Below are 57,671 nucleotides of genomic sequence, written 5' to 3' on the forward strand. Positions count from 1 at the left end.
ATTGAGGGCCTCCTTCCCGAGCCCGTCGATACCCGGACGATATGTATCGTCCGGCTGAGCACGGAAGGGGGCCCGGCCCTCATAGGGTCAGGTCAGCTGCCATACGACCGTCCAAGCGCCGTCGCTTCCCACGCTGAGAGCGCGAGTTCGATTCTCGTCACCCGCTCCATGATCGAGACCCAGGTCAGAGACCTGGGTCTTGTTGTTGTGCGCGGGGATCAGTCACCGCCGCCATTCCCCGGCCCGAAGGTCATGCGCAGGTAAAATGCTAAGATCCGGCCACTCGCCTGGGGGGTGTCCGAACGTCATTTGTGCCGCGCGTCCATGACCTGCGGCTCGACGGCGCACGCACAAGTCTCTCCAAGCCTTCGCCTACCGTCCCCGGAGAGGTCCTGCATGGGCAGACGTGCGCTCGTACGAGGCGCCACCGCCGCCGCTGTTTCCTTCACGCTCGCCCTCGGGCTCGGCCCGCTCACGGTCGGCAGTGCGCATGGGGAGACGGTCACCGGAGAGGTGGTCGTGCCGGCCACCACGAGCATGGTTCCCCGGACGGGTCTGCTGAGCGCGGGGCCCTCGGGGTTCCTGCGCTACGAGGACGGGCGTGGCCAGTTGTGGACGACCTACGACGGCGTCGACACGGTCGTCGACGCGTCCGGCACGGACGCGTACGGCGTCACGAGTGCCGGCGCGGGCTCGGACGTCGTCGCCCGCTACGACAGCTCCGCAAGGACCGTGACGCTGCGGAACATGACGTCCGGTCAGGTCAGTACGGTCGCGCTCCCCGACGGACACTCGTACTTCAGCACTCTCGGGTCGACGGTCGTCACGACGGCAGGAACTCCGGGCACCGACAGCGTGTGGCAGCTGCTGGACGCGCAGGACGACGGCTCCGTCACCGACCGCACGGTGCAAGGTGTCCCCTCCGGCGTCTATCTGCAGTCCGCCGCCGGGCTGGGCGACGCGCACGGGCAGGTCGTGCAGTACCGCAAGGGCGACGACATGGTCACCGGGTGGCTCGACGTCGAACAGGGGCGCTTCACCGCCCTGCCGTACACCCTGCAGTCCTGGTACTACCTGGTCGCGCTCAGCCCCACCCACCTGGTGTGGTTCTACGACGGCACCCTGCACGTCGCCTCCCGCCAGAACCCGACCGCCGCCGTGCGGACCGTACCGGTCGGCGACGTCGCGCAGGTGCTGGGCCTGGTCGGCGACACCGTCATCGTGTCCCGGTACGACTCCTCCCTGGGCCAGAACGACACCTACCGCGCGGTCTCGCGGGTCGAGGCCGTCCCCCTCGACGGCTCCGCGCCGCGCACGCTGCTGGCCCGGACGTCACGGCAGGCCATGCCGACTCCGGACGGCGGGCTCCTGGTCGCGGGCGGCGCCGACACGGACCACTGGGGTGTCTTCCTCATCGAGGCGGCCGCGGGCGGCGGGGTCACCGTGCGCAGGATCGCGGACGCGTACCCCCGGCAGACCGCCCACACGGTCTCGCAACTGACCCTCTCCCAGGGGCGGTTGACCACGGTCGAGCAGGACCCCGTGGGTGACTGGTCGTATCTCCACACCCGGGAGACCGGCGTGGCCGACTCCCCCACGGCGGGGGCACGCACCACCCGCGGCCGTATCGTGCTGGAGGACTTCTCGGCCGGCCGCCCGCGTCTCCTCGACACCGGCGACGGCCGGACGGTCATCTCCGGCTACGGCACGAGCGCCGCCCAGCAGCCCCAGCTCCTCGGCGCCGGCCGGTCGCTGCCCGGCACCCGGATCGACAGCTCCCGCAGCTATCAGACCGCGACCGCCGCGGGCGGCCGCTTCGCAGCCCTGACCAGGCCGTACGACAGCACCGGCGCGGCGGAGACCCGGATCGTCGACCTCGACACCGGGCGCACGGTGTACACGACGACGGAGACCGTGCGGGCGATGTGGGGCACCACCCTGTGGGTGATGTCCGGCAACGACACCGTGGTCCCCGTCGACCTGCTGACCGGGCAGCAGGGCGAGCCGGTGTGGTTCGGGCGCGGCTGCCTGCTGAACGACTTCCAGGCGGTCGGCCGGTGGCTGCTGTGGAACTGCGTGCTGGGCTCGGAGGGCCAGGGCGTCTACGACACCGTCACCAAGCGGAATCTGACGCTCGTGTCGGGCTCCGGCTGGGCACAGGCGCAGCTCGGCGACGGCTTCGTCGCGACGGTCGAGTCCGGGCAGCTGAAGGTGATCGACGTCCGCAACGGGACGCCCGTGTCGCACACCGCCGGGAAGTTCGAGGGGAACGCCTGGGACGTCGACCCGTACACCGGCGTGATCGCCCAGCTCCGCTCCGACAACTCCATCCGCCTGACCTCCAGCGACGTCCCCGTCTCCGCCCTCGTCCAGCGCGACGCCACCGTCGGCGCCTCGGTGGACGTCAAGGGCGGCGCCGCGCAGTGGAGCCCGAAGTGGTGGCTGAACAAGCCCGCGGCCTCCTGGAACCTCGTGATCGGCGACAAGGCCGGTACGGCCGTGCGCACGCTCTCCGGCGGTCTGACGCGCGGTGTGGTGAGCCCGGCCTGGAACGGCAAGGACGGCTCCGGCCGGCTGGTGCCCAACGGCGCCTACACCTGGAAGCTGACCGTCACCCCCGCGGACGGGCAGGGTGCGGCGTTGACAAAGACGGGCACGGTCAAGGTCACCGGAGCCGCCGCGGTCCGCCGAGACTTCGTCGGGTCGGACGGCTTCGGCGAGCTGATGACGCTGAACGGCACGGGCGGGCTGACGTACCAGTATGGGACGGGGAAGGGAACGTTCACCGGGAAGCGAACGGGCTCCGGGTGGCCGACGACGGTGAAGGTGGCGCCCTTCGGCGACCTGAGCGGTGACCGGTGCAACGACGTACTCGTACGGTTCAGCAGCGGCGCGTTGCGCGCCTACCGGCCCGCGTGCGGGGCGGCGGTGACGCCTTCCACCGCGTACACCTCGCTGGGCACGGGCTGGAACCAGTACGACGTGCTGACCTCGCCCGGGGACATCAGCGGTGACGGCCGGGCCGACCTGATCGCCCGCCAGTCCTCGACCGGCGACGTCTACCTCTACAAGGCGACGAGCACGGGCAAGCTCGCCGCCAGGGTGAAGATCGCGTCCAAGTGGACGGGTTACAAGAAGATCGTGGGCGCGGGTGACCTCAACGGCGACGGTTACGGCGACCTGCTCGTGCAGGACAAGTCGAACGAGCTGTGGCGCTACGACGGCACCTCGACCGGCAAGTTCAAGAGCCGCGTGAAGGTCTTCGACGACTGGGGCTCGTCGTACAACGTGATCGTGGGCGTGGGCGACATCACCGGCGACGGCAGAGCTGACATCGTGTCCCGCGACACCTCCGGCACCCTCTGGCGCAACAACGGCAACGGCAAGGGCTCCTTCGGCGGCCGTACGAAGATCGCCACCGGCTGGCAGGGGTACAAGGGCCTGTTCTGAGCCGGCCTTCGCCACTGCCCCGCGGGCCCGGACGCCAATGGTTCGTCCGGGCCCGTTCAATGCCGCATGCCGTGCCCAACGGCTTTTCCGTGGTGCCGAACCACACAGTCCGGGGCCGTGCCCCAATCCCTGCCCGTAAGAGCGGACAACCACGGTCAACAGCGGTGCGATCAGACCCGCGCAACGGGGCATGCACGGTGAATCTCCGCAGGTCAGCAGCCATACGGTCGCGCAAGCGCCGTCGCTTCCCGAGCTGGGAGCGCGAGTTCGATTCTCGTTGCCCGCTCCAGCGCGAAACCCCAGGTCAGTGGTCTGAGGTTTGTTTGTCGTCCAGTCCGATATGAGGCCGCGGGTGCATCCGGCGCCCTGCTGGCTAATCTGCACGCGTGACGACCGAGTTGACCCTGCTGCCCCGAGTCGCCTGTCGCGGACGGGAGATCACCGCGCCCCGGCTGCGCGGGCTGTTGGCCTTGCTCGCGGAGGATCTGCGCAGCGGCTGCAGCACTGGTCGGCTGATGGAGGGTCTGTGGCCGGACGAGCTGCCGGAGCGGCCGGGCAAGGCCGTGCAGGTCCTGGTGTCGCGGCTCAGGGGACAGCTGGGTGCCGATCTGGTCGTCAGCACGCCGACGGGGTACCGGCTGGCGCTGGGCGAGACGCAGGTCGACAGTTCCGCGCTGCTGCTGTACGAGGCGGCGAGCGCCGAGCGTGCGCGGGCGGGGGATCACGGAGGTGCCTTGGCGCAGGCCGAGGCGGGTCTGGCTCTGTGGGACGGGAGCGTGGGCGCCGGGACGGGAGAGGATCTGCATGATCCGGTGGTGGCGCTGCGTGCCGATCGTATGCGGGCGTTGCGTTCGCTGGTCCGTTCCCGTGCGCTCGCACTCGCCCGGGTGGGGCGGCGGGAGGAGGCCGCCACGCCGTTGGCCGAGCTGGCCCGGGAGCTGCCGCGGGACGAGGAAGTACTCGCGGAGCTGCTGCGCTGCGAGGCCGCCACCACCGGCCGGGCTGCGGCGCTGACCCGGTACGACACCTATCGCCGTCGGCTGCGTGATGAGCTGGGGACCGATCCGGGGCCCCACCTCCGGTCGCTTTACCAGGAGTTGTTGCGTGCGGATGTGCCACACGCTCGCCACGGTGTGCCGCACGAGCCGAACCCGCTGCTGGGGCGGGACGCCGACATCGCCGCCGTGGCCGGGTTGTTGCGCGATGCCCGGGTGGTGACTGTCGTGGGTCCCGGCGGGCTGGGCAAGACCCGCCTCTCTCACGCGGTGAGCCGGGCGGCCGAGCAACCTGTGGTTCACTTCGTCGCCCTGGCCGGTGTCATCGCCGATGACGACGTGGCCGGTGAAGTGGCCTCGGCCGTCGGTGGCGGGGAAGGCCGCCAATTTGCGGGCGGCAAGGACGTGGTGAGCGGCATCGTCGCGGCGCTGGGCCCTGGGCCTGCGCTGCTGGTGCTGGACAACTGCGAGCATGTGATCGTCGGCGCGGCGGGGCTCGTACAGGCGCTGGTGTCGCGGTCGAAGGAGCTGCGGGTTCTGGCCACCAGCCGGGCTCCACTGGGGCTGACCTCGGAGTCCGTGTACGCCCTGCCGGAGCTGTCCCTGGCGACCTCCGTCGAACTCTTCGAGCAGCGGGCGCGGGCGGCCAGGCCCGGCGTGGACCTGCCCGCCGACCAAGTGGCCGAGATCTGCCGTCACCTGGACGGGCTGCCGCTGGCCGTGGAGCTGGCCGCGGCTCGGGTGCGGGTGCTCTCCGTGGCCGACATCTCGCGTCGACTACAGGACCGTTTCGCGCTGCTGCGCGGTGGCGCCCGTGACGCACCCGAGCGGCATCGCACGCTGCAGGCCGTGGTCGAGTGGAGCTGGAATCTGCTGGAGCCCGACGGCCGGGCGGCGCTGCGCGCCTTGTCGGTCTTCCCCGGGGGCTTCGCCGAGGACGCGGCGGAGTACGTGCTCGAGGAAACCGTGGACGCGCTGGCTCTGCTGGAGCAGCTGGCCGGTCAGTCCCTGATCAGGGTGAGTGACGGTCCTTCCGGGGTGCGCTTCCACATGCTGGAGACGCTGCGGGAGTTCGGCGCCGCCAAGCGCGCCGCGGCAGGCGAGGAGGAGGTGGTGACCGACCGGTTCCTGTCCTGGGCGCGGGACTTCGGCCGTGCCCACCACGACGTACTGTTCAACGGCGACCCGCTGCCCTCCTTGAACCGCATCCGGGCCGAGCAGGACAACCTCGTCCTGGCGCTGCGGTACGCGCTGGCCCGCGCCGACGGGCCCGCCACCGCGGCGCTCACCGCCGTGCTGTCCTCCCTGTGGGCCATCGACACCAACTACAGCAGGCTGGCCGCCCTCGCCGCCGAGACCGGCGGACCGCTGTCCCACTTCCGCCCCGGCCCCGAGCACCCCGAGGACGTCGAGACGGCCCGCAGCGCGGCGGCCGTCTGCGCGGCCGGCCTCTTCATGGGCCAGGGTCCGCGTGCCGTACGTCAGCTCGTCACGCTGCGCCGGCTGCCGCCCGCCCCACCGGACACCCTGTTGCGGGCGGTGTCCGTCGTGCTGTGCGCCGTCCCGGACATGGACCCGCCGCGGTATGCGCGGCTGCAGGAGTTGTGCGAGGCCGACGAGCCTCAGCTGGCGGGCGTCGCGGCGTGCGTCGCCAGCTATGTGTGGGATGCCGAGCACGAGACGGAGCGCGCGCTGGAGTACGCCCGCCGGATGCTCGACGCGCTGGAACCGCCCGGCAATCCGACGATGCTGCTGTTCGGCCACGGGCGGATCAGCGAGTTGTGCCTGCAGTCCGAGCGGGGTCAGGAGGCGTACGACCACCTGCGGGCCGCGCTGGACGTGCTCGGCGAGTTCGGCGACTGGTCGGACTCGATCGGTGTCCGCTGGGGCCTGGTGATGGCCTGTCTGCAACGCGGGGAGGTCGACGAGGCGGAGTACTGGCTGGGCCTCGCGGCGCTGGACCAGCAGCCGGAGTCCGCCCAGATCTACAGCCCCGAACTGCCGGCCCGGGCGGAGATCGCGCTGGCCCGGGGGCTCACCGAGGTGGGCCTGGGGCTGTGGCGCCGAGCGATCGAGCGGATACAGGAGGACAGCCTGCTGCATGCCGACGATCCGTTCGTGGATCCCTGGTCGCTTCAGGTGCGGTCGGCCGCGCTCGCGGCGCACGCGCAGCACGGCCGGCTGGAGCCGGTGGCCCACCTGGCCGGTCATCTGCGGGAACGACTGCTCGGCATGCTGTCCGGCTCGTCGGGGTCCGCCAACTCCTCGGCCGACGGGTCTCCGGTGGAACTACCGGTGTACGGCACGGCCCTGCTGGCGCTCGGACTCACCGGGCTGGCGAGCGGCGATACGGCGGCCGTACGTCTGGTGGCGCTGGCGGATCGGATGCCGGTGCCGCGGGAATTCCCCACCCTGTCCTCGTCCCGGTCCCGGCAGGCGGCTGAGAACGCGGACAGGGCCGCGTACGCCGACGCGAGGTCGAGGTACGCGGCCCTGGGGAGGAACCAACTGCGGGTTGCGGCCCTGCACGAGCTCACTGCCGCGGTTCGCGGCTGAACTGCGCCTTGGACCAGAAGTAGCCGAGCACGGTCAGCCCCAGGCACCAGGCCAGGGCCAGCACCGCGTTCTTCGTGCCGATCCCGCTGCCCAGCAGCAGACCGCGCAGGGTCTCGATGAAGGGCGAGAACGGCTGGTACTCGGCGAACCAGCGGAACCAGCCCGGCATGGCGTCCACCGGCACGAACGCGCTGGACAGGAAGGGCAGCATGACCAGCGGGGTGCCGATGTTGCTGGCCCCCTCGGCGTTGGGGCTCACCAGGCCGATGCCGACCGCGATCCAGGTCAGCGCGAGGCTGACCAGCGCCATCAGCCCGACCGCCGCGATCCACTCCATGAATGTCGCGTCGGGCCGGAAGCCGATGGCCACTCCGATGCCCAGGACCAGTGCCAGAGCCATCAACGTCTGGATCACGCTGCCGATCACGTGGCCGATCAGCACGGAGGCGCGGGAGATCGCCATGGTGCGGAACCGGGCCATGATGCCCTCGGTCATGTCGGTGGCCACGGACACCGCGGTGCCCAGCGAGGTCATGGCCACGGTCAGGAAAAGAATGCCGGGGACGAGGTAGGCGACGTAGTCGGCCCGGTCCGCGTGACCGCCGGTGATGCCGGCACTCATCACGTTGCCGAAGACGTAGACGAAGAGCAGCAGCAGGATGACCGGGGTGAGCAGCAGGTTCAGGGTGAGGGAGGGGTAGCGGCGGGCGTGCAGGAGGTTGCGCCGCAGCATGGTGAGGTTGTCACGGACGGCGTATCCGGCGGAAGTCATCGAACGGTCTCCTTGTCGGTGGGCTGAGCAGGTACGGAACCGCCGGTCAGGGCGAAGAACACGTCGTCCAGATCGGGGGTGTGCACGGACAGTTCGTCGGCCTCGACGTCGGCGGCGTCCAACCAGTCGAGGATGGCGCGCAGCTCACGCTGGCTTCCGCCGCTGGGGATCTGCAGGATGAGCGCCTCGTCGTCGCGGGTGGTCTCGCGCAGCGCGGTCGCCGCCCGTTCGTACGCCACCGGGTTGGAGAACCGCAGCCGCACATGGCCGCCCGGGACGAGCCGTTTGAGCTCCTCGGCGCTGCCCTCGGCGACGAGCTTGCCGCCGTTGAGCACCGCGATGCGGTCGGCGAGCTGGTCTGCCTCCTCCAGGTACTGGGTGGTGAGGAAGACGGTGGTACCGCCGGAGACCAACTCGCGGATGATCTGCCACATGGTGTGGCGCGAGCGCGGGTCGAGGCCGGTGGTCGGCTCGTCGAGGAAGATGATCCGCGGGTTGCCGACCAGGGTCATGGCGATGTCGAGGCGGCGCTTCATTCCGCCGGAGTAGGTGGATGCGGGCTTCTTCGCGGCCTCGACCAGGTCGAAGCGCTCCAGCAGCTCGGCGGTCGCGCGTCGGCCCTCGCCACGGGAAAGGTGGTGCAGGTCGGCCATCAGGAGCATGTTCTCCTCGCCGGTGATCAGGCCGTCCACGGCGGAGAACTGGCCGGTGACACCGATGGCGGCCCGTACCGTCTGGGCCTCGGTGGTGAGGTCGTGCCCGGCGATCCGGGCCCGTCCGTCGTCGGCGGAGATCAGGGTGGACAGGATGTTGACCACCGTGGTCTTGCCCGCGCCGTTCGGCCCGAGGAGGGAGAAGATCGTGCCGGCGGGCACGTCGATGTCGATGCCGTCGAGGACGGTCTTGTCACCGTAGGACTTGCGCAGCCCGGTGGCTGCGATCGCGAGTTCCTGGCGCGTCGTTGTCATGCCGCAGAGCGTGCGGCCGAGGCGGTTCAACATGGTTTCAACCCGGTTTCAGCCTCGCAGTGAGGGCTTCAGAGCACTGAAACTCGCAGGTCGGGACGCATGCGAGTGCTGTGGCACGACGGCCGCCGTCGCCGGGAGCGCCCGACGAGCTCACCCGGCGGGCAGCCGCAAGCCACGCCCGCGACCCCACTGTGCCGTGCCCTCAGCGTGCCGAGTCGCCTACTCAAAAGGTGACTTGGCGGCCGGCCGGGCCCCGGTGTCGATCAGTTGATCCGAACGACCTGCCAGAGCTCGTCGTCCGCGCCGTTGTCCGTCGACTCCACGTGCCCGCCGCGCCGTTCAGGCGGCCGCGGCGAACGTGGAGTTCCTCAAGGGCGCCGTCGAGGTCATCCCGCTGCCCGCGCACACGAGCGAGGTCGTGATCTCGAACTGTGTGATCAGCCTGTCAGTCGACCAACCCGCTGTCTTCGCGGAGACGTTCCGGGTCCTGAGGCCCGGTGGGCGGATCGGCGTCTCCGCCGTTGTCGCCGACGGCGCCGTCATGCCCGAACTGCGGACCTCGCGTGGCGACCACGTCGGCCGCATCGCCGGCGCGCTGTCCTTCGCCGTACCCGGCGGGCGTGGAGGCCGCAGGGCACCGGCGTCGAGATCTCCACGACCCACCCGGTGGCCGCCGGCATGCGCTCCGCCATCGTCGCGCGGTCAAGCCCGCCGACGTCGGTGGGAGGTGCGGCTCGACCAGGACGGCAGATGCGTGCTGCGGCGTCACTGCCTGCTGCACGTCGGACGAGCGGGCCGCCACCCCTTCGACCACGGTGACCGAAGCCAAGGGACGGTGGCCGTGGCGGTGGAGCCAGTCGGGTGAGCGCCGGGCCCGCGCGGCTGCTCCCCGGACAGCGCGGACAGCGCGGACAGCCGCTCGGGGCCATCGCCGGGGCGGCCGGCAGCCGGCTCATTCAGGGCACTACAACCTCCGTCACAGCCCCACGCAAGGCCCCCGAAGAATCCGCGCAGGAGCGTCACACAGGCTGCACACAGTCTTTCGAATGCCCCGTTAGCGTTGCTGGCCGCTCGACTCCACGTGCGAACGTGGCCAGACCGCGGCCCTCGCGATGGCGACAGCACGTCAACTCAGGAAGACCGCAGATGGACTACTGTTCCTCGTGCCGTCGGCACCTCAACGGCGCCCTGGTGTGTCCCGGGTGCGGTGCCTACGCCCCGGACATCGCTCCGGTCAACGCCCACGGTCGCACCGTCCCCGCCCGGACCACCCCGGCGACGGCGACCGCAGCGGTGAGCGCGGCGGTGGCCCGGGAGTTCTCGGCCTCGGACAGGGGGCACGCGGGACGTCTTCGTGAGGAGGCGGCGGTCGCGGCCGGTCCGGACGACGCCCCGCAGAACGACCTCTCCGGCGACCTCGCGAGCGCGCCACAGGGGCGGGCGGCGCGGCGTCGCCAGCGAGCCCGTTGGAAGAAGAACCAGCGCCGGGCCGTGGTCGCGACCGCCTTCGCACTCGTCGGAGGCGGACTGACCCTCGCCTCGATGGACCGGCACTCCGGCGACCGGGCCCAGGCGGCCCCGGCGCCGGACGTCACGAGCATGGGTGGCCCGGAGGGACAGGCGCCGGACCTCCAGCCGCCGTCCACGGGGCCCGACGCTCGCCGTCCCTCACACGCCTCCACCACTCGGTCGCCCGCCACCGGCCTCCCACGTGAGCGGTCCGCCGTGCCCCAGCCCAGCACCACCTCGGCGGACGTTCGACCGGATGCCGCCGCCGTCCCTCGTACGGCCACGGCGACGCCGACGACCGCGCCCCAGCCGCAGAGCACCTCGCAGTCATCGTCATCGTCCTCGTCCTCCGGTGGGACGGTCACGGTCCCCGACCACACCACTGCGGCGCCCAGTCAGACGCCCGCGCCTGCCGACGGTGTGGGTTCGGGAACCTCGCAGTCGAGCCCCGCGCCCGCGGCGACCTCGCCGTCGCACCTCTGCCTGCTCGTGCTGTGCCTCGGCTGACCGGAGTGATGGTGTAGCCCGCTCCACCATCACCGCGGTGGCCTGCTCTCCTGCGTCTTCGTGGGCGGCCGCCTAGCGTTGCGGGCAGGGGGAAGACGATGCGGCGGGCAGGGCGGGCCACGGGCCGGCTCGCCCTGAGCGCGGCGATGACCTTCGTGACGTATCTCTTCGTCACCGTGCTGCTGATCACGGCCGTCGGCACGGTCGCGGTGGTCGGCGCGTGGATGCTGCCCGAGACGGTACTCCTGGTACGCCGTATCGCAGGGGCCAAGCGCGGCCAGGTCGCCGCCTGGACGGGCCGCGCGATCCCGGAGGCGTACGAGCCGGTCACCGGCCCGCTGCGCGAGCGCCACGGCGAGCGCGAGGAACGGCGGGGGCGGGCCCAGAGGGCCGGCCTGCTCGCGACCCACGCCGCGACTTCGGCGGAGCTCCAGGCGGGAGCGCCGCGGCGAAGGAGCCGTGGGATATCGGGACAGGAGTGTCGGACACGCGAGGATCATGCGGCCGGATCATCACGCCTCACCCATCACAGGGGGAGAGCGTGATCGAATCGGGTGGCCGTGCCAGTAGGCTTGGCCATCTTCGGCACCCCACCATCACTCGCCCCGGCGGAGTCATGGCCGGCGGCGGTCGAGTCGTCGCACTGCATTCGTCTCACGGCATGAGGATGAAACAACAGGTGCTGATCGCGGGCCGGTACCAGCTGAACACCACCGTCGGACGTGGCGCGATGGGCGAGGTGTGGCGGGCGTACGACCAGATGCTCGGCCGGCCCGTCGCCGTCAAGGTCCTGCTCGCTCAGAACGCCGACCCCACCGCCGACTCCCGTTTCCGTCTTGAGGCCCAGACCGCGGGGCGGCTCCACCACCCCCATGTGGTCGGCGTCCTCGACTTCGGGGAGCACGAGGGCCGGCTGTTCCTGGTGATGGAGCTGGTCGAGGGAGACAGCCTCTCCCGGGTGCTGTCCGACGACGGTCGGCTGCCCGCCGAGCGGGTCGCGGCCATCGCGGCACAGGCCGCAGCCGGGCTCGCCGTGGCACACGAACAGGGCATCGTGCACCGTGACATCAAGCCCGGCAACCTTCTCCTCGACGCGGACGGCACGGTGAAGATCGGCGACTTCGGCATCGCCCGCTTCATGGACGACCCGTCGGCCGCGCTGACGGCGACCGGGCAGATCGTCGGTACGAGCCTGTACATCGCACCCGAGCGCGCCCTGGGCAAGCCCGCCGGACCGGCCAGCGACGTGTACTCGCTCGGCTGCGTGCTCTACCAACTCCTGACCGGGCACCCGCCGTTCCGCGCCGACACCCCGATCGCGATCCTCCACCAGCACCTCGACGCCGCCCCCGTGCCGCCGCGCGAGCTGGGCGTCGCCCTGCCGCCCGCCTTCGAGAACTACCTCCTCGGTCTGCTCGCCAAGCGGCCCGAGGAGAGGCCCACGGCACGACAGGCCGCCGACTGGTTCGCCGCGGGTGCCTGGCGGGGCCGCCCCGAGCCGCTTCCGGCCGCGGCCCCCGAGCCCCGTCACGTCCCCGCGGCGGTCCCGGAGCCGCCGGCGCTGCCCCGCACGGAGACGGGCCCGCCGACGACGTACAAACTCCCGTCCGCACCAGGAGCCCCCGGCCACCGGGCGGCCCACCGCCAGCGCCTCTCGACGGCGGCACACCGCGAACGCGCCTCGACGGGGAGCCACCGTGAACGCCCCGCGGCCGGAGGCCACCGCGAACGCCTGTCGGGCGGAGGCCATCGCGAACGCCTGCCGGGCGGAGGCCACCGCGAACGCCTGCCGGGCGGAGGCCACCGCGAACGCCTGCCGGGCGTGAAACGCCGCGTACGGGTATCGACCGGCGGCCGCCGGGAGCGGCCCTCGCTCCGCGCGTTCGCCGCCAGCCGGCCGCGCGCCGTGGGGCTGATCGCCGCAGCGGCGCTCTTCCTGACCGCCATGTTCGTGGGCATGGCGGTCTTCTCACCGGACAGCAGCTCGGCGGAGACTCCTCGGAACACCCCGTCGAGCCCGGCTGCGCCGACGCCCTGAGCGACGAGCCGCGCGACATCAGCAGATGCCATCCGGCAGTTCCTCACCCGAAATCCCGTGGTCTGTCTCCGGGCTGTGAGTCCGGTCGAGTTGACGGAACGTTGACCAACGGAAGAGAGATCGTGGTGGTGGCCGACTGTATGTTCACCCGCATGCCCCCACAGCCCCCACGCCTGCCCGTACTCCCTTATCGCAAGCCCACGCAAGGCCGCGACTACTGGGTCCTCGACGACGTCCTGCCGAACGTGGACGAGGTCCGGGCCCGTTGTCTCGCCAAGGGCGAGGACGACTGGACCAAGGGGTTCCCGTACACGCAGGAGAGCTGGCCGGGGCTGCGTACCATGCCAGGGCTCGAACCGGGTGAACTCGCCCGGATCGAACGGATGGTGCGCAAGGAGACCGGCGCGCAGAAGCTGTGGCAGCAGACCGCGCCCGGCGGCGGCACCCTCAACCACAACTGCGTCCAGGTCGTCGGCAAGGACGAGGGCGAACCACGTCCGCACACCGACTCACGCGCCCTGTGCCGCTATGCCGCCGTGCTCTACCTCAGCCCGAACGTCCCCAAGGACTGCGGCACGAGTTTCTACCGGCAGAACCTGCCGGGCGGCGTCCTCGGCGGCAACATGGTGCAGGCCCCGCACACCAATCTGGTCGAGGCGCTGGGCACGCGGTACGTCTCCCCGGACGCGTTCGTCGAGGACGTCCGCGTGCCGCAGCGCTACAACCGGCTGCTCCTCTACAAGGCCAACATCATGCACAGCGCCACCGGTTACTGGGGCAGCGACCTGGAGGAGAAGCGCATGACGGCCGTGTTCTTCTGGATGGCCTGAAGTGCCGGAGCGTGGGCCTCAGCTCAGGCCGAGATCGGCGAGCGCGGTCGTCCAGTCCGTGATGATCGCGTCCTGTGCGTCCGCCAGGCTCACGTCGCCGGCGCACACGGCCTTCTTGAGCTTGTTCTCGACGGTGTCCTTGTCCGCGGAGGTCTCGTCGCCGTAGTGCGGCTCCGGCCAGAGGTTCAGCTCGCTCTTGGGCGCGCCGCCGAGTTCGAGCGGCACGAAGTGGTCCTCCTCGTAGTCCGAGGTGCTGGTGTCGGTGTAGCCGTACTCGACGATCTGCTGCTTCTTCAGCGCGGTGGTGTACGAGCTGGAGGGGCACACGGTCGCGGTCCAGCCGGAGACGCAGATCGTGGAGCCGATCGTGTCCTGCGTGACGTACGGGTTGAGGGCGCCGGGCTGGCAGCCGGGGTCGGGGAGGGGGAGGTAGTCCTGGCTGCACGTCTGCGCGTGCGCGGTGCCGGTGGTGACGGTGAGGCCCGCGGCGGCGAGCGCGAGGGTGCAGAGGGTGGTGACCAGGGGACGGGATATTCGGGACATGGGCAGGACTTGGGCGTCGGTTCACCTGGCCGTACGGCCGCGCACCGGCGGCCGTGCGCGACGGGCCGTCAGCGGGAAGGGGTGAGAGGAAGGTCGTCCGTGTACGCGTTCACCGGGCGGGTGATCCGCTCGACGCCATGGGCGTCGAGCGCGACGGGGGCGGACTTCGTCCCCAGGGTCCCGCCGGCATGCCAGGTTCCCGTGACGGCCACCCAGGTGTCGGCGGGCAGGGCCGGGGACCCGTACATCCGCACCTTCACGGTCTGGGCGTCCGCCGCGCAGCACGAGAAGATGATCCGGGTCAGATACCAGCCGCCGCCCCGCTTGTCGGGCGTGACGAAACCGGTCATCCGGACGCTGCGCCCCTTGATGGTCTGCTCGCGGTCCTGCTGCACGCGGCCGGTGAAGTCCGAAAGGGTCATCTCGACGGGCGAGGTCGCGGGCAGTGGATCGAAGTGCTCCTGCTCCGCGACGACCCTGGGGGTCTCGCGGGATGCCGTGTAGGCGCCGAGGGCCGGCGGGGCGTAGAAGAGCAGACTCAGCACGGGGAGGAACAGCAGCCAGGCCGTACGGGGTGCCGCGGAGTGGTGGTGACCGTGACCTCCACCGTCGCCGTCCTCACCACCGTGACCAGGGTCGCCGCCATGACCACCGTGATCGGGCCCGGCGCCGTGACCATCGTGGTCCGGGCGCCCCGCATACGCCTCGCGCCTGCGTGAAACCCCCTGCGACACCGCGTCCGCCATGCCCAGCAGGAGGAGCAGCACCCCCGAGACGACCAGCATCGGACGCAGCCCCTGCTTGACGTATCTGAGATACAGGTCGGTGAAGAGCGAGGCGTGCAGCAAACCGAGGCCGGCGAGGACGAGCAGGATCACCTGGACAGGCCGTTTCACAGCAGCGCCCCTCCGATCAGCGCACTGCACAGCACCGCGACGACCGTGGTGGCGGCGGAGAAGCGGACGGCGAAGGCCCGGCCGAACGTTCCCGCCTGAAGGGCGATCAGCTTCAGGTCGACCATCGGCCCGACCACCATGAACACCAGCCGGGCGAGGGGCGAGAAGCCGGTGAGCGAGGCCGCGACGAACGCGTCCGCCTCGGAGCACACCGCGAGCAGTACGGCCAGCCCGGCCATGAACAGCACCGACAGCCAGGGCGAGCCGGAGAACACGTCGAGTACGGAGCGCGGGACCGTCACGTTGAAGGTGGCCGCCGCCATGGCGCCGAGCACCAGAAAGCCGCCCGCGTGCAGGAAGTCGTGCTGGAAGCCCAGCCGGAACTCCGTCCAGCGGCTGTGCCCCGGCACGTGCCCGGTGTGCCGTACGGTCGGCCGGAGCCATGAGTCACGGCCCAGCCAGAGCCACAGCCAGCCCATCACGGCGGCCGTGGCGAGCGAGGCGAGCAGCCGGGCCAGGACCATGGCGGGGCTGCCGGGGAAGGCGATGGCCGTGGCGGTCAGCACGACCGGGTTGACGGCGGGGGCCGACAACAGGAACGTGAAGGCGGCGGCCGGGGTGACCCCCCGTCGGATCAGGCTGTTCGCGACCGGTACCGAGGCGCATTCGCAGCCGGGCAGTACGACTCCGGCGACCCCGGCGACCGGGACGGCGAGCACGGGCCGCCGGGGCAGCACCCGGCTGAACATCCGCGCCGGCACGAACGCGTTGATCGCGCCGGACAGCGCCGTGCCGAGCAGCAGGAAGGGCAGCGCCTGCACGGTGATGGCGAGACAGACGGTCCGCCAGGCCTGCATGGCCGGCTGACTCAGCAACCGGCTGAGGACGAGCAGCACCGGACCGGCGAGGACGGCCGCCGCGAACAGGAGCGGCCAGGGCAGGGTCCGGCCGGGGGCGGCGGCGTCGGTCATCGCGGGTACCGCGACGGACGCCTCAGCCTCCTCGGCCAGTTCTTCTGTCTTCTGCATGCCGGCTCCGAATGTCGGATGTTCGGATCGAACATACCGGGCGCCGGGCCGAGTTCCCCGATATCGCCACGCGCTCCATTCTTGAGAATGAGATCCATTTTCATGTAGCCCCTGCCTGCCGACGCAGGAGAACCCACGGCCGTGGCCCGACCGGGCGACGGGACAGGACCTCGCCGCCCAGGTCGACCCGGACCTCCGGCACGGCCCGGCGGCGCTGCGAGCGCCGCGTGAACCACCCCTCCACCACCCAACCCCTTACAGACAGGACACCCCTCAATGTCGCTCGACGTCTCCCCGCAGCTGCCGGCCGAAGCCGAGACGGGCCCGCTGCGGGAGGAGGACTTCGTGGAAACGGTCCGCACGTCCCTGCCCTACGCCTACGACCTGATCGCCCGCCTGACCGCCGAACTGCGCGCCGGTTCCCATGAGTTCGGCGACAACACGACCCCACCGCCGTCCGAGAGGGAACGCGGGCAGCTGCTGCGCGCGCTGTCCGGCGATGCCATCCGGGGCAGCCTGGAACGGCACTTCGGGGTGACCCTCGCCTTCCAGAACTGCCACCGGGTGGCCGTCTTCCGTCCCGAGGACCGCGGCGGCGAGACCCACACGCGCTTCACGTCGCCGTGCGCGCAGATCCTCAATCAGTCACCGGAGCTGCGCGACTGCTGACCTCCCGCGGCCAGTACTGCTCAGGGTGTGACGACGCCCACAACGCGGGTCGTCAATTTTGCCTGTGGGAAAGGTTCTTGACCCCCGCCGCACCCGTATCTCCGGGCGTCCGAACAACCAGGAGGTGGCATGCGCATTTCACGGAACGCGGCGGGAACCCTCTTTGTGGCGGGCGCCCTGACGCTGACGCTGACGGCTCTTGTCTATCCCTCGATGCTGGGAGTACAGACCGTGTCGAGCGCGCCGTCGCGCGTGATCGCCAACACCTCGTCGGGACCGCTGACCGAGGCGGACCGCGACTTCGTCGTCAAGGTGCGGGCAGCCGGCCTCTGGGAGTTCCCCTCCGGCGAGCTGGCCCTGAAGAAGGGCACGACCCCGGCCGTGCGCACCGCCGGGCAACACCTGATCAACGGACACGCCAACCTCGACGCCACCTGCCGGAAGGTCGCCGCGGAGCTGGGTATCACACTGCCGAACCAGCCGAGCCCGCAGCAGCAGGCGTTCGTGGCCACGCTGACCTCGGACCAGGGCAAGCAGTTCGACCAGGACCTCGCGAACATCCTGCGCGTGACGCACGGCCAGATCTTCCCCGTCATCGCCAACATCCGCGCCACGACGCAGAACACCCTGGTCCGCCAGTTGGCCGACCAGGCGAACGACACGGTCCTCGACCACATCACGGTGATGGAGCAGACGGGCCTGGTGAACTTCGACTCGGTCCTGTTCCAGGAGACGACCCCGCCGAAGCTCCCCAAGAGCAGCATGACCCCGCCGACCCCCGCGCCGGGCGAGCCGACGGTGGTCCTCTCCCCACCGGCGGGCTTCACCCCGCCGCCGTCGACGAGTCCTTCGCCGATACCGACGACTGGCTGACCATCGGAAGTCCCCGGCCGCCGGCTGACCATCGGACGTCCCCGGCGGAGAACGGGTGGCGGCTGGACGATCGGCGGGGCCGACTTCAGAAGGTGGGCCCGGCGCTCACCGGGGGAAAAGAGCGCCGGGCCCGTGGAGGATGGTCAAAGGGACGCGGGAGGCGTCATGCGCGGGTACGGGACACGCGGCGCCGCGTGACGACCGCGATGCCCGCGCCGACCGCGACGAGTGCCGCCGCGCCCGCGGCGATCGGCAGCGCGTCGCTGCCGCCGCCCGTCTCGGCAAGGCCGCCGGGCGCGGTGGACTGGCCGCCGTTCGGCGTCGGCGCAGCAGGCGTGCTGGACTCCTCGGCGGGCGGGGTCGAGACGGACGGGGAGTCCGGGGTCGCGGGGCTCGACGCGGGCGGGGTGGTGGCCGGCACGGACGCCGGAGGCGTCGAGGCGGGCGGGGTGGTCTCCGGGGTGCTCGGCGGCTGCTCGGTGCAGTCCTTCGTACCACCGTTCCAGGAGGCGATCAGCTTGTCCTTGATGACCGGGCGGTCCGGGCCCTTGGGCAGGTCACCGTGCTCGAAGCCGTCGTTCGCACCGAAGTTCCCGTCGAACTTCACCTTGCCCCGGTACAGGTCGATCTGCGCGAAGCAGCCCGCGTCCGGCACCGAGATGTCCAGCGAATCGGTCTCGCCCTGCTTCACCGTCACGGTGTCGAAGTCGTGGAAGACCTGCAGGCCGGAGGTGTTGAAGGTGGCTCCGTGCGCCCGGTACGAGGCGAGGGAGGCCGTGCAGGTGGTCGCGTCGTCCGCGGCACGCACCTTGATGTGGACCTTGCCGTCCTCGGTGGGCTTGAGGTTCTGGTCGTCGACCCGGACCGAGTCGGTGAAGACGCTTCCGTCGAGCGAGAACTGGCAGTGGTCGGCCTCGGTCACCGTCCCCGGGCCCTTGCCCGACGCATAGCCGCGGCCTCCCTTGTCCCAGCCGTCGCCACCGGGGGTGCCCGAGGCCCAGGCGGCGCCGCCGGTGACGGCGGTGAGGGTGAGCGCAGCGGCGCCTGCCCCCAGCAGGCGGCGTACGGTGACACGTCTCGCGATGGACATGCGTTCCCCCAACTTCATGAGTCGTGACCCGAACCAGGGCAGCGGGCAGCGCAAAGCAGCCGGGGACCGTGGCCGGGAGAAGAGTGGTCGAAGAGAAACACCGGGCTCACTGGTCACATGAGCCCCGGGTCGAGCACATAGTCGATCACCCCGAGTTGACTGTCAACCTCGTTGAGATCATGACGACTTCATGGGCCGTCACGTTTTGGCCACATCAGGAATGTGCGGCTCCGAGCGGTGACCCGGAGGAAACGTAACTGCACACTCGTTCGAGGTGACGGAGATGGGATTGCGCGATCAGTTCTCTCCATTTCTCTCCGGCCGGAGTGTCTCCGTGGTCAGGCTCCGGAACTGGACGTCGACGACGGGCGTGATCCCTCGGTGACCTCGTCGGCGTGCGCCCGCCGGCGATCGTCTACGTCCTGGGACGGCGTCAGTTCTACGTCCCCGCAGACGTGCCCCTGCGCATCTTCTCCTCCTCCGACCCCGTCACCCTCGAACTCTGGCTCGAGCGGGCCATCGCCGCCGCCGACCTCGATGAGCTCTTCGTCGAGGAGCCGGGCCCGGAGTATGCCGAGGCCACCTGACCACCGCACGAAGAGGCCCTGGCAACGGAAGCGGGGCGGCCTTGCTCGGCGGCCTGTTCCACCGGCTGCGCCAGGCCCTGCGTCCACTTCTCCTCGATCCTGGCCACCTTCCACACCACCAGCGCGAGCGCCCACGTGGCGAAGAACAGGCCGACGATCAAGAAGCCGAGGGTGTTGAGGTCGACTCCCGCGATCCAGTCCCAGAAGACCCCGTGCAACCGGAGCTTCTCGGCCACCAGACCGAGCAGCTCGACCGTGCCGATGATCAGTGCGACGGCGACGGACAGACCCGTGATCGTGAGGTTGTAGTAAACCTTGCGCACCGGCTTGGAGAACGCCCACCCGTACGCGAAGTTCATGAACGACCCGTCGATCGTGTCGAGCAGCGACATCCCGGCCGCGAAGAGCACGGGCAGGCACAGGATCGCGTACCAGGGCAGCCCCGAGGCCGCGCCCGAACCGGCCAGGACGAGAAGCGCGATCTCGGTCGCGGTGTCGAAGCCGAGGCCGAAGAGCAGGCCCAGCGGGTACATCTGCCACGACTTGGTGATCGACTTCATCACGCGCCCGAGCAGTCGATTCATGAAACCGCGGTTGGCCAGCTGCTCCTCCAGGGCCGCCTCGTCGAACTGCCCGGACCGCATCTGCCGGAAGACCTTCCAGATGCCGGCCAGGATGACGAGGTTGATCGCGGCGATGACGTAGAGGAACGTGCCGGAAACCGTCGTACCGATGAGCCCTGTGACGTTGTGCAGCTCGGAGTTGTCGTCCCGTACCGGTCCGGCCAGCGTCTTCACGCCCAAGGAGAGCAGCAGCGCCAGGACGAAGACGACGCTGGAGTGGCCGAGCGAGAACCAGAACCCGACCGACAACGGCCGCTGTCCCTCGCCCATCAGCTTCCGGGTGGTGTTGTCGATCGCCGCGATGTGGTCCGCGTCGAAGGCGTGCCGCATTCCCAGCGTGTACGCGGTCACGCCGATGCCGACGCCGAAGGACTTCTCCCCGATGCTGTAGTGCTCGGGCGCGACGATCCCGACGAGCGTGAACCATCCGATGACGTGCAGGGCGAGGATGAACGCGGCCATCCCGCCGAGCCGGCCCCACTCCTGCCTCGTGATGGACATGCGCATCCGGGGGGAGGACGGGGACATGGAGTGGGGCCTTTCTTCGCCGGAATACCGCAATCCCCTGTTCTCTGGGTACTGCGGTTCCCACCCTTATGCAGTGATGTGCTAGTTGCAAGAAACTCGCAGTAAAGCCTCACCGACCGGCAGGGGCGCCATACGGGACCCGAGCAGCCGGAAGTCGTCCTCCCTACGGGCGACTTCCGGCTGTCACCCGGCGGCTTGGGAACGTCTTTACCCAGATCGCGCACATCGGGCTCGAACTGGCCGCGCACGTCAAGGCGGAGTACGGGGACGGAGAGCGCGAGGGGACGGTCACCTTCGCCGACCGAGCGGCGGCCCGGGGCACGGTCGGCGCTCGCCACGCTGCTCCTCCTCGTCGACGCGCTCGTCGTGGCATACGAACACCCCGCCCCGGGCAAGCGGCCGGCAAGGATGGCCCACTGCCCGCGTCCGCGGGGGCCCTGGCGAAGAGCCTCGTGAGCCAGGCCATGACGGGCAAGGAGGGGTGATCTCCGGACACCTCGAACGGTCCCCCACCGCTGGCCCCGCGCAAGCCTCGCGCCGAAGCTGGCCCCATGGACGCAGCGCCCCGTGACGGTCTGCCGCCCTTCGAGGACCGGACCGACTTCGAGAACGCCGACCGAGGGTTCGTCGCCGCTCTCGTGCCCGGGGTGGTGACGGCCGGGGACGGGCGGGTGGTGTGGGACGGGGACGCGTACGGGTTCCTCGACGGGGACTGTCCCGACACCGCGCATCCCAGTCTGTGGCGGCAGTCGCAGCTGTGCGCGCGGCAGGGGCTGTTCGAGGTGACCGAGGGCGTCTACCAGGTGCGCGGGCTCGACCTGGCCAACATGACTCTCGTGGAGGGCCACGACGGCGTCGTGGTCGTCGATCCGCTCATCTCCACCGAGTGCGCGGGGGCCGCCCTCGCCCTGTACCGGCGGCACCGCGGACAACGGCCCGTCACCGGGCTGGTCTACACCCACTCCCACGTCGACCACTTCGGCGGAGCCCGCGGTGTGCTGCCGCGCGAGGCGGAGGCGGGCGTGCCGGTCCTCGCACCCGTCGGGTTCCTGGAGCACGCGGTCAGCGAGAACGTGTTCGCCGGGCCCGCGATCGCCCGCCGCGCCGGGTTCATGTACGGCGCACGGTTGCCGAAGGAGCCCGCCGGGCAGATCGGCACCGGGCTCGGCACGACCATGTCCACCGGTACGGTCACCATGATCCCGCCGACCGTCGACATCACGCACAGCGGGCAGACGGAGACCGTCGACGGCGTCCGGATGCTGTTCCAGCTGACGCCGGGCACCGAGGCGCCGGCCGAGATGAACTTCCTCTTCACCGAGCAGCGTGCGCTGTGCCTCGCCGAGAACGTCACCCACACCCTGCACAACATCCTGACCCTGCGCGGCGCCCTCGTCCGCGACGCCCGCGTCTGGTCCCGCTACCTCGACGAGGCGATCGACTTCTTCGGCGACGCCTACGACGTGGCGTTCGCCTCGCACCACTGGCCGACCTGGGGACACGAGAACGTCGTCCAGCTGCTGGCGGAGCAGCGGGATCTGTACGCGTATCTGCACGATCAGACCCTGCGGCTGCTGAACAGCGGTCTGACGGGAGCGGAGATCGGGGAGGAGCTGCGGCTGCCGCCCGCGCTGGAGGACGCCTGGCACGCGCGGGGGTACTACGGCTCGCTGAACCACAACGCCAAGGCCGTCTACCAGCGGTACATGGGGTGGTACGACGGCAATCCCGCCCACCTGTGGGAGCATCCGCCGGTCCAGCTCGCCGAGCGGTACGTGGAGGTGGCGGGCGGCCCCGACGCGATGCTCGCGGCGGCGCGCCGGTACGCCGACGCCGGGGACCCGCGCTTCGCGGCCACCCTCCTCAACCATCTCGTCTTCGCCGACCCGGACAACGAGCAGGCGAAGCGGACGCTGGCGGTCGTGTACGAACGGCTCGGGCACGGCGCCGAGAACGGGACATGGCGGAACATCTATCTGACCGGGGCGCGGGAACTGCTGGAGGGCACGGGCGGCCCCGCCGTCACCACGGACACGGCCGACATGACGTCGGCGCTCACCGTCGGCATGCTGCTGGACTCCCTCGCCGTACGCATCGACGGGCCGCGGGCGGCGCGGGAGCCACGCCTCATCATCGACCTGGTCGTGATCGACGAGGAGCGCAGGCACCGGGTCAACCTGGAGCACGGCGCGCTCACCCACCGCAGCCTTCCGCTGCACCGCACACCGAAGCCGCACGCTGGCCTGACGCTCACCCTCACCCGCCCCGAACTCCTGGGCCTGCTCGCGGGCAAGGGCCTCGCGGGCATCGAGACGGAGGGGGACCGGGGGCTGCTGAAGCGGCTGTTCTCGTATGTGACACAGCCGGACCGGGGGTTCCCGATCGTCACTCCCTGACGCGTCTCGCAGTGGTCGCAGGGGTCCGAAGGCTCCTCGACCTGCCCGACCGTCCTCGCGCCCCGGCGCCGCAGGTCACGCCGCCGACGATTCCGAGCCGCCCCTGGGGTGCCAGACGCGCCGCACGTCGGCGACGTCGGCTGTGCGTCGGCATGGATCCGCCCAGGAACGGGCCGTCAGAGCGGCGGCTGCGCCGGTGCCGGGCCCAGAGTCGTCGTGCCCGGGGCGGTCCGGTGGCCGAGGCCCGTGCGGTACGCGTCCAGGGCCGCCTCCACCCGGCCGGTGCGCCGCAGCAGATCGCCGAGCAGACGGCACAGGTCCGCGAGGTCGCCGGCCGCTCCCGCCCTCTCCAGCAGGCTGAGCGCACGCACGTAGTGTTCCTCCGCGGCCTCCGTGTCGCGGGCGTCCTCCGCGATGATGCCGAGGAGGCGGTGCGCGGCGGCGGAGTGCACCGCGCCGCGCTCGGGGCCGATGTCGCCGAGGACGCCGTGCAGCAGCTCCGCGGCCTCCTCGGACTTCCCGCGCCGGTGCAGCACGTCCGCCAGCTCCACCGCGACCTGACTGCTGTAGAGGGCGGCCCGTTTCTCAGAGAGCATGGCGAGGGCCTCGCGCAACTTGCCTTCCGCACGCTCGAGTTCGCCGTTCTGGGCGTACAGATAGCCGCGCATCCAGTGGCAGTTGGCCAGCTCGGTGCGGATCTGCAGCTGCCGGTACAGCTCGGCCGCCTTGGCGAGGGAGGTGTCCGCCTCGGCGATGCGGCCCTCCGCCAGGAGCGTGCGGGCGACGGACCGGTGCATGCGGGCCACCAGAGCGGGGTCCTGGACCTGGGGCGCGAGGGCCAGGGCGAACTCGGCCGCCTGCGCGGCCCGTACGTGCGCTCCCATGTCCATGTACGGGCCTATGGCGCTCGCGTAGAGCAACAGCAGGGCGTCGGGGTCGTGCAGTCCCGAGCGGTTGAGCTCGTCGAGGGTGGATTCCAACAGGTAGCAGGCGTACCGGAGTTCACCGGCGAGGTAGTGGGAGACGGCGCGACCGCGCAGCGCCGGGACCCTGCTGGGCAGCGGTGAGTCGGCCAGGCGTTTCTCGGACCGCTCGAAGTACCGCCGCGCCGCCGCGAGGTCGCCGACGTCCAGCGCGCACTCGCCGAGTCCGAGCAGCGCGGCGGCCTCCTCGGCGCCGAGCCCGTGCGCCTCGGCCTCGGCCAGCAGTGCTCCGTACTGTTCGGCCGCGACCTCGGCCTCTCCGGTGGAGAGGGTGCGCTGGGCGTCGGTCAGCCTGAGCCGCAGGGCGGTGGCGAGATGGGCGGGACGGCCCGTGGCCAGCTCCTCGAACGCGACACCGAGCCGCTCGGAGAGGTGTCGGAGAGCCTCGTCGGAGGGCCGGACCCGCCCGGCCTCGAGGGTGGAGATGTAGGCGGGCGTGTACGCGGGCTCGGCCAACTGCTTCTGGGTCATTCCCCGTTCGTGCCGCAGCTGCTGCACCCTGCGCCCGATGGTCTCCGGGTCGTCTCGGTCCGCCATGCGATTAATCATGCCAGTAACCACGCTTACAAAGCGCTGCTTCCTGACTTTTTGTCAATCTCCACTCACATCCCCCTGACTTTCCCTGCTGCTCTTCCCGATCCGCCTCTCCACCCCCTACGTTAGGAGCACCTTAAACGTGCTTAATCCATCGCTGTAATTGCGAGGTCGGTTGCCGTGCTCGGACGCTCTTCCGTGCATCACGGACGCATATCGCCGCGTTACGCCAGAGGCTTCGCCGCAGCCCTCGTCGCCGTGGCCGCGCTCGTGACGGCTGCCAACGCGGGCCCGGCCAGGGCGGTGGAGCCTCGGTCGTCCCAGCACGTCACGCAGGGGCCTCGCTGACCCGGCCCGACGAGGTCGGCACCGAGGGGACCCCCCAGACGGCGGCCGTCGGCGGAGACTCCCCCGCTCTCGCCGGCGGCCGCCTCCCGCCTGGCCGACGGCCGCCCCGGACGACTCCGTACCGACGGACGGCCCCTGCGCATACTCTGGCCCCGTGACCTCCTCCGCCGCCCGCACCGCGCTGGACCTCACCGCCGACCTCCCGGTCGCCGACCTGGAGGACTGCTACCGGGATCTGCACCGCCATCCCGAACTGTCCCTGTGCGAGCACCGAACCGCCGGGAAGCTCGCCGAGCGGCTGCGCACGGCCGGGTACGAGACCGCCGAGGGTGTCGGCGGCACCGGGGTCGTCGGCGTGCTGCGCAACGGCGACGGGCCCACCGTCCTGCTGCGCGCCGACATGGACGCGTTGCCCGTCGCCGAGGAGACGGGTCTGCCGTACGCCTCCGAGATACCGGGCGTGATGCACGCCTGCGGGCACGACCTGCACGTCACCTGGCTGGCGGGCGCGGCCGGGGCGCTGTCCGCCGGTCGCGACGCCTGGTCGGGGACACTGCTCGTGGTGGGTCAGCCCGCCGAGGAGACCGGGCAGGGCGCACGGGCGATGGTCTCGGACGGTCTGTACGCACGCTTCCCGCGGCCCGACGTCCTGCTCGGCCAGCACGCGGCACCTGGCCCGGCGGGGCTCTACGCGCACTCCCCGGGGCTGATCCTGTCCGCCTCGACGGACGTGGACATCGTCGTGCACGGCCGGGGCGGCCACGGCTCGCGCCCGGAGACGACCGTGGATCCCGTGGTCACGGCCGCCTACCTGGTCACCCGACTGCAGACCGTCGTCAGCCGGGAGATCGCCCCCCGCGACTCCGCGGTGCTGACCGTCGGCCGGATCGAGGCGGGCACCCGGCACAACATCATTCCCTCCCGGGCCCACATCGCCCTGAACCTGCGCACGCAGTCGGCCGGGGTCCGCGACCGGATGATCGCCGCGATCCGGCGCATCGCGGCCGGTGAGTGCCTGGCCGCGGGCTGCCCGCACGACCCCGAGGTGACCGTGGGCGCCGACTTCCCGGTCACGCTCAACGACGCCGACACCGACCACCGGGTCGCCGCCGCGCACCGCGAGGTGTTCGGCGCGGGCACGGTCTTCGACCCGGGACCCGCGATGGGCAGCGAGGACTTCCCGCACCTGGCGCCGGAAGGAGTCCCCTACGCGTACTGGTTCGTGACGAGCACCCCGGCCGACGTCTGGGAGGCGGCGCCGGGCGCCGACCTGATGGAGAAGTTCGCGGCGGTCCCGAGCAATCACAGCCCCCGCTTCGCGCCCGACCTGTCCACACTCGCCCCCGGTGTTCGGACGCTGGTGTCGGGGGCGCTGGCCCATTTGTCAGTGGCATGACTCAGCCCGCTCACTCACCACCCCCGGCACACACGAACCACGTCCTGGCGGCCCTCTTCGGTTCGGCGGTGCTCACCGCGGCACCGGCATCCCCGAGCTGACGCTCCGCACGGCCGTGCACCGTCACGGCTGGGTCTGGAGCTGACGCTGCAGACGGCGAAGGTGCTCGTGGATGTGGTTCAGGGCCCCTTCGCGCCGTCCCGGCACCCGCTCCCGCAACCCGACCAGGGCCGGGCCCAGTTCGCGGGCCCGGCCCGCGTCGCGCATGCGGCCCCACTGGTGGTGGGCACGGTCGACGGCCGCCTCCACCGCCGGGGACTCGGGGCTCTGGCCGGCCGAGAGACGGGCGGTGGCGACCGCCATCCAGGTCTCGCAGCTGCGGTCCGCGTCACCCGCGAGCATCGCCAGGTCGGCGCGGACCTCCATCCAGTGCAGCGCCTCCTCGGAGCCGGGGCCGTGTTCCCGCAGCGCCGCCTGCTCCCACTGCGCGGCGAGCGTGGCCGCCTCCGTGTGCCGGCCGTGCTGGACGGCGGCGGTGAGCGCGGCGTGGGGGTCCGGGGCCGCGGCATGGGGCGGTGCGGGCGTGAACGACGGGGGTGTGTACCAGCCCCGGCTCCCCGTCGGCTGGTCGGGCGTCATGATGACCTCCCCCTGTGCGCCGTTCTCTGCGTACGCCCGGGTCAGCGCCTGGTGGTGCAGGGTCGCCGGGTCCGGGCGGTGGCCGCTGCGCAGGATCGTCGCCAGGGCCTTCATGTATGCCGGGGCCGCCAGCGCGCGGCGCGGTGGCGGCGGGGCGACGCGGCCGTAAAGGGGGACGGCGGGGCCGCAGTCGAGGGGGCCGGTGCGCAGGTGCTGCCACGTCTCCGGATCCGCGTGCAGGTCCGCGAACACCGTCGTCGTACCGGGCGGGCGCAGCCGCAGTTCCTCCCGGATCCAGTGCCAGGGGAAGCCGGTGTAGCGGATCGTTGCCGGGGTGGTGCGGGCCAGCGCCAGGTGCGGCAGGTGCTGGCGGCGGTCGAGCTGGAGCTGCCCGGTGAGGAACACCGTCAGCGGGCCGGGAGCGGCCGCGGCGGCCCGGAGCCGGGTGAGGACGGCCTGCGGCTCGAGCGGATCGGCGAGTTCGACCACGTTCGCCGTGTCCGTGCCGGACAGCACCGGCGGGGCGACGGCCGCGAGCACCGGGAGCACGGAGGCCGCGTCCACCAGACACCCCTTGCCCGCCGGCGAGGCCGCGAGCAGCAGCACGGTTCCGGGCATCGTTCCCTCCCCCGATCGATCACACACGTCAGCACCGTAACCGCTGCGCATGCAAAGGTGCGACGGAGGAAGAGCAAACGCCCGCGTAGGGCCTGGTTGTGCGGCGGGTGCGCGGAAGGCTGGTTCGCCACGCGCGCAGCTCGAGGGCCGGAGGCGGTGGCTCAGTCCGCGCCGACCGGGCGCCGTCGTACCGCGAAGATCGTGGTGTCGTCCTGGAGATGGCCCCCGCTGTGGCGCAGTGTGCCGTCCCGCACGAAGCGCACCAGGCGCCCGGGCTCGGCGACGCGCGGGTCCTCGGCGAGCGCGCGGGCCACCTCGTCCCGCAGCGGGAAGAACTCCCCCGTGGCGTTCCGCGCCTCACTCACCCCGTCCGTGACCAGCAGCAGCGTCTCCTCGTCGGCGAGCGGCAGGCGCAGCGTGGGCGGCAGCCCGTCGCCCAGTCCGCCGAGGCCGAGCGGCAGTCCCTCGCCGGGCGGCAGGGGCCGTACGCCGTCGGCCGCGACCACCAGCGGCGGCTCGTGCCCGAAGTTGATGACCTCCACGTACAGGGACTCGGCCGGCGGGAAGCCGACCAGCACGGCCGTGGCGAAGCGCTCGTCCTCGTCGAGGCCGATGTCCGCGCAGTAGCGCACGTGCCGCCGCATCCGGATCTCCAGCCGCTCGGCGGCCGTGGTGAGGAAAGGAGCGTGGTACGCCGCCTCACGGAACGTGCCGAGCAGCGCCGACGCGGCCGCGACCGCACCGAGTCCCTTGCCCTGGACGTCGCCGAGCAGGACGCGGGTCCCCTGCGGGCCGGGCTGGATGTCGTAGAAGTCGCCGCCGACGCGGGCGATGCTGTCCGCGGCGAGGTAGACCGCCGCGTGGTCGAGGCCGCCCCAGCCGGCCGGCAACGGGCGCAGCACCGTGCGCCGGGTGGTGTCGGCGACGTCCTGCATGTGCAGCATGCGCCGCTCGCCGCGCAGGCGGACCGCGCAGGCCAGCACGGCGAGCACACCGCCCACCACGACCAGGATGAAGTCGGGCAGCCCGGTCCGGAACTGGTGCGGCCAGGCACGGTCCTCGAATTCGTATGTGACGACGGCCAGGACGGCGAAGACGAACGTGCCCCACAGCCCGCAGATCGCGGCGGCGATACCGGGGACCAGGACCACCCAGGAGATGGTGCGGAACTCGCCGCCCGTCCCCCAGTCGAGTCCGGCGATGGCGACGAGCAGCGCGAGCGGCGGCACCCAGGCGACACTGCGCCCGCGCACGCGCAGCAGCTGATGCCCCGCGGGCGGGGCCTCGGAGCCCGGGGGACGGGGGAGCCGGTCGCGCGCCGGCCCGATGCGTCCGCCGCGCAACGAAACCGGAGGCCCGCCGCGCAGGGTTCCCACGGGGCCGCCGCCTGCGGGCCCGGGCGGGCACTCCCGTAGGGAGGCGGCCGGTCCCTCCAGCACGGATTCGTCGGGGACGGAGACGGCGGGCAGCGGCCCCTCGGGGGCGGAGGCATCGTGGGCCGCCGTCCCCTCGGCGGCGGAGGGATCCGAGAGCGAGGCTCCGAGGGCGGCGTGCCCATGGCCGACGCGTGGGCCGCCGGGCCGCCGGACGCCGCGCCACCACCGGCGTACGGCCCCGTCCTGCTCCCCCCGGCCCTCCTCCGGCCGGTCGTGGGGTGGTCGCCTGGTGGGCACCGGCGCTGCCGTTCCTCAGTAGGCGACCGACATGCGGGCGCGCAGATGCGTGCCCTGTTCCAGTTCATCGACGAATGCGACCGCGTAGTCCTCGGCGCTGATCCGGCTGTTGCCGTACGCATCGGTGAGCAGTCTGTCGTCGTCCACCCGGAAGCGGCCCGTGCGCTCGCCGGGGGCGATCTCGGCGGCGGGGGAGACATAGGTCCAGTCCAGGTCGTCGATGGTGCGGTAGTACTCCAGGACGGCGCGGTGGGCGAGCGCCTCGGGCAGGACCGCCTCGGGGAATCCCGGCTGGTCGCACAGCTCCCGTCCGGGCGCGACCTCGAGGCTGCCCGCGCCGCCGACCACGCCCAGCCGCCGCACCCCGGCTTCGCGCGTGCCCTGCACGAGGGAACGGTTGAGAGCGAGGAACGGCTCTTTCGGGTCCGAACCGCCCCGCGGCGGTGCGCACGCGTTCGCCACCGCGTCCGCCCCCGTCACCAGCGCGGCGACCTTCGCCGGGTCCGAGGCGTCGGCCGCCGCGGCGGTCACCCCGGGAACGGGCGACTGACCGGAACGACTCACGGCCGTGACCCGGTGTCCGCGCTGCGTCGCCTCCGCGGCGATCCGGCTGCCCACCATTCCCGTCGCCCCGAACAGCACGATCCTCATGAGCCCCAGCGAAACACGGCCCCGTGGGCCGCGCATCCCGACTTGCCGGCCGCCCCTGCCAGGTGTGCGCTGGAGTGCGGGGGCGAGCAGAGAGGAGCGTTCCCATGGCTCATGCGGCGGCACCCGTGCCAGGGGCACCACGCGCACCCGCCACAAGACCCCGTGCGGCCGTCACGGCATACCGCCCGCCCGAGGTCCTCGACCCGCGCGTACACCGGATCGCGCGGGTGGTGGCCCCCGTCGCCATCGGACTCGTCTACGGCTACTGGGCCGCGGCGATCAGGCGTGACGGCGGTCCGATCACCGGCTGGAACGTGCTGTTCGGCTTCGTGTCCGCCCTCGTGTTCGCGGTGCTGTGCATCGGCGTGCTGAGGGTGGCTCCGCGCCTGGGTCGCGGGCCGCGCGCGCTGACGTGGGCGGTGTTCGCGGGCGTCGCGTTCGGCTTCCTCTACAGCCAGACCGGCCACACCGTGCTGCGCAGCATCGGCATCTCGCTCGCGATCGCCGTGGGCGCGTTCCTGTTCGACTACTACCGCTACTACACCCACGAGGAGCCGGGCGAGGAGCAGTGGCAGACCGGCTGACCTCCGGCCGGCTCACGTTCGGCGCACGAGACCCCGGCCGTCGGCCCACGCCGACGCCGGGGCCTCATGCGTCTCCCTCACTCACCCGTCACCCGGGATCGGCTCCCGGGAGCCGGTCGAGGAGCCCCAGTCGTCTCTCCCCACCACCAGATAACACCCGTTCGGGTGAACCCTCCACCGGAGCGTGCGATCACGGGGTTTGCCCTGCCCTGCCCTGCCCACACCGTGCCCACCCATCGAATTGTCATATCCACCCATTTGCAGGCAAACAGCTCGCCGACTGTTCAGGGACGCGGTTCGCTGATGACGTGTCTCGACAAGTCCGGAGTGTGCTCTCCGCCGTGCTGGTCGGCCTCGCGTGCCTGCTCGCGCCGCTGGGCGTACTCGCCGCGTGGGCGAAGTACGGCATCGAGGACGGCGCCCGCTACGCCGCCACCACCGCTCCGCTGGCCTCCGACGCCCAGGTCAGGGACGCCATCGCCGCCGCGGTCACCGACGGCATCATGCGCGAGGTGCACGTCGGCCCGCCCCTGGAGGGCTCGGTGCACGCCTTCGTCCACGACGCGGTCCGCTCCTTCACCGCCACCGAGGCCTTCCGTACCGCCTGGGACACCGCCAACCTCACCGCCCACGAGGCCGTGATGCGCGCCCTGCGCGACGACGGCGACAGCCCCGTCACCATCGACCTCGCCCCCGCCACCGAGCGCCTGAAGCAGCAACTCGCCGACGAGCATGTACCGTTCGCGGGCCGTATCCCTGTCGCGCACACGGAGATCACCCTGCTGCAGGCGGAGGACCTGACGAAACTGCGGAAGGGGTTCCACGTGCTCGAAATCGCCGGTTTCTGGCTGCCCGTGGCCGCGGTCGTCCTCGCCGTGACCGGCATCCTGCTGTCGGTATGCCGCCGCCGGGCCGTGCTCGCGACCGGACTCGGCACGGCGCTGGGCGCGGCGCTGCTCGCCGTCGCCATCGCGGTGGGCCGCCGGATGACGCTGCGGGACCTCCCTGCGGATGTCTCGCACCCCGCGGCCGGCGCGATCTACGACGCGCTCACCAGGACGCTGCGCATGGCCTCCTGGGTGCTCATGGCACTCGGTCTCACGGTCGCCCTGATCGCCTGGCTCACGGGCCTGTACGCGCGACGCCGGCGAGCGTCCACAGCGCCCGCTCAAGCTGCGGCGGAGGAACCGACGCAAGTCCGAGCCTGACAGAGTACGAGGCAACGCCTTCCGCCCCACCACGAGCCGCAAAGGCCGGTCCCGGCGTCACCGCGATCCCCCGCTCCGCCGCGGCCGCCGCGAACACGTCCGCACGCCAGGGCCGCGGCAGCTCCCACCAGGCGAAGTAGGCCCGCGGATCGGCCCGTACGGCGAAGCCGCCGAGGTGCTCCGCGACCAGTCGCTGGCGCGCCTCGGCGTCCGCCCGCTTGGCCGCCACCAGCCGCGCCACGGTCCCGTCCCCGATCCACCGCACCGCCGCCTCCAGTGCGAACCGCCCCGCCGTCCATCCGCCCGACCGCAGCGCCCCGGCGGCCTCCTCGCCGCGCCCTTCGGGCACCACGAGGAACCCGACGGTGAGCCCGGGCGCGACACGCTTGGACAACCCGTCCACGACGTAGGTGCGTTCGGGGGCGTATGCCGCGAGGGGCCGGCCGCCCTCGTCCCCGCACAGGAACGACCAGATGCGGTCCTCGATGACCGGCAGGTCCACGGCACGCAGGGCATCGGCAAGCTGTCCCCTCCGCTCTCGCCCCGTGGTCACCGACGTCGGATTGTGCAGCGTCGGCTGCACGTACACCGCGGACAGCGGCGCGGAGCGGTGCGTGGCGGCGAGTGCGTCCGGACGCAGGCCCTGGTCGTCCGTGGCGAGCGGGACGAGGACGATGCCCAGGCGCGCCGCGATCTCCTTGACCAGCGGATACGTCAGCCATTCGACGCCGACGCGGCCGCCGGGCGGCACGAGGGCGCCGAGGGCTCCCGCGATGGCCTGCCGTGCGTTGCCGGCGAACAGCAGCCGGTCCGGGTGCGGACGCCAGCCGGCGGTGGCGAGGAGCCCCGCGGCGGCCTCGCGCGCGGCCGGCGTCCCGGCGGCGGGCGCCGTGCGGGTGGCCTCGGCGAGGGCGTCCGGCCGCAGCAGCGGCGCGAGCCCGGCCGCCAGCAGCTCGGACTGGCCGGGCGCGGACGGGTAGTTGAGCTCAAGATTGACGGGCGCCGCGGTCGCCGGTTCAGCGAGCGCGCGGCCCGTCGGCACCGGCGAAGCCCGTACGAAGGTGCCCCGTCCGACCTCCCCGACCACGAGTCCGCGCCGCACGAGTTCGCCGTACACCCGCCCCGCCGTCGACGCCGCCATCCCGTGCCGTCGGGCGAACGCCCTCTGCGGAGGCAGCCGTTGACCCGGGCGCAGCCGCCCCGCGGCGATGTCCGCGGCGATCCGGTCGGCGATCCGCCGGTAGTCCTCCACGATTCCCCCTTGGATTGCACCGAGGGCAAAGATCTTATTGCGCCGAGCAGTTGACGACCCTAGGGTCATGGCCATGGCACCCTTCCTCGCATACGAGGACGAAGGCACCGATACCGGTCGACTGCCATTCGTCCTCGTCCACGGCCACCCCTTCGACCGCACGATGTGGGCCCCGCAGCTCACGGAGTTCCCCCGCACGCGCCGTGTCATCGCCCCGGATCTGCGCGGCTACGGCGCCTCCCCGGTCGTCGCCGGCGTCACCCCGCTCGCGGCGTTCGCCGACGACATCGCGGGCCTCCTCGACGACCTGGGTGTGGACCGCTTCGTCCTCGCCGGGCTCTCCATGGGCGGCCAGATCGCCATGGAGTGCTGGTCCCGGTTCCCGGAGCGGATCGCCGGTCTCGTCCTCGCGGACACCTTCCCGGCGGCGGAGACCGACGAGGGCAGGCGGGCCCGGTACGCCATGGCGGACCGCCTGCTGCGCGAAGGGATGCGCGGGTACGCCGACGAGGTGCTGCACCGGATGGTCGCACCGTACGCCGACCCTGATGTGGCGGCACACGTCCACCGCATGATGACCGCGACGTCCCCCGAGGGCGCGGCGGCGGCCCTGCGCGGCCGGGCGGAACGCCCCGACTACCGCGACCTGCTCACCCGCGTCACGGTCCCGGCCCTGGTGGTGGTCGGCGAGGACGACACGTACACCCCCGTCGCGGACGCGGAGGCCATGCATGCGGCGCTCCCCGACTCGACGCTCCAGGTCGTGGCGGGCGCCGCCCACCTGCCGAACCTGGAACGGCCGAAGGAGTTCGACAAGGCGCTGGGGGAGTTCCTGGGGCGGGTGGACGCCTGAGACAGCAGGCACCCGCGCTCACCCGTTCGGCCCCTCTCCCCCTGCGCGGCCCCTCCTCCCGGGCGAACCTGCGGATGAACGTCCCGTCCCGAGGAGGCGACCCCCATGGTCCAGCACACCGCACGCACCGCGCACCCGAAGCGCACGGCGTGGGCGACCGGCGGCACGGCGTTCGCCGGGGTCCTGATGATGGTCGGGGGAGTCGTGGGGGTGCTGAACGGCATCGCGGGCATCGCCACGAACAACGTGTACCTCCGCGTCGGCGACTACGTGTACCAGTTCAGCCTCACCACCTGGGGCTGGATCCACCTGATCGTCGGTGTCCTGGTGGCGGTCACGGGCTGGGGGGTGCTCCAGGGCATGGAGTGGGCGCGCTGGACGGGCGTGGGCCTGGCGGCCCTGTACATGATCCTGTACTTCATGTTCCTGCCGTACGCCCCGGTCTGGTCGTTCATCGCCATCGCGATCGGCGGTCTCGTGATCTGGTCCCTGGTGACGGGGGACCGCACCGAGGCGATGCCGTAGCTCCTCCGACGGACCGAGGTCCGCCGCAGCCCGTGTCGCGTCGGCAACCATCTCCCCCGCGATCCCGTCCTTGAGGGAGGATTCGGACACCGAGTCCACCGAGGGGAAGGCGGCGGTAGGTGGAGACTGCGACCGCGGAACGGACCGGGCAGGCCGAGACCCGGCGCCGGCCCGGGGGGCGGAGCGCGGTGGCCTGGTTCGCCGGGCTGCTGCTCGCCGGGGTGAGCGTCGTCGTCGGCTGCCGTGCCGCCGACACCGACGCGGTCACGCCCGTCCCGCAACTGCTCGCCTTCCTGCCCTGGCTGCTCGCCCCCACCGCACTCGCCCTTCTCCTGGCTCTGCTCGCCCGCTGGCGCACCGGCATGGTCTGGGGCGTCCTCGCGCTCGCCGCGCTCGCCTGGTTCATCGAGCCGTACGGCAGGGCCGGAGAGCCCACCGGCACCCCGCTCGCCGAATTCCGGGTGCTGACCTCCAACGTGGAGTTCGGCCGCGGCACCGACTCCCTCGTGCCCGCCATCCGCCGCGAGCGCCCCGACATCGTGTTCGTCGAGGAGTGCGAGTACCGCTGCTCCGCCACCCTTCGGCGCGCCTTCGGCGGCGCGGGCGGCGCCTACCCCTACCGGCAGGCCGTGGAGGGGGCCGGTTCCGACGGGTCACTCATCCTGAGCCGGTTCCCGCTGAGGGCCGCGCCCGGCGTGCCCGGCACCATGGGCATGCCCGGAGCCGTGGCCGACATCCGCGGCCACGCCGTACGCCTCCAGCTCGCCCACCCCATGCCCCCGCTCCCCGGCCAGCTCTCGCTCTGGCAGCGAGAACTGGGGGAGCTGCGCTCCTATGCGGCCGCCGGCGGCGACACCCCCACCGTCCTCGCCGGGGACTTCAACGCCTCCCAGGACCACGCCGCCTTCCGCCGCATCCTGGACACCGGTCTGCGCGACGGCGCCCGACTCGCCGGAGACTCCCGCACGCCGTCCTGGCCCGCCAGGACCGCACCGCCGTTCGGCACCCAGATCGACCACGTCCTCGTCTCCCGGGACTTCTCCGCGAACTCGGCCCGCTTCCTGGACATCTCCGGCACCGACCACCGCGCCCTGCTCGTCGACGTCACCCTCCACCGGCAGGCCCGGGCCTGAGGGTCACCCGCGCCAAATGGCGATAATGAGAGCATGTCCCGCGAGTTTCCCATCGGCCTCACCCCTCCGGACTGGCTGGTAAGGAACCTCAAACCCCAGCAGGCACCCGTCAACTGGCCCGCCGTCGCCCGCGCCGCGGTCGCCCTGTCCCTGCCGCTCGCGATCGGACTCGCCTTCGGGGAACCCGCCTACGGCGCACTCGCCGCCCTTGGCGCCCTGTCCGGCGTCATCGGGGACACCGCGGACGCGTACCGCATGCGGATCCTCAACATCGCGATCCCCCAGCTCTTCGGGGCCGCCGGCGTCACCGTCGGTGCGCTGGTGTTCGAGCAGGGCTGGATCACCGTCGCCGCCCTGACGGGGGTCGCGCTGGTCTCCGGAATGATCTCCTCGATCGGCGCGGTCTCCTCCGCCTCCGGGCTGCTGCTGCTCCTCAACGCGGTGATCGGGGCGGGACTCCCGCTGCCCGGCGGCTGGTGGCTGGCGCCGCTGCTCATATCCGGCGGCGGACTGCTCGTCCTCGCCCTGGCACTGCTCGCCTGGCCGCTGCGCTCGGGCGTGCCGGAGCGGGCCGCGGTCGCCGGCAGCTACCGCGCGGTCGCCGACCTGCTGGCCGCCTGCGGGACGGACCGGTACGACGCCGCCCGGTACGCCGTCACCCAGTCCTTCAACGAGTCCTACGACCTCGTCCTCGCCCGGCGCGCCCGCCACCACGGCCGCAGTCCCGAACTGGTGCGTCTGCTCGCCCAGTTGAACGCGATCACGCCGGTGGTGGAGGCCGCCCCGGCCGCCCACCACTACGGCAGGCCGCTGCCGCCGGAGATACCGGCCGCTGTGCGCCGCCTCGCCGACGCCGTGGACGCCTGCCAGCGGGGCTTCGTCGCCCTCGGCCTGCCCGAGCCGGTCGGCGAGACGGGACGCGCCGTGGACCACGCGCTGCGCCACGCCGCCGAGGTCGTGACGGCCCAGAACGTCGACCTGCGCACCTTCGCCGACCGCCTCGGCCTCTCCCAAGCTCTCGACGACGCTCGAGCAGGGGGAACCCCCATCGCCCCCCTGCGCGTCCGCGCCTGTCGCGCGGGCCGCGACGTCCTTCTCTCCGGCACCTCGTGGCGCTACGGGCTGCGCCTCGCGCTGTGCATCGGCATCGCCCAGGCCCTGGTGTCCCTCGTCCCGGTCCCACGCTCGTACTGGATCGCCCTCACCATCACCTTCGTCCTGAAGCCGGACTTCGGGTCGGTCTTCTCCCGGGCGCTGCTGCGCGCGCTGGGCACGGTGGCGGGCCTGGTGGCGGCGGCCGTGGTGCTCGCCGCGGTTCCGCTCGGCTGGGGGGACGTGGCGGCCCTGCTGGTCCTCGCTCCGCTCATCCCCGCGCTGACGCCCCGCGGATACGGCTACCAGACGGCCGCGATCACACCGGTGATCCTGATCCTGTCGGACATCCTCAACCGCCAGGGCACGGCACTGCTGGTTCCCCGCCTGGTCGACTCGCTGATCGGGTGCGCGATCGCTCTCGTCGCCGGTTATCTGCTGTGGCCGGAGAGCTGGCGCACGCGCGTGGGCGACCGGCTCGCGGACGCGGTCGCCGACACGGCGGCGTACGTGGATGCCGCGTTCGGCGACTCCACCGATCCCGGGACCCGCGCCCGCATGCGGCGCCGCCTGTACCGCGACCTGTCCACGATCCGTACGGAGTTCCAGCGGGCGCTGACCGAACCGCCGCCGACGGGACGCCGCGCCGCCGCCTGGTGGCCCCTGGTCGTCGCGGTGGAACGGATCGTGGACACGACGACGGCCGCACGGGAGCGGGTGAAACAGGGGGCACCGTCGCCGTCCCCCGCCGAGGTCGCGCAGGTCACGCTGCAACTGCGGGAGCTGTCGGAGGGCGTGCGGGAGACGGAGGTCCTGGTCGCGGTCCGCACGGACCTCACCGGACCGCCGGACAGCATCCTGGAGCCGCTGCGACAGGAGGTCGCGGCGGCGCGGGCGATCGCGTCGCCGCACTGAGACGACGGGACCCGGGTACGGGTCGGGGCGGGAGCACCGGGCCCCGCCCCCTCAGCCGTACGTCAGACCCCTACGTCACGGCCGTCCGCGCGCCACACCGCGACGACGGCCGGGCGGACGATCTTCCCGGGGCCGTCGGGCCAGGCGCTGGCCGGCTTCTCGACGGTCGCGCCGTCGACCTCACCCGGATGCTGCACGGCCACGACCACACGCCGGTCCTGGACGATCGGCCCGCAGGTCTCGGCACCGGTCGGCACGGTCAGGAACTGCTTGAGCTCACCGCGCCGCTCGCCGCGGGTGGCGACACCGAAGAGACCGTCGTGGGAGCCGAGCTGGTTGCCGTCGGTGGAGATCCACAGGTTGCCGTACGGGTCGAAGGCGACGTTGTCCGGGCAGGAGATCGGGCTGACCTGGTCCTTCGGGAACCCGGCGAAGTAGGTGGAGGAGTCGGCGGGGTCACCGGCGACGAGGAAGAGCGACCAGGCGAACGAGGTGCTCTCGGGCCGGTTGCGGCTCTCGGTGAGCTCCAGGATGTGCCCGTGCTTGTTGCCGTTGCGCGGGTTGGCCTCGTCGGCGGGCGCGTTGCCGGTCTTGCCGCGGTTGGTGTTGTTGGTGAGGACGACATAGACCTTGCCGGTGTGCGGAGAGGGCTGGATGTCCTCGGGCCGGTCCATCTTGGTGGCGCCGACCTTGTCCCCCGCGAGCCGGGTGAACACGAAGACCTCCTCCGCGCTCATGCCCTCGACGTGGGACACGGCCCCGCGGGCGGTGGCGGTGGCGAGCGGGATCCAGGTGCCGGAGCCGTCGAACTCCCCGTCGGCCGGCAGCTTGCCGCTGCCGTCGATGTCGGTGGCCGGGGAGTCACCGGTGAGCTTGGCGACGTACAGCGTGCCCTCGTCCAGGAGCGAGAGGTTGTGCTCGCGCACGGACCGGGAGTTCCCGTGCCGCATCCGCTTGCTGCTGACGAACTTGTAGAAGTAGTCGAACCGCTCGTCGTCACCGGAGTAGACGACGGGGCGCCCGTCCTCGGTGAGGCGCACGGTGGCGGCCTCGTGCTTGAAGCGGCCGAGCGCGGTGTGCTTGCGGGGCGTGGAGGTGGGGTCGTACGGGTCGAACTCGACGACGTACCCGAAGCGGTGGACCTCGTTGGGCTCGTGGGCGAGGTCGAAGCGGCGGTCGAAGCGCTCCCACTTGCGCTCGGTGGCGGAGGTGCCGATGCCGTACCGCTTGTCGGTGGCGCTGGACCCGTTGGCGAAGTACTGGTTGAAGTTCTCCTCGCCGTGCAGGGTGGTGCCCCATGGGGTGGTGCCGCCCGAGCAGTTGTTGAGCGTGCCGAGGACCTTGCGGCCGGTCGGGTCGGCGGAGGTCTTCAGCAGGTCGGATCCGGCGGCGGGGCCGGTGAGACGGAACTCGGTGGTGGCGGTGACGCGGCGGTTGAGGGGGTGTCGGGGAACCGCGGTGAGACTCCCGGTCCTCTTGTCCTCCTCGACGACCACGGCGGCGAGCCCGTGGGCGGCCCAGGCGATCTCGACCTGCTGCCGGGTGGGGTTCGCCGGGTCGTAGCCCCGGAACATGATCACTTCATCGGTGTACTCGTGATTGGCGACGAGCAGTTGGCGGTCGCACTCCCCCGGGAGCGGCAGGAGGGCGAGGAAGTCGTTGTTGTACCCGAACTGGCCCGCCTGGGCGGCGGCGGTCTGGTGCTCCGGGTCGAAGGCGGGCGCGCCGCGGAGGATCGGGTCGCCCCAGCGGATGACGACGTTCTGGCGGTAGCCCTCGGGGACGACGACGGCGTCGGTGGTGTTGGGTGCGACGGGGGCGAAGCGGAGGCCGCGGGCGGCGGTGGTGGCGGCGGCGTGGGCGGTGGTGGCCGCGTCGGCCTGCGGGGCCTTGGCGATCGCTGCCGTGCCGGTGGCGGTGGCGACCGTGACGACGGCGGCGGCGCGCAGGGCGGAACGGCGGCTGAGCGCGCCGGCGATGACGTCGCCGACGTACTCGTTGGAGCTGGTGTTGGGCACCTCGTGGAAACAGGCGTCGCCGCACCGGAAGCGGCATGTCAGGGCCGACCGGCCGCCGGGGTGCGAACTGGACGGCGTTCCGATCAGCGGCAGCAGTTTGCGCACTTTACTCTCCCCTTATGATCCCTTGATGTGGGCGTGACGCTAAGGGGATGGATGTGCGGGAGCGGGGCGGACGGATGAACGGACGGTGAACCGGCGGGATCCGTACGGGGGTTGGGGCACCGGTTGACAGGCGTGGTCCACGGGCCGGGCGGGGTGGTCCCGCGGCCCGGTCGTCGTGTCGGTAACGGCGGGATCGCGGTATTGACATCGGGCGCTTCCGAGGGTCGGACCCTGCCCAAGATCGCCGCCTGCGCCCGCTAACCTTACGTGTCCGTCCTGGCCAGGGATCGACGGGCATCAACTCATGCGAAGGGTTGCGCACATGGGCATTCTCACTCTCCTGCGGAACGCGTTCGGCCGCTCACGCAAGGGTCGCTCCGCCGAGGGCGAGCCCTCGTCGAGGCCCGCGGAGCCGACGGTTTCGGCACCGGCGACGGAGTCGGAGGCGTCCGCCGCGGAGTCCACCGAGCCGGCCGTCACGCCCGAGATCCCGGCCCAGCAGTCGTCGGACCGGGTGGACGAGCACGATCTGGTGTCGGCGGCGTTCGACAGCGTGACGGTGCCGAGGCAGGCGACCTCGATGGAGGAGACGACCCCGGCAGCGGAGGCGACGGAGGCTGAGGCTGAGGTGACGTTTTCAGCCGAGCCGGAGGTTGTGGCGGAGCCCGAGGCCGAGGCGGAGCCCGAAGCTCCGGTCACGGCCGAGGCGCCCGTTTCGGCCGAGGCGGAGGTTTCCGCTGAGCCGGAGCGTGAGGAGCCCGGAGCCGAGGCTGCGGCCGAGGTGACGGAGAAGCCAGAGCCGGAGGTTGTGGAGGAGCCGGAGCTGGAGGTTGTGGCGGAGCGGGGGCACGAGCCCGTGGTGGAGGCGAGCCCCGAGCCCGAGCCGACGGCCGCGGTCACGGCGAAGCCGGATACCGAGGTGCCCCCCGAGCCGGCCCCGGCCGCCGGGGCCGCAGGAGAGCCGGAGCGGCCCACCGCCGAGGCCACGGCGAAGCCGGAGCCGGAGACCGAGGCCACGGCGAAGCCGGAGCCGGAGACCGAGGCCACCCCCGAACCCGAACCCACCGCCGAGGCCACCCCCGAACCCGAACCCACCGCCGAGGCCACCCCCGAACCCGAACCCACGCCCGAAGCCGAAGTGGCCGAGCCCGTGGCCGCGCGGGCCGACGGCCCGGCAACCGCCGGCGCCGAGGAAACCCCGCAGGAGTCAGCCGCCGCCGACGACAACCCCGCGGGCGGGGACGACTCCGCCGAAGGCGAAGCCGAGGCGGCCGAACCGCACGCCGCCGCCCCCGCCCTCACACTCGCCCGCGTGAAGTCCCGCGCCCCCGGCCTGACCACCGCCTACAAGGCCGCGGCCACCGCCCTCGAGAAGCACGACCTCACCGGAACCCGAGCCCAGGTCTACCTCGTCCTCGACCGCTCCGCCTCCATGCGCCCGTACTACAAGGACGGCTCCGCCCAGGCCCTCGGCGAGCAGGCCCTCGCCCTCGCCGCCCACCTGGACCCTGAGGCCACGGTCCACGTCGTCTTCTTCTCCACGGAACTGGACGGCACCGGCGAACTGACCCTCACCGACCACGAGAACAAGATCGACGAACTCCACGCGGGTCTCGGCCGCATGGGCCGCACCAGCTACCACGCGGCCGTGGAAGCGGTGATCGCCCACCACGAGAAGTCCTCGGACCCTGCCCTCCCCGCCCTGGTGATCTTCCAGACGGACGGCGCCCCGGACGCGAAGACCCCCGCCACCCAGTCCCTCACGGAGGCCGCGAAGAGCCACCCCGGCATCTTCTTCTCCTTCATCGCCTTCGGCGAGCCGGGGAACAAGGCCTTCGACTACCTCCGCAAGCTCAAGACGGACAACGCCGCGCACTTCCTGGCCGGCGAGAGCCCGCGTGAGCTCACGGACACGGAGGTCTACGAAGGCGTGCTGGCGTCCTGGCGCCCGTAGCCCTACCCGCCGCCCCACGAGGCCCCGGCCGGCCGCCCCTTCCCACCCCTCAGAACGGGAAGCGGGCGGCCTGCCCGTTTCGGCTACGATTTCAAGGTTCGTAGACGACGCAGACGGCCCGAAATCCGACGCTCGTCACCCCACGTAACGACTTGGGAGCAGCCCGCGATGGCTCGACACCTCATCACCAGCGCCCTTCCGTACATCAACGGGATCAAGCACCTGGGCAACATGGTGGGGTCCATGCTCCCGGCCGACGTGTACTCCCGGTACCTGCGTCAGCGCGGCCACGACGTGCTCTACATCTGCGCGACGGACGAGCACGGGACCCCCGCCGAGCTGGCGGCCAAGGAGCTCGGCCTGCCGGTCGACGAGTTCTGCGCCCAGGCGCACGACGCGCAGAAGGCGGTGTACGACGGCTTCAACCTGGCCTTCGACTACTTCGGCCGCAGTTCCTCCCCGCAGAACCGGGACATCACGCAGGAGATCGCCCGCGAGCTCAAGGCGAACGGGTTCATCGAGGAGCGGGCCATCCGCCAGGTGTACTCGAACGCCGACGGCCGCTTCCTGCCCGACCGGTACATCATCGGCACCTGCCCGCACTGCGGCTACGACAAGGCCCGCGGCGACCAGTGCGAGAACTGCACCCGTGTCCTGGACCCGACGGACCTGATCGACCCGCGTTCGGCGATCAGCGGCAGCAGCGACCTGGAGGTCCGGGAGACCAAGCACCTCTTCCTCCTCCAGTCCGCGCTGGCCGGCGAGGTCGAGGCGTGGGTCGACGAGCGCGCCGACAACTGGCCGGTGCTGGCCTCCTCGATCGCCCGCAAGTGGCTCACCGAGGGCCTGCACGACCGGGCGATCACCCGTGACCTGGACTGGGGCGTCCCGGTTCCGGCCGACACCTGGCCGGACCTGGCCGCGGAGGGCAAGGTCTTCTACGTCTGGTTCGACGCCCCGATCGAGTACATCGGCGCGACGAAGGAGTGGGCCGACCAGGACCCGGAGAACCGGGACTGGCGCTCGTGGTGGTGGGAGTCGGACGCGGACGTCCACTACACGCAGTTCATGGGCAAGGACAACGTGCCCTTCCACAGCGTGATGTTCCCGGCGACCCTGCTGGGCACCCGCGCTCCGTGGAAGAAGGTCGACGTCATCAAGGCCTTCAACTGGCTCAACTACTACGGCGGCAAGTTCTCCACGTCGCAGAAGCGCGGCGTCTTCACGCACGACGCGCTGGAGATCCTCCCGGCCGACTACTGGCGCTACTTCATGATGGCGAACGCGCCGGAGTCCGACGACTCGTCCTTCACCTGGGAGCACTTCACGGCCACGGTGAACAAGGACCTGGCGGACACGCTGGGCAACTTCGTCAACCGGGTCCTGTCCTTCTCCCGCAAGCGCTTCGGCGACGCGGTCCCGGAGGGCGGCGAGCCGGGCGAGGCCGAGGCGAGGCTCGGCGAGGAGATCGCACGCCTTCTCGCGGAGTACGAGGAGCACATGGAGGCCATCCAGTTCCGCAAGGCGGCGGCCTCGCTGCGCGCCCTGTGGTCGGCCGGCAACTCCTACCTCGAGGAGAAGGCCCCCTGGCTTGAGATCAAGACGAACAAGGAGGGCGCGGCCCTCACCCTGCGTACGGCGATGAACCTGATCCATCTCTACGCGGTGGTCTCGGAACCGTTCATCCCGACGTCGTCGGCGACGATGCGCGGCGCCTTCGACCTGAAGGACGACACGGCGACGTGGGTCACGCGGGAGGAGGCCAGGTCCTTGACCTCGGTCCCCGTCGGCACGCCCTTCACGGTTCCCCCGGTCCTCTTCGCCAAGCTGACGGACGATGACCTGGCCGCGTACAAGGAGCGCTTCGGCGGCGAGTCGGAGTAGCCCTACTGGATCCTCCGCGCCCCTGTACGCACCCACCACCAAAGCTATACATTGCGAAGATCATGTGAAGCCAGTGACTTACTGGGACATGACTGCACATGTGAGCCAACTGAGTGGGGGGGACCATCCATGGCGCTGTTCGGAAACGCGCACACCATCGACTCGGCCACGGCCCAGCAGGACTACGCGCGCCTGCTGGGCAACGGCGAGCAGGTACACGCCGCGTTCCTGCTGATACGCGACACCATCCTGTTCACCGACCGCCGTCTGATCCTGGTCGACAAGCAGGGCATCACCGGCAAGAAGGTGGAGTACCACTCCATCCCGTACCGCAGCATCACCCACTTCGCGGTCGAGACCGCCGGCACCTTCGACCTGGACGCCGAGCTCAAGATCTGGGTCTCCGGAACGCCCACCCCGATCGAGAAGACCTTCACCAAGGGCGTGGACATCTACGAGGTCCAGGCGATCCTCACGCAGTTCGTCGCCAAGTAGCCAGGCGGACCACGCGAGAAGGGCCCGGGAAACCGTCGTTTCCCGGGCCCTCGACGTCCCTGCGTCAGCTGCCGCTCGCCGAAGCCGACGGCGTGGCGGACGCCCCGGGCTGTCCCGGACCGTCCGTACCGTCGTGCGTCTCGTCCGGCGACACGCCCAGCGTCAGGTGCGCCCGCACACCCTTCGCGATGTTCTTCCTGTCGTACGTGAGGTACAGCAGACCGCCCGCGTGCCCGTCCTGCGGATAGATCGTGTCCTCCGTCAGCGTGGTGCGCGTCACCGGGTTCGTGGAGTAGGGGGCGACCTCCGCCGACGCCAGCACCGCCGTCTCGTCGAAGAACAGCTGTCCCGTGTGACAGGTGTGGCCGCCCTCGTAGCCCGCGTCTGTCCACTCGCCGTCCACGTGCACCTTGACGTGGATGTGGACGCAGCGGCCCTGGTACCAGCCGGGGAAGATCGTCCTGAAGGTGACGCGCCCGTGCCGGTCGGTCCTCCAGGTGCCGCGCAGGTAGCGCTGGTCGTCGGTGGGTTCCTGGTGCCCGCCACCGCCGCCGGGACCGCCGGACGGCGGTTCGCCGGTGGGTGTGCCGGACGGCGGTTCGCCGGTGGGGGCGGGGCCGCCACCGTCGCTGCCCTGGGCCTCGTAGCCGGAGTAGACGCCGATCGCGTCGCAGTGCCAGATGTCGACGGCGGCGTTTCCGATCGGCCGGCAGGTCTCCGAGTCGATCACCTGAAGGGCGAGCAGGAGCGGGATGCCCTCCCGGTCCTCGGTGACGTCCCGGCGGATCTTGTCCGCGTCGATGTAGTACGGGCCCTCGACGGTCTCCGACGTGAGGCTGTAGCAGGGCTCGCCGTCGCTCCCGGAGGAGGCCGACGTCCGCGTCTTCCCGTCGGCGAAGGCGTTCACCGCGAACGTGCCGCCCAGGCCGGCCGCCGCGACCGCGCCCGCGCCCACCGCGACGACCTTGCGGCGCGTCAAGTCCTTTGCCTGATGGGGACCTCTGGGTTTCTGATTGGCTGTCATGCACCTGGAAGGTAGACGTGAAGCCTGTCAGAGAGCTGAGAAAGGGGCGCGCCTCCCCGCCCGAGGGCGGGCACAAGACCCTGTCCTGAGCGGCGTACGGACGACGAGCGGGCCCCGAACCCCTCCTCGGGGTTCGGGGCCCGCTCGCGCGTCACGCCGTTACTTCGGCTGCAGCTTCCGAATGGAAAGGTGCAGCTCGCGCAGCCGCGCCTCGTCCAGTTCCGTCGGCGCGCCCATCATCAGGTCCAGGGCGTTGCCGTTGAGCGGGAAGGCGATCGTCTCGCGGATGTTGGGCTCGTCGGCCAGCAGCATGACGATACGGTCGACGCCCGGCGCGATGCCGCCGTGCGGCGGGGCGCCGAAGCGGAAGGCGCGCAGCATGCCCGCGAACTTCTCCTCGACGGTCTCGCGGTCGTAGCCCGCGATCTCGAAGGCCTTGAGCATGATCTCCGGCTCGTGGTTCCGGATCGCGCCGGAGGACAGCTCGACGCCGTTGCAGACGATGTCGTACTGCCAGCCCAGGATGTCCAGCGGGTCCTGGGTCTGAAGCGCCTCCAGGCCACCCTGCGGCATCGAGAACGGGTTGTGCGAGAAGTCGATCGCGCCGGTCTCCTCGTCCTTCTCGTACATCGGGAAGTCGACGATCCAGCAGAAGCGGAAGACGCCCTCCTCGAAGTGGCCGGCCCGCTTGGCGGCCTCGACCCGCACCGCGCCCATGATCTTCGAGACCTCGTCGAACTCGCCGGCGCCGAAGAACACCGCGTGACCGGAGGCCAGGGACAGGCGCTTGGTCAGCTCCGCGACGTTCTCCTCGGTCAGGAACTTCGCGATCGGGCCGGTCAGCGAGCCGTCCTCGGCGACGCGTACCCAGGCCAGTCCCTTGGCGCCCAGCGAGACCGCGTAGTCACCGAGCTGGTCGAAGAACTTCCGGGGCTGCGAGGAGACGTCCGGCACCGGCAGCGCGCGTACGTGCTTGCCCGCGAAGGCCTTGAACTCCGAGCCCTCGAAGACGTCGGTGATGTCGACCAGCTCCAGCTTGGCGCGCAGGTCCGGCTTGTCCGAGCCGTACTTCAGCATCGCCTCGCGGAACGGGATCCGCGGGAAGGGAGAGGTGACGTGACGTCCGCCGCCGAACTCCTCGAAGATCTCCGTCATGAGCTTCTCGATCGGCTGGAAGACGTCCTCCTGCTCGACGAAGCTCATCTCGACGTCGAGCTGGTAGAACTCGCCCGGCGAGCGGTCCGCGCGAGCGTCCTCGTCGCGGAAGCAGGGCGCGATCTGGAAGTAGCGGTCGAAGCCGGAGATCATCAGCAGCTGCTTGAACTGCTGCGGGGCCTGGGGCAGGGCGTAGAACTTGCCCGGGTGCAGGCGGGAGGGGACGACGAAGTCGCGGGCGCCCTCCGGGGAGGTGGCGCTGAGGATCGGGGTCGCCATCTCGTTGAAGCCCATCGCCGCCATCTTGTGGCGGATGGACGAGATCACGGCCGTCCGCAGCATGATGTTGCGGTGCATGCGCTCGCGGCGCAGGTCCAGGAAGCGGTACTCCAGGCGCCGCTCCTCGTTCACGCCGTCCTCGGTGTTGATCGTGAAGGGGAGCGGGGCCGCCTCGCCCAGCACCTCCACCTCGCCGACCTCGATCTCGATCTCGCCGGTCGGCAGGTCCGGGTTCACGTTCTCCGTGCCACGGGAGACGACCTTGCCGTCGATCCGGACGACCGTCTCCTTGGAGAGCTTGTCGAGCGCCTCGTACGCGGGCGTGCCGGGGCGGGCGACGAGCTGCGTGATGCCGTAGTGGTCGCGAAGATCGATGAAGAGGATGCCGCCCAGGTCGCGCCGATTGTGCAGCCAGCCACTCAGCCGGACGTCGCTGCCGACGTCAGAGGCGCGGAGCTCGCCGCAGGTGTGGGACCTGTACCGATGCATCGTCGTTCATCCAGTCTTCGCGGATCGGGGTCTTTCCGGGGGCGCTCGCCCCGGTGCCTCCGGGCGGGCACGGCCCGGAGCTACCAAGGGTACCGGCCGCCCCAAGATCGCCTCCCCCTCATTGATACGGCGCGCTCCCCTGTCACGGGTGCGGATGCCACCCTGACGCGCCGAAGGTCACCTCGGACATGTTCGGGATCGCCACGAACCCGCTCAAGATCCCCCCTTTCCTGCGTTCGGTGGCAACCCTCGATCACCTCTTCATACAGTGGGGCAATGCGCACTGGTGAGCCCCTGCCCGCCGTGGGGGGCGTCCTGGCCGCTCTCGCGACCGGCCTGTGGCGCTACGACGCCGCCGCGGGGCTCGTCACTCTGGACGGCGAGGCCGCGCGGCTGGTCGGGCTGCCCGCGGAACCGACGACGCTCACCGAGGCCGGGATCCGCGCCCGTTTCCACCCGGTCGACTGGAACGAGGTCGACGGAGTCGTCCAGCTCGCCCTGGCCGAGGGCACCATCGCCGAGGTCCGGATGCGGATCATGGATGCGCACGGGCGCGTGGTGCGCACCGTCCGCAGCCGTTCCAAACCGTCGCTCGATCCGCACACGGGTGAGTACAAGCTGGTCGGGACGCTGCAGGAGGTCACCGAGCCCTCCCCGAGCGCCGCGCGTTCCCCCATCACCGGCGACTGGCGCCGCTCGCGGGAGGCCTTCCTGCTGGACGCCGGGCGCGCCCTGGCCGAGGCACGGTCCACGGAGGAGGTGCTGCGTGTCGCGGCCGGGCTGTCGATGCCCGGCTTCTCCCCGGACGGACTGGCGGTCTTCGGGGCCGAGGGCGACCGCCTGACCGTCGTCGGCCACCACGGGCACAAGCCGGGGGCCGAGGATCTCTTCACCCAGATGTCGCTGGACACGGACTACCCGGCAGCCGAGGTCGTCCGCACCGGCCGCGCCGTGTATCTGTCCTCACCCATGGAGTACAAGACCCGCTACCCGGTCTCCTGGCCGCTCGCCGCCCACTTCGACCGTCAGTCCTGGGCCTTCCTGCCGCTCACCGTGGCGGGGCGCACGATGGGCGCGTGGATGGCCGCGTTCAAGTACCCGGTCACCTTCACGCCCGACGAGCGCTCGGTGCTCACCACGGTCGCCCGTATGCTCGCCCAGGCCCTCTCCCGCGCGGGCGCCGCCGAGACGGAACGGGAGCTGACCGACGGGCTGCAGCGCTCGATGTTGCCCACGCTGGGCCCGCAGATACCCGGCATGACCGTGGCCGCCCGCTACGTACCGACCGGCGGCGGGCTCCAGGTGGGCGGCGACTGGTACGACATGATCCAGCTGCCGGGAGGCCGGTTCGCGCTCACCATCGGCGATGTCCAGGGCCACGACGTCCGCGCCGCGGGCCTCATGGGCCAGTTGCGGATAGCGCTGCGGGCGTACGCCGCCGAGGGCCACCGCCCGGACGCGGTCCTCTCGCGCGCCTCGCGTTTCCTGCACGGGATGACGTACGGCGAGGACGGCGCCGACCTGCGCTTCGCGACCTGCCTCTACGTCGAGGTGGACCCGGCCACCGGCATGCTGGAGATCGCCCGCGCCGGCCACCCCGACCCCGCGATCCGCATGGCCGACCGAACCGTGCTGATGCGGCCGACGGCGGGCGGACTGCCGCTCGGCATCGACCCGGACGCGGACTATCCGACCACCCGGCTCGTCCTGGAGCCGGGGGAGACCATGCTGCTGTGCACGGACGGGCTGATCGAGACCGGCGGCCACGACCTGGACACCGGCTGGCGGCGGATCCGGCGGATCCTCGAGGAACACGACGGCGACATGGAGGAGCTGGCCGACTCACTGGTCCAGGCCGTGCACGGACCCTCCTCGCACCACGCGACCGGACCGCTGACCGATCGGCGCGAGGACGACATAGCCGTGATGCTGCTGTGCCGGGTCGGCGAGGGGTGCGGCTGCACAACGGTCGCGGGCATCGGGCAGCCCGTGCGCCGCTCGATGCTGACGGTGGCGCAGACCGAGCCGGAGCGGATCGCGGTCGCCCGGCAGCAGCTGCGCGAACTGCTGCACGACTGGTCCTCCGAGGAGCAGGTGGACTCTGCCGTGCTGCTGGTCTCCGAGGTGCTCACGAACGTCCTCGTGCACACCGACGCGAACGCGCTCCTCGTCGCCGAGGTCTACGGCGACGAGGGCGGCGGGGGCCGCCGGGTGCGCGTGGAGGTCACGGACGCCAGCGACAACCTGCCGCACAAGCGCGATCCCGGCGAACTCGCCTCCTCCGGGCGCGGCCTGCTCCTCATCGAACTGCTCGCCGACGCCTGGGGCGTGGATCCGCGGGGCCAAGGCAAGAGCATCTGGTTCGAGCTGTACGAAGAGCCCGCGAAGGAGGACGAGGAGATGCAGGGCCTACCGGTCCGGTGACATCGGGGGCGGCTTCGGCGGCTCCCCCGGCCCCCGCTCCGGTTCCGGCCGCGTGCCGGCCGTCTCCCCGTGGCCGTACCGCGCCCGCAGCTCGTGCGCGACGCCGAACGCCGCCGCGGTCAGCGGTACGGCGAGCAGCATCCCCAGGATCCCCGCGACCGACGCCCCCGCGGTGATCGCCAGCAGCACCGCCGCCGGGTGCATCTGCACGGTCCGGCTCTGGACCGCCGGCTGGAGCACATGCCCCTCCAGCAGCTGAACGGCGACGACCACCCCGAGCGCCCACAGCGCGATGACGAACCCTCGGTCCGCCAGGGCGACCAGGACCGCGACCGCACCGGAGATGAAGGCACCGAGATAGGGCACGTACGCCCCGACGAAGACGAGCGCGCCGAGTCCGACCGCGCCCGGGACGCCGAGGACCAGCAGCCCCACGGTGATGCAGGTCGCGTCGATGAACGCGATGACCGTGGTCCCGCGCATGAACCCCTCGACGGCCGCGTAGGCGCGCCGCGCCACGACCTCGACGGTGTCGGCGGTGCCGTGCGGGGCGAGCGAGCGCAGCAGGTCCGCGGCCCGGGGGGCGTCGCGCAGGAAGAAGAAGACGAGGAACAGGGCCAGGACGGCCATGGCGATGCTCTCGCCGACGACGCTGACCCCGCTGATGACGTTGGACGCGGCGGTCCCGCCGAACTTGGTGAGCAGTTGCCTGGAGTTGGTGGCCAGGTCGTCCAGGGAAGTCCCGGCCGCCCCGAAGTGCCGTGTGAGCGACCTCGCGGCCTGTTTGAGGGAGGAGACGATCTCGTCGCCGGTGTCGATGAGCGCGGCGACGACGATGTACACCGCCCCGCCGACCACGGCCACCACGGCGACACACGTGATGAAGGCGGCGAGCGACCGGTGCACGCCGACGCGCACGAGCCGCCGGTGCAGCGGTCCGAGGAGCGCGGTCCCGAGCAGGGCGAGCAGCACGGGCACGACGGCCGTGCGGAACTCCCCGCACAGCCTGATCCCGACCCAGCCGACGCCGGCGACCAGCAGGACGACGACGCACCACGCGGCGAGCCGGCGTACGGGGTCGGGGAGCAGATGCACGCCCCCAGCCGATCACGCGAAAGGGCGGGCTGTCCTGCGCGGACGGCCCGCCCGGGTGACGCAACGTCAGAATCCGGTGCAGCCGGTCAGTCGGCCTGCGGTCCGCTCTCGGACATCCCGTGCACCGCCGGGATCGTGCCGAGGCGTCCCTTCTGGAAGTCCTCGAAGGCCTGCTGGAGCTCCTCGCGGGTGTTCATCACGAACGGGCCGTAGTGCGCCATCGGCTCACGGATCGGCTGTCCGCCCAGCAGGACGACCTCCAGGTCCGGCGTGTGGGAGTCCTGCTTCTCGTCCGCGCGGACGGTCAGCGAGGAGCCCGCGCCGAACACGGCCGTCTGGCCGAGGTGGATCGGCCGCCGCTCCGCGCCCACACTGCCGCGGCCGGCCAGGACGTACGCGAGGCCGTTGAAGTCCTCGCGCCACGGCAGGGTGACCTCCGCGCCCGGCGCAACGGTCGCGTGGATCAGGGTGATCGGCGTGTGCGTGATGCCGGGGCCCTGGTGACCGTCCAGCTCGCCCGCGATGACACGCAGCAGCGCGCCGCCGTCAAGGGTCGAGAGCAGCTGGACCTGGCCGCCGCGGATGTCCTGGTAGCGCGGGGTCATCATCTTGTCCTTGGCGGGCAGGTTGACCCAGAGCTGGATGCCGTGGAAAAGACCGCCGGACACGACGAGCGACTCCGGCGGGGCCTCGATGTGCAGGAGGCCGGAGCCCGCGGTCATCCACTGGGTGTCGCCGTTGGTGATGGTGCCGCCACCGCCGTGGGAGTCCTGGTGGTCGAAGACGCCGTCGATGATGTACGTCACGGTTTCGAAGCCGCGGTGCGGGTGCCACGGGGTTCCCTTGGGCTCGCCCGGCGCGTACTCCACCTCGCCCATCTGGTCCATCATGATGAACGGGTCGAGGTGGCGGTAGTGGATCCCGGCGAACGCGCGGCGAACCGGGAAGCCCTCACCCTCGAAACCGCTGGGCGCCGTCGTGACACCAAGCACAGGACGGGCCACCCCGTCGGACGGTGCGACCACACGGGGCAGGGTCAGCGGGTTCTCGACGGTCACTGCAGGCATGTCGGTACCTCCTTGTGGTCCCACTTTAGTTGACGATTGAACTTTCTGCCACTCCCGAACGCAGAAAGCCCGGAGGGCATTCCCTCCGGGCTTCGAGTGCGTCCCTCAGGGGCGCGGGGCCGTGACATCGCGCGGTTCCGCCGCGCGATGCGCGGCCGGCCACGCATCGCGCGCAGCCGGACCACGATCTCACCCGTACATACGTCGCATCGCGAACTCGACCATCTGCTCGACCGCCTTCGCATCGAACACCATCCGGTGCTCCCCCTCCATGTCGAGGACGAACCCGTACCCGGTCGGCAGCAGATCGATCACCTCCGCCCCGGTGATCACGAAGTACTTGGACTCCTTGCCGGCGTACCTGCGCAGCTCCTTGAGCGAGGTGAACATCGGGATCACGGGCTGCTGGGTGTTGTGCAGCGCGAGGAAACCCGGGTTGTCGCCACGCGGGCAGTACACCTTGGACGTGGCGAAGATCTGCTGGAAGTCCTCGGCGGACATCGACCCCGTGGTGAACGCGCGGACCGCGTCCGCGAGCGACGGCGGCGACGGCTCTGGATACAGCGGGGGCTGCTGGCCGTATCCGCCGGGCATCTGCCCGCCCGGCATCTGCCCCGGCATCTGCTGCTGCGGCGAGGCGTACTGCTGCTGCGCGCCCGCGTTCTGGTAGCCGTACATGCCCCAAAGAGTAGTGGGCCACATATGGGCCATGAGGGGTTGATTCTTATTACCGACGGGTAGCATCATCGGTGCTACTAGTTGGTACGTGAACCAGATGCGAGGAGACAGTGCCTCGCCGATCCCTCTACGGAGCCGTCGCCATGGGGCACTACAAGTCGAATCTCCGCGACATCGAGTTCAACCTCTTCGAGGTGCTCGGGCGCGACAAGCTGTACGGCACCGGCCCGTTCGCGGAGATGGACACGGACACCGCGAAGAGCATCCTCGAGGAGCTCATCCGCCTGTCGGAGAACGAGCTGGCGGAGTCCTTCGCGGACGCCGACCGCAACCCGCCGGTCTTCGACCCCGAGACGAACACCGCCCCCGTCCCCGCGTCCTTCAAGAAGAGCTACAAGGCCTTCATGGACTCGGAGTACTGGCGCCTCGGCCTGCCCGAGGGGATCGGCGGCACCACCGCCCCGCCGTCCCTGATCTGGTCCTACGCGGAGCTGATCCTCGGCTCGAACCCGGCGATCTGGATGTACTCCTCCGGCCCTGCGTTCGCCCGCATCCTCTTCGAGGAGGGCACCGAGGCCCAGAAGAAGATCGCGACGATAGCCGTCGAGAAGACCTGGGGCTCCACCATGGTGCTCACCGAGCCGGACGCCGGCTCGGACGTCGGCGCCGGTCGCACCAAGGCCGTCCAGCAGGAGGACGGCTCCTGGCACATCGAGGGCGTGAAGCGCTTCATCACCTCCGGTGAGCACGACATGGAGGAGAACATCCTCCACTACGTCCTCGCCCGCCCCGAGGGTGCCGGCCCCGGCACCAAGGGCCTGTCCCTCTTCCTCGTGCCGAAGTACCTCTTCGACTGGGAGACCGGCGAGCTCGGCGAGCGCAACGGTGTCTACGCCACCAACGTCGAGCACAAGATGGGCCTGAAGGCCTCCAACACCTGCGAGATGACCTTCGGCGACCGCCATCCGGCCAAGGGCTGGCTGATCGGCGACAAGCACGACGGCATCCGCCAGATGTTCCGCATCATCGAGTTCGCCCGCATGATGGTCGGCACGAAGGCGATCTCCACGCTGTCCACCGGCTACCTGAACGCGCTGGAGTACGCCAAGGAGCGCGTCCAGGGTCCGGACCTGGCGAACTTCATGGACAAGACCGCGCCCAAGGTCACCATCACGCACCACCCCGACGTGCGCCGCTCGCTGATGACGCAGAAGGCGTACGCCGAGGGCATGCGCGCGCTCGTCCTCTACACCGCCTCCGTCCAGGACGCGATCGCCGTCAAGGAGGCGGGCGGCGAGGACGCCTCCACCGAGCACGCCCTGAACGACCTGCTCCTGCCGATCGTCAAGGGCTACGGCTCCGAGAAGGGCTACGAGCAGCTCGCCCAGTCGCTGCAGACCTTCGGCGGCTCCGGTTTCCTGCAGGAGTACCCGATCGAGCAGTACATCCGCGACGCCAAGATCGACACCCTCTACGAAGGCACCACCGCGATCCAGGGTCAGGACTTCTTCTTCCGGAAGATCGTCCGCAACCAGGGCGCCGCGCTGAACTCGCTCGCCGAGGACATCAAGAAGTTCCTGGCGCTCGGCACGGGCGGCGAGGAGCTGGCCGGCGCCCGCGAGCACCTGGCCAAGGCCGCCGTGGAGCTGGAGGCGATCGTCGGCCTGATGCTGACCGACCTCGCGGCCACCGAGCAGGACGTCAAGAACATCTACAAGGTGGGCCTGAACACCACCCGCCTGCTGCTGGCCTCCGGTGACGTGATCGTCGGCTACCTGCTGCTGAAGGGTGCCGCGGTCGCCGCCGAGAAGCTTCAGACCGCCTCCGCCCGGGACAAGGCGTTCTACACCGGCAAGATCGCGGCGGCGAAGTTCTTCGCGGCCAACGTCCTGCCGGGCGTGACCCTGGCCCGCAAGGTGGCCGAGGGCGTGGACCTGGACCTCATGGAGCTGGACGAGGCCGCGTTCTAGGACGTCGGCAGCCGACCGGCCGGACCCTGTCCGCCCGGTCGGCCCCCAACTCTCCACATCCCCCTTACGAGGGCCCGCTCCCCATCATCGGGAGCGGGCCCTCGTCCGTCGTTAAGGTGAACACATGAGTACCAGCTCTCGCCCGTCGCCCGCCGCCACCCCGCCAGGGGGCGCCACGCGCGCACCTCTCACCTTCGACCGCAGCCACACCGACGACCTCATGTCCTTCCTGGCGGCGAGCCCGTCGCCTTACCACGCCGTGGCGAACGCCGCCGAGCGGCTGGAGAAGGCCGGTTTCCGGCAGGTCGCCGAGACGGATGCGTGGGACGGCACGAGCGGCGGCAAGTACGTGCTGCGCGGGGGTGCGATCATCGCGTGGTACATCCCCGAGGGCGCCGACCCGCACACACCGTTCCGCATCATGGGCACCCACACCGACTCCCCGAACCTGCGGGTGAAGCCCCGGCCGGACAGCGGTGCTCACGGCTGGCGGCAGATCGCGGTGGAGATCTACGGTGGCCCGCTGCTCAACTCGTGGCTGGACCGGGACCTGGGACTCGCGGGTCGGCTGTCCCTGCGCGACGGCTCGACACGTCTGGTGAACATCGACAGACCGCTGCTGCGCGTGCCGCAGCTGGCCATCCATCTGGACCGCTCGGTCTCGGCCGAGGGGCTGAAGCTCGACAAGCAGCGCCACCTCCAGCCCGTCTGGGGTCTCGGTGACGATGTGCGGGACGGCGACCTGATCGCCTTCCTCGAGGAGGAGCTGGGCCTGGCCGCCGGCGAGGTGACGGGCTGGGACCTGATGACCCACTCCGTGGAGCCGCCGGCCTACCTGGGCCGGGACAAGGAGCTGGTGGCGGGCCCGCGGATGGACAACCTGCTGTCCGTGCACGCGGCCACCGCGGCGCTGACGGCCGTGGCCACCTCCGACGACGCCCTCTCGTACATTCCGGTGCTCGCCGCCTTCGACCACGAGGAGAACGGCTCCCAGTCGGACACCGGCGCCGACGGTCCGTTGCTCGGGTCGGTGCTGGAGCGCTCGGTGTTCGCCCGTGGCGGCTCGTACGAGGACCGGGCGCGCGCCTTCGCCGGCTCGGTCTGTCTGTCCTCCGACACCGGGCACGCCGTCCACCCCAACTACGCGGAGCGGCACGACCCGACGCACCACCCGCGGGCCGGCGGCGGCCCCATCCTCAAGGTGAACGTCAACAACCGCTACGCCACGGACGGTTCGGGACGCGCGATCTTCACCGCGGCCTGCGAGAAGGCCAACGTCCCCTTCCAGTCCTTCGTCTCGAACAACGCGATGCCCTGCGGCACGACCATCGGCCCCATCACGGCGGCCCGCCACGGCATCAAGACCGTCGACATCGGCGCGGCGATCCTGTCGATGCACAGCGCCCGCGAACTGTGCGCCGCGGACGATCCCTATCTGCTGGCGAACTCGCTGGCGGCGTTCCTGGAGGGCTGACCCGGACCTTCCCGGAATGCCGCATCCGCTTCCGGGTACCCGGATTCGGTCCGGGGGTCGTACGGCCTTCGGGTCCGCAACAGCCGTACGGACAGGAGGCCAGGGCCATGGGCCTGGGTGGGTGCATCATCCTCATAGCCGCGGGGGCCATCCTCGCGTTCGCCACCGACTGGCACATGAACGGCGTCAACCTGCATCTGGTCGGCGTCATCTTCATGGTCGTCGGGCTGATCGGAGTCGCCACCTTCAGCAGTATCGCCCGGCGCAGGCGGGTGGTGGTCCCGCCCTCCCCGGTGGTCGAGGAGGAACGGCACCACCACCGTGACGAATACGGGATCTGACGTCCGTTCCGTCCCGTCTACTCCGTGTCCATGCCCGCCAGCACCAGCGGAAGGCGGGTCGTACCGCCTTCGGCGAGGCGGACCGGAACACCCCAGTCCTGCTGGTGGACGTGGCACGCCGGATACTCGTTGGCAGGATCATCGTCGCAGGACGCGGCCATCGCCGAGACGTGCAGGACGCCCTCCGGAATGGAGGGGTTGAGCTCCAGCTCTCGCGCGAGGTCCGTGTCCGCACCCTCGCCCTTGAGCAGCAGCTCGGGCGGGGTCGAGGAGACGAGCAGACGGGTCGAGGGGCCATAGCGCGTGTCCAGCTTCTGGCCGGCCGGAGCCTGGAAGATCACGTCCAACCGGAGCCTGCCGGGCGCCACTTCGGTCGCCGCGCGCTGGGTGCGGTGGGCGACCGAGGCGACCCGAACCGCCTCCTCGGGCAGCCGCAGCCGGGTCAGCCGGTGGCGGGCCGACTCCACGACCACGATGTCCTCGCCGACGAGCACCGCGTCCGACGGCTCCCGCAGATCCGTCGCCAGCGTGCTCACCTCACCCGTCGCCGGCGCGTAGCGACGCAGCGCGTGGTTGTACGTGTCGCTGACCGCCACCGAGCCGTCCGGCAGGGCGGTCACTCCCAACGGGTGCTGGAGCAGCGCCTGTTCCGCCGCGCCGTCGCGGTGCCCGAAGTCGAACAGCCCCGTGCCGACCGCCGTGTGGATGGCGCCGTCCGGGTCGACCCAGCGCAGGGCGCTCGTCTCGGAGTCCGCCAGCCACAGCCGCTCCCCGTCGGCCGACACCGCGAGCCCCGACGGCTGCGCGAACCAGGCCTCGGCGCCCGGGCCGTCCACCAGGCCCTCGTTCGTGGTGCCCGCCGCCACCGCGACCGTGGCCGTCCGCGGGTCGTACGTCCACAGCTGGTGCACGCCCGCCATGGCGATCCAGACCCGGCCGCCGAAGACCGCCACGTCCCACGGCGAGGAGAGGTCCACCTCCCGGGCGGGGCCGGACGTCGGCGAGCCCTGCCACCACTGCTTGCCGGTGCCCGCCAGCGTGGTGACCTCACCGGTCGCCAGGTCCAGGCGGCGCAACGCGTGGTTCACGGTGTCGGCCACGACCACGGCACCCTCGTCGAGCAGCGTCAGGCCCTGCGGCTCGCTGAAGCTCGCCGTGTCCACCGGGCCGTCCGCGAAGCCCCGTACGCCCGAACCGATCCGGCGTACGACCGTCTCGCCGTCCGTCGCCAGCTCCACCAGCTGGTGCCGGGTGGTGTCGCTGACCAGGAAGGTCCCGGACGGCAGCAGGAGCGCCTTGCCCGGGAAGCGGAGGGTCGTGGGCTCGGGCTCAGGCGCGACGTACGGGCCGTCGCCGCGGCGCAGTGTGCCCTTCGCCGCGTGCTCCTCCTCCAGCTCCTCGACGAGTCGCGCTATCGCGTGCGCATGCCCCTCGCCCGCGTGCTGCGCGACCACATACCCCTCGGGGTCGATGACCACGAGCGTGGGCCAGGCACGGACGGCGTACTGCTTCCAGGTGGCGAGCTCGGGGTCGTCGAGCACCGGGTGCTCCACCCCGTACCGCTCGACCGCGTCCACCACCGCCTGGTGTTCCGCCTCGTGGACGAACTTCGGAGAGTGCACGCCGATGATCACTACGGTGTCGCGGTGCTTCTCCTCCAGTTCGCGCAGCTCGTCCAGGACATGCAGACAGTTGATGCAGCAGAACGTCCAAAAATCTACCACCACTAGACGACCTCGGAGGTCCGCGAGGGTGAGGTTCTTGCCGCCGGTGTTGATCCATCCGCCCTTACCGACCAGCTCAGGGGCTCGGACGCGTACGCGCTTCGTCATTCGTCCAGCATCGCCGACCGCCACGTGAACGCGAAAACGCCCCCACCCGAGGGCGGGGGCGTTCGCGTTCAAGTGGGGCCGTCAAGCGTCGTCGCCCGCCACGATCACGGCGCAGCCACCGCACC

The 57,671-nt window shown here is 71.3% G+C and carries 43 protein-coding genes and 1 pseudogene (1 of these 44 running past the window's edge); 24 read left to right on the top strand and 20 right to left on the bottom strand.

Annotation, left to right across the window (positions count from 1 at the left end; translation table 11 throughout):
• The first annotated feature begins 396 nt into the window (after positions 1–396).
• Positions 397–3,450 carry an FG-GAP-like repeat-containing protein gene (locus ACZ3TS_RS31645; RefSeq protein WP_467624684.1) on the top strand — a complete coding sequence of 1,018 codons (3,054 nt, stop codon included), beginning with the start codon at positions 397–399 and terminating at the stop codon, positions 3,448–3,450.
• A 386-nt stretch (positions 3,451–3,836) separates the two neighbouring features.
• Positions 3,837–7,001 (top strand): ATP-binding protein, encoded by a 3,165-nt coding sequence (locus tag ACZ3TS_RS31650; RefSeq protein WP_467624685.1) that lies wholly within the window; start codon positions 3,837–3,839, stop codon positions 6,999–7,001.
• Here the strand turns inward: ACZ3TS_RS31650 and ACZ3TS_RS31655 are convergent.
• Entirely contained in the window at positions 6,979–7,773 is a 795-nt protein-coding gene (locus tag ACZ3TS_RS31655; protein WP_467624687.1) for an ABC transporter permease, read from the bottom strand. The two genes, ACZ3TS_RS31650 and ACZ3TS_RS31655, sit on opposite strands and share 23 nt — an antisense overlap.
• Positions 7,770–8,741, bottom strand: a complete 972-nt coding sequence (locus ACZ3TS_RS31660; protein WP_467624689.1) for an ATP-binding cassette domain-containing protein — start codon at positions 8,739–8,741, stop codon at positions 7,770–7,772. The genes ACZ3TS_RS31655 and ACZ3TS_RS31660 overlap by 4 nt, the downstream gene beginning before the upstream one ends.
• Before the next feature lie 358 nt (positions 8,742–9,099).
• Between ACZ3TS_RS31660 and ACZ3TS_RS31665 the strand changes: the two genes are divergently transcribed.
• The 5 genes from ACZ3TS_RS31665 (at position 9,100) to ACZ3TS_RS31685 (ending at position 13,625) form a co-directional block, all read left to right on the top strand.
• Complete coding sequence (locus ACZ3TS_RS31665) at positions 9,100–9,606, top strand: methyltransferase domain-containing protein (RefSeq protein WP_467624690.1); 507 nt, start codon at positions 9,100–9,102, stop codon at positions 9,604–9,606.
• Positions 9,607–9,887: 281 nt separating this feature from the next.
• Entirely contained in the window at positions 9,888–10,757 is an 870-nt protein-coding gene (locus ACZ3TS_RS31670) for an SCO2400 family protein (RefSeq protein WP_467624692.1), read from the top strand.
• 98 nt (positions 10,758–10,855) lie between these two features.
• Complete coding sequence (locus ACZ3TS_RS31675) at positions 10,856–11,302, top strand: hypothetical protein (RefSeq protein ID WP_467624693.1); 447 nt, start codon at positions 10,856–10,858, stop codon at positions 11,300–11,302.
• Positions 11,303–11,418: 116 nt separating this feature from the next.
• A complete protein-coding gene (locus ACZ3TS_RS31680) occupies positions 11,419–12,795 on the top strand; it encodes a serine/threonine-protein kinase (protein WP_467624695.1) in 1,377 nt (458 codons plus the stop codon).
• Between the two features lie 152 nt (positions 12,796–12,947).
• Positions 12,948–13,625 carry a DUF6445 family protein gene (locus ACZ3TS_RS31685; protein WP_467624696.1) on the top strand — a complete coding sequence of 226 codons (678 nt, stop codon included), beginning with the start codon at positions 12,948–12,950 and terminating at the stop codon, positions 13,623–13,625.
• Positions 13,626–13,643: 18 nt separating this feature from the next.
• Here ACZ3TS_RS31685 and ACZ3TS_RS31690 read toward each other — a convergent pair whose 3' ends face one another.
• The 3 genes from ACZ3TS_RS31690 to ACZ3TS_RS31700 all read right to left on the bottom strand — a co-directional run bounded on the left by ACZ3TS_RS31690 (position 13,644) and on the right by ACZ3TS_RS31700 (position 16,092).
• Entirely contained in the window at positions 13,644–14,168 is a 525-nt protein-coding gene (locus ACZ3TS_RS31690) for a hypothetical protein (protein WP_467624699.1), read from the bottom strand.
• A gap of 68 nt (positions 14,169–14,236) precedes the next feature.
• Positions 14,237–15,064, bottom strand: a complete 828-nt coding sequence (locus ACZ3TS_RS31695) for a TIGR03943 family putative permease subunit (protein WP_467624701.1) — start codon at positions 15,062–15,064, stop codon at positions 14,237–14,239.
• Positions 15,061–16,092 carry a permease gene (locus ACZ3TS_RS31700; RefSeq protein ID WP_467624703.1) on the bottom strand — a complete coding sequence of 344 codons (1,032 nt, stop codon included), beginning with the start codon at positions 16,090–16,092 and terminating at the stop codon, positions 15,061–15,063. The genes ACZ3TS_RS31695 and ACZ3TS_RS31700 overlap by 4 nt, the downstream gene beginning before the upstream one ends.
• A 276-nt stretch (positions 16,093–16,368) precedes the next feature.
• On the opposite strand from ACZ3TS_RS31700, the gene ACZ3TS_RS31705 reads away from it, so the two are divergent.
• Entirely contained in the window at positions 16,369–16,761 is a 393-nt protein-coding gene (locus tag ACZ3TS_RS31705; RefSeq protein WP_467624706.1) for an SCO5389 family protein, read from the top strand.
• Positions 16,762–16,890: 129 nt separating this feature from the next.
• Positions 16,891–17,634 carry a DUF4142 domain-containing protein gene (locus ACZ3TS_RS31710; RefSeq protein ID WP_467624708.1) on the top strand — a complete coding sequence of 248 codons (744 nt, stop codon included), beginning with the start codon at positions 16,891–16,893 and terminating at the stop codon, positions 17,632–17,634.
• A gap of 163 nt (positions 17,635–17,797) precedes the next feature.
• Here ACZ3TS_RS31710 and ACZ3TS_RS31715 read toward each other — a convergent pair whose 3' ends face one another.
• Positions 17,798–18,724 carry a hypothetical protein gene (locus ACZ3TS_RS31715; RefSeq protein ID WP_467624712.1) on the bottom strand — a complete coding sequence of 309 codons (927 nt, stop codon included), beginning with the start codon at positions 18,722–18,724 and terminating at the stop codon, positions 17,798–17,800.
• A 631-nt stretch (positions 18,725–19,355) separates the two neighbouring features.
• Positions 19,356–20,462, bottom strand: a pseudogene (gene nicT / locus ACZ3TS_RS31720) (Nickel transporter NicT); the annotation flags it as partial.
• Positions 20,463–21,013: 551 nt separating this feature from the next.
• Between nicT and ACZ3TS_RS31725 the strand changes: the two are divergent.
• Entirely contained in the window at positions 21,014–22,858 is a 1,845-nt protein-coding gene (locus tag ACZ3TS_RS31725; protein ID WP_467624714.1) for an alkyl/aryl-sulfatase, read from the top strand.
• Between the two features lie 176 nt (positions 22,859–23,034).
• On the opposite strand, the gene ACZ3TS_RS31730 is transcribed toward ACZ3TS_RS31725, so the two are convergent.
• Positions 23,035–24,378 carry a helix-turn-helix domain-containing protein gene (locus tag ACZ3TS_RS31730; RefSeq protein ID WP_467624716.1) on the bottom strand — a complete coding sequence of 448 codons (1,344 nt, stop codon included), beginning with the start codon at positions 24,376–24,378 and terminating at the stop codon, positions 23,035–23,037.
• A 499-nt stretch (positions 24,379–24,877) separates the two neighbouring features.
• Here ACZ3TS_RS31730 and ACZ3TS_RS31735 point away from each other — a divergent pair, with 499 nt between their 5' ends.
• Positions 24,878–26,119 (top strand): amidohydrolase, encoded by a 1,242-nt coding sequence (locus tag ACZ3TS_RS31735; RefSeq protein WP_467624719.1) that lies wholly within the window; start codon positions 24,878–24,880, stop codon positions 26,117–26,119.
• A 123-nt stretch (positions 26,120–26,242) separates the two neighbouring features.
• Here the strand turns inward: ACZ3TS_RS31735 and ACZ3TS_RS31740 are convergent, their stop codons facing one another.
• From ACZ3TS_RS31740 to ACZ3TS_RS31750, 3 genes are all read right to left on the bottom strand, one after another.
• On the bottom strand, positions 26,243–27,376 hold the full coding sequence (locus tag ACZ3TS_RS31740; RefSeq protein WP_467624720.1) for a hypothetical protein: 1,134 nt from the start codon (positions 27,374–27,376) through the stop codon (positions 26,243–26,245).
• A 161-nt stretch (positions 27,377–27,537) separates the two neighbouring features.
• Entirely contained in the window at positions 27,538–28,719 is a 1,182-nt protein-coding gene (locus tag ACZ3TS_RS31745) for a PP2C family protein-serine/threonine phosphatase (RefSeq protein ID WP_467624768.1), read from the bottom strand.
• Between the two features lie 345 nt (positions 28,720–29,064).
• Positions 29,065–29,700 carry an NAD(P)-dependent oxidoreductase gene (locus tag ACZ3TS_RS31750; RefSeq protein WP_467624722.1) on the bottom strand — a complete coding sequence of 212 codons (636 nt, stop codon included), beginning with the start codon at positions 29,698–29,700 and terminating at the stop codon, positions 29,065–29,067.
• A gap of 104 nt (positions 29,701–29,804) precedes the next feature.
• On the opposite strand from ACZ3TS_RS31750, the gene ACZ3TS_RS31755 reads away from it, so the two are divergent.
• Together ACZ3TS_RS31755 and ACZ3TS_RS31760 are read left to right on the top strand one after the other, a co-directional pair.
• Complete coding sequence (locus ACZ3TS_RS31755) at positions 29,805–30,284, top strand: hypothetical protein (RefSeq protein WP_467624723.1); 480 nt, start codon at positions 29,805–29,807, stop codon at positions 30,282–30,284.
• A gap of 308 nt (positions 30,285–30,592) precedes the next feature.
• Positions 30,593–31,492 (top strand): hypothetical protein, encoded by a 900-nt coding sequence (locus ACZ3TS_RS31760; RefSeq protein ID WP_467624726.1) that lies wholly within the window; start codon positions 30,593–30,595, stop codon positions 31,490–31,492.
• Here ACZ3TS_RS31760 and ACZ3TS_RS31765 read toward each other — a convergent pair.
• Positions 31,407–32,744, bottom strand: coding sequence for an aminotransferase-like domain-containing protein (locus ACZ3TS_RS31765; RefSeq protein WP_467624728.1), 1,338 nt, complete (start codon positions 32,742–32,744; stop codon positions 31,407–31,409). The two genes, ACZ3TS_RS31760 and ACZ3TS_RS31765, sit on opposite strands and share 86 nt — an antisense overlap.
• Before the next feature lie 73 nt (positions 32,745–32,817).
• Here ACZ3TS_RS31765 and ACZ3TS_RS31770 point away from each other — a divergent pair, with 73 nt between their 5' ends.
• From ACZ3TS_RS31770 to ACZ3TS_RS31785, 4 genes are all read left to right on the top strand, one after another.
• Positions 32,818–33,597: an alpha/beta fold hydrolase gene (locus ACZ3TS_RS31770; protein ID WP_467624771.1), complete on the top strand. Its 780-nt coding sequence runs from the start codon at positions 32,818–32,820 to the stop codon at positions 33,595–33,597.
• 105 nt (positions 33,598–33,702) lie between these two features.
• Positions 33,703–34,122 (top strand): DUF7144 family membrane protein, encoded by a 420-nt coding sequence (locus tag ACZ3TS_RS31775; protein ID WP_467624730.1) that lies wholly within the window; start codon positions 33,703–33,705, stop codon positions 34,120–34,122.
• Positions 34,123–34,241: 119 nt separating this feature from the next.
• Entirely contained in the window at positions 34,242–35,255 is a 1,014-nt protein-coding gene (locus ACZ3TS_RS31780) for an endonuclease/exonuclease/phosphatase family protein (RefSeq protein WP_467624732.1), read from the top strand.
• 33 nt (positions 35,256–35,288) lie between these two features.
• Positions 35,289–37,262 carry an FUSC family protein gene (locus ACZ3TS_RS31785; RefSeq protein ID WP_467624733.1) on the top strand — a complete coding sequence of 658 codons (1,974 nt, stop codon included), beginning with the start codon at positions 35,289–35,291 and terminating at the stop codon, positions 37,260–37,262.
• Positions 37,263–37,324: 62 nt separating this feature from the next.
• Here ACZ3TS_RS31785 and ACZ3TS_RS31790 read toward each other — a convergent pair whose 3' ends face one another.
• The gene (locus ACZ3TS_RS31790; protein WP_467624735.1) at positions 37,325–39,385 is read right to left on the bottom strand and encodes a PhoX family protein; all 2,061 of its coding nucleotides are present in this window, start codon (positions 39,383–39,385) and stop codon (positions 37,325–37,327) included.
• A 322-nt stretch (positions 39,386–39,707) separates the two neighbouring features.
• Between ACZ3TS_RS31790 and ACZ3TS_RS31795 the strand changes: the two genes are divergently transcribed.
• The 3 genes from ACZ3TS_RS31795 to ACZ3TS_RS31805 all read left to right on the top strand — a co-directional run bounded on the left by ACZ3TS_RS31795 (position 39,708) and on the right by ACZ3TS_RS31805 (position 43,718).
• Positions 39,708–41,339 carry a VWA domain-containing protein gene (locus ACZ3TS_RS31795; protein ID WP_467624738.1) on the top strand — a complete coding sequence of 544 codons (1,632 nt, stop codon included), beginning with the start codon at positions 39,708–39,710 and terminating at the stop codon, positions 41,337–41,339.
• 168 nt (positions 41,340–41,507) lie between these two features.
• A complete protein-coding gene (metG, locus tag ACZ3TS_RS31800; protein WP_467624739.1) occupies positions 41,508–43,223 on the top strand; it encodes a methionine--tRNA ligase in 1,716 nt (571 codons plus the stop codon).
• Positions 43,224–43,352: 129 nt separating this feature from the next.
• Entirely contained in the window at positions 43,353–43,718 is a 366-nt protein-coding gene (locus ACZ3TS_RS31805; RefSeq protein WP_467624741.1) for a PH domain-containing protein, read from the top strand.
• 64 nt (positions 43,719–43,782) lie between these two features.
• Here the strand turns inward: ACZ3TS_RS31805 and ACZ3TS_RS31810 are convergent, their stop codons facing one another.
• Positions 43,783–44,742 (bottom strand): intradiol ring-cleavage dioxygenase, encoded by a 960-nt coding sequence (locus ACZ3TS_RS31810; RefSeq protein ID WP_467624744.1) that lies wholly within the window; start codon positions 44,740–44,742, stop codon positions 43,783–43,785.
• A gap of 159 nt (positions 44,743–44,901) precedes the next feature.
• On the bottom strand, positions 44,902–46,665 hold the full coding sequence (gene aspS / locus ACZ3TS_RS31815) for an aspartate--tRNA ligase (protein ID WP_467624746.1): 1,764 nt from the start codon (positions 46,663–46,665) through the stop codon (positions 44,902–44,904).
• 276 nt (positions 46,666–46,941) lie between these two features.
• Here aspS and ACZ3TS_RS31820 point away from each other — a divergent pair, with 276 nt between their 5' ends.
• Positions 46,942–49,089 (top strand): SpoIIE family protein phosphatase, encoded by a 2,148-nt coding sequence (locus ACZ3TS_RS31820; protein WP_467624748.1) that lies wholly within the window; start codon positions 46,942–46,944, stop codon positions 49,087–49,089.
• Here ACZ3TS_RS31820 and ACZ3TS_RS31825 read toward each other — a convergent pair.
• From ACZ3TS_RS31825 to ACZ3TS_RS31835, 3 genes are all read right to left on the bottom strand, one after another.
• On the bottom strand, positions 49,075–50,184 hold the full coding sequence (locus ACZ3TS_RS31825) for an AI-2E family transporter (RefSeq protein WP_467624751.1): 1,110 nt from the start codon (positions 50,182–50,184) through the stop codon (positions 49,075–49,077). The genes ACZ3TS_RS31820 and ACZ3TS_RS31825 overlap by 15 nt on opposite strands.
• An 86-nt stretch (positions 50,185–50,270) precedes the next feature.
• Positions 50,271–51,251, bottom strand: coding sequence for a pirin family protein (locus ACZ3TS_RS31830; protein ID WP_467624752.1), 981 nt, complete (start codon positions 51,249–51,251; stop codon positions 50,271–50,273).
• A 189-nt stretch (positions 51,252–51,440) separates the two neighbouring features.
• Positions 51,441–51,929, bottom strand: a complete 489-nt coding sequence (locus ACZ3TS_RS31835; RefSeq protein ID WP_467624754.1) for an SseB family protein — start codon at positions 51,927–51,929, stop codon at positions 51,441–51,443.
• A gap of 143 nt (positions 51,930–52,072) precedes the next feature.
• Between ACZ3TS_RS31835 and ACZ3TS_RS31840 the strand changes: the two genes are divergently transcribed.
• From ACZ3TS_RS31840 to ACZ3TS_RS31850, 3 genes are all read left to right on the top strand, one after another.
• Entirely contained in the window at positions 52,073–53,899 is a 1,827-nt protein-coding gene (locus ACZ3TS_RS31840; protein ID WP_467624773.1) for an acyl-CoA dehydrogenase, read from the top strand.
• 124 nt (positions 53,900–54,023) lie between these two features.
• Positions 54,024–55,373 carry a M18 family aminopeptidase gene (locus tag ACZ3TS_RS31845; RefSeq protein ID WP_467624755.1) on the top strand — a complete coding sequence of 450 codons (1,350 nt, stop codon included), beginning with the start codon at positions 54,024–54,026 and terminating at the stop codon, positions 55,371–55,373.
• A gap of 107 nt (positions 55,374–55,480) precedes the next feature.
• Positions 55,481–55,714, top strand: coding sequence for a DUF6458 family protein (locus ACZ3TS_RS31850; RefSeq protein WP_467624756.1), 234 nt, complete (start codon positions 55,481–55,483; stop codon positions 55,712–55,714).
• Between the two features lie 17 nt (positions 55,715–55,731).
• Here the strand turns inward: ACZ3TS_RS31850 and ACZ3TS_RS31855 are convergent, their stop codons facing one another.
• Both ACZ3TS_RS31855 and ACZ3TS_RS31860 read right to left on the bottom strand, forming a co-directional pair.
• A complete protein-coding gene (locus tag ACZ3TS_RS31855) occupies positions 55,732–57,546 on the bottom strand; it encodes an NHL domain-containing thioredoxin family protein (RefSeq protein WP_467624759.1) in 1,815 nt (604 codons plus the stop codon).
• Positions 57,547–57,627: 81 nt separating this feature from the next.
• Positions 57,628–57,671: the final stretch of a hypothetical protein gene (locus tag ACZ3TS_RS31860; RefSeq protein WP_467624761.1), read on the bottom strand. 541 nt of this gene lie beyond the right edge of the window; only the last 44 of its 585 coding nucleotides appear in the window; its start codon lies beyond the right edge, outside the window; it ends in the stop codon at positions 57,628–57,630.

This window comes from Streptomyces sp. NPDC022910, from assembly GCF_055561075.1.

Coding starts and splice junctions, on each gene's coding strand:
- ACZ3TS_RS31645 (WP_467624684.1), top strand. CDS start 397: ATGGGCAGACGTGCGCTCGTACGAGGCGCCACCGCCGCCGCTGTTTCC.
- ACZ3TS_RS31655 (WP_467624687.1), bottom strand. CDS start 7,773: ATGACTTCCGCCGGATACGCCGTCCGTGACAACCTCACCATGCTGCGG.
- ACZ3TS_RS31660 (WP_467624689.1), bottom strand. CDS start 8,741: ATGACAACGACGCGCCAGGAACTCGCGATCGCAGCCACCGGGCTGCGC.
- ACZ3TS_RS31670 (WP_467624692.1), top strand. CDS start 9,888: ATGGACTACTGTTCCTCGTGCCGTCGGCACCTCAACGGCGCCCTGGTG.
- ACZ3TS_RS31675 (WP_467624693.1), top strand. CDS start 10,856: ATGCGGCGGGCAGGGCGGGCCACGGGCCGGCTCGCCCTGAGCGCGGCG.
- ACZ3TS_RS31680 (WP_467624695.1), top strand. CDS start 11,419: ATGAGGATGAAACAACAGGTGCTGATCGCGGGCCGGTACCAGCTGAAC.
- ACZ3TS_RS31685 (WP_467624696.1), top strand. CDS start 12,948: ATGCCCCCACAGCCCCCACGCCTGCCCGTACTCCCTTATCGCAAGCCC.
- ACZ3TS_RS31690 (WP_467624699.1), bottom strand. CDS start 14,168: ATGTCCCGAATATCCCGTCCCCTGGTCACCACCCTCTGCACCCTCGCG.
- ACZ3TS_RS31700 (WP_467624703.1), bottom strand. CDS start 16,092: ATGCAGAAGACAGAAGAACTGGCCGAGGAGGCTGAGGCGTCCGTCGCG.
- ACZ3TS_RS31705 (WP_467624706.1), top strand. CDS start 16,369: ATGTCGCTCGACGTCTCCCCGCAGCTGCCGGCCGAAGCCGAGACGGGC.
- ACZ3TS_RS31710 (WP_467624708.1), top strand. CDS start 16,891: ATGCGCATTTCACGGAACGCGGCGGGAACCCTCTTTGTGGCGGGCGCC.
- ACZ3TS_RS31715 (WP_467624712.1), bottom strand. CDS start 18,724: ATGTCCATCGCGAGACGTGTCACCGTACGCCGCCTGCTGGGGGCAGGC.
- ACZ3TS_RS31725 (WP_467624714.1), top strand. CDS start 21,014: ATGGACGCAGCGCCCCGTGACGGTCTGCCGCCCTTCGAGGACCGGACC.
- ACZ3TS_RS31730 (WP_467624716.1), bottom strand. CDS start 24,378: ATGGCGGACCGAGACGACCCGGAGACCATCGGGCGCAGGGTGCAGCAG.
- ACZ3TS_RS31740 (WP_467624720.1), bottom strand. CDS start 27,376: ATGCCCGGAACCGTGCTGCTGCTCGCGGCCTCGCCGGCGGGCAAGGGG.
- ACZ3TS_RS31750 (WP_467624722.1), bottom strand. CDS start 29,700: ATGAGGATCGTGCTGTTCGGGGCGACGGGAATGGTGGGCAGCCGGATC.
- ACZ3TS_RS31755 (WP_467624723.1), top strand. CDS start 29,805: ATGGCTCATGCGGCGGCACCCGTGCCAGGGGCACCACGCGCACCCGCC.
- ACZ3TS_RS31770 (WP_467624771.1), top strand. CDS start 32,818: ATGGCACCCTTCCTCGCATACGAGGACGAAGGCACCGATACCGGTCGA.
- ACZ3TS_RS31775 (WP_467624730.1), top strand. CDS start 33,703: ATGGTCCAGCACACCGCACGCACCGCGCACCCGAAGCGCACGGCGTGG.
- ACZ3TS_RS31785 (WP_467624733.1), top strand. CDS start 35,289: ATGTCCCGCGAGTTTCCCATCGGCCTCACCCCTCCGGACTGGCTGGTA.
- ACZ3TS_RS31795 (WP_467624738.1), top strand. CDS start 39,708: ATGGGCATTCTCACTCTCCTGCGGAACGCGTTCGGCCGCTCACGCAAG.
- metG (WP_467624739.1), top strand. CDS start 41,508: ATGGCTCGACACCTCATCACCAGCGCCCTTCCGTACATCAACGGGATC.
- ACZ3TS_RS31805 (WP_467624741.1), top strand. CDS start 43,353: ATGGCGCTGTTCGGAAACGCGCACACCATCGACTCGGCCACGGCCCAG.
- ACZ3TS_RS31810 (WP_467624744.1), bottom strand. CDS start 44,742: ATGACAGCCAATCAGAAACCCAGAGGTCCCCATCAGGCAAAGGACTTG.
- aspS (WP_467624746.1), bottom strand. CDS start 46,665: ATGCATCGGTACAGGTCCCACACCTGCGGCGAGCTCCGCGCCTCTGAC.
- ACZ3TS_RS31820 (WP_467624748.1), top strand. CDS start 46,942: ATGCGCACTGGTGAGCCCCTGCCCGCCGTGGGGGGCGTCCTGGCCGCT.
- ACZ3TS_RS31830 (WP_467624752.1), bottom strand. CDS start 51,251: ATGCCTGCAGTGACCGTCGAGAACCCGCTGACCCTGCCCCGTGTGGTC.
- ACZ3TS_RS31835 (WP_467624754.1), bottom strand. CDS start 51,929: ATGTACGGCTACCAGAACGCGGGCGCGCAGCAGCAGTACGCCTCGCCG.
- ACZ3TS_RS31840 (WP_467624773.1), top strand. CDS start 52,073: ATGGGGCACTACAAGTCGAATCTCCGCGACATCGAGTTCAACCTCTTC.
- ACZ3TS_RS31845 (WP_467624755.1), top strand. CDS start 54,024: ATGAGTACCAGCTCTCGCCCGTCGCCCGCCGCCACCCCGCCAGGGGGC.
- ACZ3TS_RS31850 (WP_467624756.1), top strand. CDS start 55,481: ATGGGCCTGGGTGGGTGCATCATCCTCATAGCCGCGGGGGCCATCCTC.
- ACZ3TS_RS31855 (WP_467624759.1), bottom strand. CDS start 57,546: ATGACGAAGCGCGTACGCGTCCGAGCCCCTGAGCTGGTCGGTAAGGGC.